Genomic DNA, 57,671 nt, shown 5'->3' on the forward strand with positions numbered 1-57,671 from the left:
ATTTACGCTGGCTGTTAAAAATAATGCCGCCAAAAAGCAAAACGATTGTACTTTGTTGATCATTTAATTTTGAATTATTTTGAAGTTAAAAATTCGATATGGTTCACAAATTTTATACCACAAATTTCAAAGGCAAATGAACTACTTTCTTGGTTTCGAAAAATTCATCTTCAAAAAAGTCTGCCAAGTTATACTCTGTAGCTTTCGGGAAATCCTTTAATTCTTCGGTTAAATCACCACCTTTTAGATAGAGAATTCCATTTCTGAGTTCGTGCTTGTTTTTCTTCTTGATTTTGTCTTTTATCCAAGACACAAAATCAGGCATATTGGTCACGGCACGACTAACGATAAAATCGAAATCGCCTTTCACCAATTCGGCTCTCATCTGTTCCGCTTTCACGTTTTTGAGTTCCAAAGCATCGGCGACAGCCTGAACCACTTTTATTTTTTTGGCAATGACATCAATCAAGTAAAAACGGGTTTCCGGGAAAAGAATCGCCAAGGGAATTCCGGGAAATCCTCCGCCAGTTCCAACGTCCAAAACATAAGTTCCAGGTTCGAATTTTATGACTTTGGCAATTCCCAAAGAATGCAAAATGTGTTTGGTGTATAATTCGTCAATATCTTTTCGGGAAATAACGTTGATTTTGGTATTCCAATCGTGGTATAAAAAATCCAGTTTTTTGAATTGTTCTTTCTGAATATCAGTTAAATAAGGAAAATACTTTTGAATCTCGTCCATTGTTATAAATTTTAACAAAAGTACAATTTTTAGTTTTGAATATTTAACTCAATTTAACAGATTGAAAATTTATAATAATTATATTTGCACAATATTCAAATTCAACAATGAACAACGTCGCCCCTACATTTGCGAAGCAAGACAATCTAAAGTTTTTTAGAACGCTTAACTCTCGGGTGAACAGCTACTTCAAAGAAAATAATATCCCAAAAACGGGTAACTGGAAGATTCATTTGAAGACTGTAATTCTTTTTACGGTTTTTTTGGTTCCCTATTTTTTGATACTTACTTTACCTATGCCTTTTTGGGTACATTTACTATTGACCATTGTCATGGGAATTGGAATGGCCGGAATTGGAATGAACGTGATGCACGACGCCAATCACGGCTCGTATTCGACTAAAAGTTGGGTGAATAAATTTATGGGTGGAACAATTTATGTTTTGGCTGGAAATGTCCATAACTGGCAAGTGCAACATAATGTTTTACATCATACGTACACGAACATCATCGGTCACGACGAAGATTTGGAAGCAGGAAGAATTATGCGTTTCTCCAAGGAAGCAGAATGGCACAAATTCCATAAATTCCAACAATATTATGCCGTGTTTTTATATGGTTTGTTGACTTTCAATTGGGCCATCACCACTGATTTCAAACAAATGAGCAGTTACATCAAAAGAAAACTCTCTTATGGCGAACCAAAAAGCCCAAAAATCCTTTGGACCACTTTAATCATCACAAAAGTAATTTATATAGCCATCTGGATTGTTTTGCCAATTGTTATTGGAATCACTTGGTGGAAGGTTTTGGTTGGATTTTTCATAATGCATTACACTGCCGGATTAATCTTGAGTATCGTGTTTCAATTGGCTCACGTAGTGGATGAAGCCTCTAATCCAGTTCCAAATCAAGAAGGAGAAATGGAAAATACTTGGGCAATTCACCAATTGTTTACCACCGTTAATTTTGCACCAAAAAACAAAATCGTGAACTGGTACACGGGAGGTTTAAATCACCAAATTGAGCATCATATTTTTCCACATATCAGTCATGTGCATTATGGAAAAATTGCAAAAATCGTAAAGGAAACAGCCAAAGAATGTCAGTTGCCTTATTACGAATACAAAACATTCACGGCTGCTGTTTTCGCCCATTTCAAACATTTAAAAGAACTGGGGATGAAACCCGCCTTACAATAAAACAAAACCATAATTAAAAACAGATTTATAAATCAAAATTTACATTTAATGAACAATTTGCTTTCAGACAGAATTAATAATTTAGCTACGTCACAAACATTGGCAATGGCTGCATTAGCCAGAGAATTAAAAGCTCAAGGAAAAGATATCATCAGTTTAAGTTTGGGTGAACCAGATTTTAACACACCAGATTTCATTAAAGAAGCTGCCAAAAAAGCCATTGATGAAAACTACAGTACTTATTCTCCAGTTGATGGTTACGGTGACTTGAAAGATGCTATTTGCAGAAAATTCAAAAGAGACAACGGATTGGATTATAAACCATCTCAAATCGTGGTTTCAACAGGAGCAAAACAATCTTTATACAACATTGCACAAGTAATGTTAAACGATGGTGACGAAGTTATTTTACCAGCACCTTACTGGGTTTCTTACTTCGAAATCGTAAAATTGTCAGGTGGAGTTCCTGTAGAAGTTCCAACTTCTGTAGATACTGATTTCAAAATCACACCAGCACAACTAGAAGCGGCTATCACACCAAAAACAAAAATGATGTGGTTCTCTTCTCCTTGCAATCCTTCAGGTTCTGTTTACAGCAGAGAAGAATTAACGGCCTTGGCTAAAGTATTGGAAAATCATCCAAACATTATTGTGGTTGCAGACGAAATCTACGAGCACATCAATTTCTCTGGAACTTTCTGTAGTATCGGATCTATTCCGGGAATGTTGGAAAAAACAGTTACCGTAAACGGAGTTGCCAAAGCTTTCGCTATGACAGGATACAGGATTGGTTACATCGGAGCACCGGAATTTATTGCAAAAGCGTGTACGAAAATTCAAGGACAAGTAACTTCAGGAGCAAATTCTGTGGCACAACGCGCTACAATTACTGCCGTAGATGCTGACCCAAGCGTATTGAACCATATGGTTCAAGCTTTCCACAGTCGTAGAGATTTAGTGGTTGGATTGTTGAAAGAAATTCCAGGAATCAAAATCAACGTTCCAGAAGGTGCTTTCTACGTTTTCCCAGACGTTTCTTCTTTCTTCGGAAAAACATTGAAAGGAACTGAAATTAAAGATGCAAACGATTTATCAATGTATCTTTTGGCTGAAGCAAACGTTGCTACTGTAACAGGTGACGCTTTCGGAAATCCAGATTGTATCCGTTTCTCTTACGCAACAAGCGATGATATTTTAAAAGAAGCATTAAAAAGAATCAAAGAAGCATTGGCACTATAAGCAGGACTTCTATTTTTAATATCAAGAGCCTCAAGATTTTTCTTGGGGCTCTTTTTTTGATTCCCTCAAAAAAAAGACTTCAAAAACAAACCGTTATTGTTCAGGATACAGAACAGTACAGTACAGGATGGTGTGGCTTGTTTTTATGCTTATTTTTAGCAAAAACTAACCAACCTTTTCTATTAACTATGAACCAAAAAACTACTATCATTTTTTTTAAAAAAACTGTCCTTTTACTTCTGTTTTTATTTGGAATAACCACTCAAATATTCGCTCAGCGAAGTGTTGAAAAGCTCAATCGGGGTTTGGTTGCCATGCGCTTAAACGCCAGTCAAGTCTATGTTGGCTGGAGAATGCTGGGAACCGATCCTACTGACACAAGTTATAATTTGTATTGTGACGGAGTAAAACTGGCTGGAAGCCCTTTTACGACAAGCACCAATTTTACCCACGATACCACTACAGACGGGAGCTATACCGTTCGCGCTATTATCAATGGAGTTGAAGAACCTGTTTCTGAAACAGCCACTGTATGGGCCAACCAGTATTTGGATATTGCAATGCAAATACCCCCTGGAGGAACCAACGTAAGCGGATCTTACACCTATAGCGTAAATGATTGCAGTGTGGGTGATGTAGATGGTGACGGACAATATGAAATTTTCGTGAAATGGGATCCCTCCAACTCAAAAGACAATTCTCAGCCTGGTTTTACGGGCAATGTTTATATTGATTGCTACCGGTTGGACGGAACACGTCTTTGGAGAATCGACTTGGGAAAAAACATCCGTGCCGGTGCCCATTATACCCAATTTATGGTGTATGACCTGGACTCGGATGGTAAAGCCGAAATGGCTTGTAGAACAGCCGACGGAACCGTAGACGGAATCGGGATAGTTATTGGTGATAAAGATGTAGATTACAGAAACGCTACCGGTAGTACAACTACATCTGGAAGCCCTTATGGTGCTGTCATATCTGGTCCTGAATTCTTGACGGTTTTTAATGGAGAAACAGGAAAAGCAATGGCTACCACTAATTATTTGCCTGCGCGTGGAATAGTAAACAATACCACTTGGGGTGATAGTTACGGAGGTCGTTCGGAACGTTTTATTGCCGCCATCGCTTATCTTGACGGTTCAAAACCTAGCCTAGTAATGGGGCGTGGCTATTACACCAGATTGATACGCGTGGCTTGGGACTGGCGAAACAATACTCTTTCGCAAAGATGGATTTTTGACAGCAATACTTCAGGAAATTCAGTTTATGCAGGTATGGGAAATCACCAGATGACTGTAGGTGATGTTGATGGCGATGGTAAAGACGAAATATTTAACGGTTCGAGCGGTATTAATGATGACGGAACACAATTATATGCTAACACTTTAGGTCATGGCGATGCTTTGCATATGAGTGATATGGATCCTGACCGCCCGGGACAAGAAATATGGCAATGTCTGGAAGAACCTGCTAAATACAAAACGAATGGTCTTGTTTTTTTGGATGCCAAAACAGGAGCAACTCTATGGGGCTTACCCGCAAATACAGATGTAGGCCGTTGCAATGCAGCAGATATTGATCCACGCTACAAAGGATATGAATGTTTTGGTAGTGCTGGCGTAAAAGACCCGGTATCAGGTGTTACCACTACTACAAACTATTTAATGGATTGCAAAGGAAACCTTATCAGCAATGCAAAACCATCTCAAAATTTCTCTATTTGGTGGGATGCCGATTTGAATCGTGAACTATTGGACGACAATCACATCGACAAATGGAATTATCTTGCAGGTAATAGCAGCAGATTACTTACTGCAACCGGATATTCTTCAAACAATACCACCAAAGCAACTCCTAGTTTGAGTGCCGACCTTTTTGGAGACTGGCGAGAAGAAGTAATTTTCCGTAAAACAGACAATACTGCCATCAGGATTTATACCACCAACATTCCTACGACCAATAAACTATACACTTTGATGCACGATACGCAATACAGAGTGGCAATTGCTTGGCAAAACTCGGCCTACAATCAGCCACCACATCCTAGTTACTATTTGGGAGTAGATATGGCTGCTCAAACACAACCAAATGTAATCGCAACAAGCTTATCAACCAATGAGTTTTCAAATAAGGAACCTTCGGCAAATGCCATTCTTTATCCAAATCCAACAAGTCAAACTTTCACGATTATGGCAGAAGGAAAATTCACTTATTCAATTCACAACATTCTAGGACAAGAGTTGGGGTCGGGGAAAGGTGAAAATCAATTAGAAGTAGGACAAATATCAGCTGCTTCAGGTGTTTTCATTATCACCGTGAAATCAGAAAAAGGAACATCATCCATCAAGCTGATTAAAGAATAAAGCAAATTTCAACATCAAGAGCCTCAAGATTTTTCTTGGGGCTTTTTTTTTGATTATCTCAAAAAAACAAATCTCAAAAACAAATCTCAAAAACAAATCTCAAAAGCAAAATATCATTGCAAAAAGTCACACCAACACAGTACAGGATAGTGCGCCTTGTTTTTATACTTATTTTTAGCAAATAATAACCAATCTTTTCTTTGACTATGGATCAAAAAACTTCTGCCATTTTTTTAAAAAAAACAGTCCTTTTGCTTCTGTTTTTATTTGGAATTGCTACTCAAACATACGCCCAACGTACAGTTGAAAAACTCAATCGTGGTTTGGTTGCCATGCGATTAAACACCAATCAAGTTTATATTGGCTGGAGAATGTTGGGAACCGAGCCCACTGATGTAAGTTATAATTTGTATTGCAACGGGAAAAAATTGGAAGGAAGTTCTTTTAAAACTTCCACCAACTACACGCATGAAATCACTGCCGACGGAACCTATTCTGTTCGTGCCATTATTAATGGTATAGAACAACCTTCTTCAGAAACTGCCACAGTATGGGCCAATCAATATTTAGATATTCCCATGCAAATTCCTGCAGGTGGAACCACTCCAGATGGGCGCAACTATACCTACAGCGTGGGCGATTCTAGTGTTGGCGATGTAGACGGTGATGGTCAATACGAAATAGTTGTAAAATGGGATCCATCCAATGCACACGACAACTCCCATACGGGTTATACCGGTAATGTAATTATTGATTGTTATCGTTTGGACGGAACCAAACTTTGGAGAATTGACTTAGGAAAAAACATCCGTGCCGGAGCCCATTACACCCAATTCATGGTGTATGATTTAGACTCCGATGGGAAAGCCGAAATTGCATGTAAAACAGCCGATGGGACCGTAGATGGAGCAGGAGTGGTTATTGGATCGGCTACTGCAGATTATAGAGAGACTGTTGGAAAAACTACCGGATATATTTTGTCTGGCCCTGAATTTTTAACCGTTTTTAATGGATTAACCGGTAAAGCAATGGCTTCTACAGATTATCTGCCGGCTCGTGGAGATGTAAAAGATTGGGGTGATAATTACGGCAACCGGGTGGATCGTTATATTGCAGCAGTCGCTTATCTTGATGGTTCAAAACCAAGTTTGGTAATGGGACGTGGTTATTATACAAGACTGGTACGCGTGGCTTGGGATTGGCGAAACAACACCCTTTCCAAACGATGGGTTTTTGACAGTAATGATTCTAAAAACAAGGATGCTTTCGGTCAAGGCAATCACCAAATGACCGTGGGTGATGTTGATGGTGACGGTAAAGACGAAGTATTTAACGGTACTAGCGCAATTGACGACAATGGAACAAAATTATACGCCAATGGTTTGGGTCACGGTGATTCTTTGCACATGTCCGATATGGATCCCGATCGTCCTGGGCAGGAAATATGGCAATGCCATGAAGTTCCATCAAGGTATGGAGCTTATGGTCTTGAATTTAGAGATGCAAAAACTGGAAAACCTTTATGGGGTGTTAGCGGAGAAGGCACAGACGTGGGTCGAGGTATTGCTGCCGATATTGACCCTCGTTATAAAGGCTATGAATGTTGGGGTGCCAAAGGAAATTTATACGATTGCAAAGGAAATGAAATTGGAACTTCAAAACCTTCCATGAATTTCGCCATTTGGTGGGATGGCGACTTGAACAGAGAACTATTAAATTCAAATAGAATCGACAAATGGGATTACACCAATGCAAAAACTGTCAATTTGCTCACCGCCACAGATTATAAGTCAAACAATGGAACTAAATCGACACCTTGTTTGAGTGCAGACCTTTTTGGAGACTGGCGTGAAGAAGTCATATTCCGCAAATCCGACAATACTTCCATTAGAATTTACACAACAAATATCCCGACGACCCATAAACTATATACTTTAATGCACGATACGCAGTATAGAGTTGCAATCGCTTGGCAAAATTCGGCTTACAATCAACCCCCACATCCAAGTTTTTATTTGGGAGCAGATATGGCACCACAAACAAAGCCAAATGTGGTAACCGTAAAATAATTTTAAATTTTACATGCCAAAAGCCTCAAGATTTTCTTGGGGCTTTTTTTGTTGGGTGTGTCCACGCTTCCACTATCGTTGCAGTGCGGTCGGGCTATCCGCTATATCTTTTGTTTCGCTAACGCTTCACAAAAGGATGTCGTTTCTATCCCTCACACAAAAACTACAACAAACAACAATTTTCCAAAAAATCCCTTTCCTAATTAGAAATCTTGAATAATTTATAAGACCTTTGCAAACTTTAAGACAAAAAGCTAAAACCTTAATAGTCTAGCAATTATAAAATTATCATCCCATAGATGAAAAAGAAAATAGAAATACTCGCTCCTGCTAAAGATTTGATTCACGGAATGGCCGCCATCAACAGTGGCGCCGATGCCGTTTATATCGGAGCTCCTTTATACGGCGCGCGTTCCAATGCCACAAACTCTATTGAAGATGTGGCGAAACTGGTGGAATATGCCCATTTATTCAACGCTCAGGTTTTTGTGGTTATCAACACCATTTTATACGACAACGAACTGGAAACCTGTCGTCAGATGATTTATCAATTGTACGACATCGGTGTCGATGCGCTGATTGTTCAGGATATGGCGATTATGGAAATGGAGTTGCCGCCTATCGTTTTGCACGCAAGCACGCAGGCCAACAACCGTGATGCCGACAAAATCAAATTCCTGAAAGATGCCGGAATGAAACGTGTGGTTTTGGCTCGTGAATTGAACCTACACCAAATCAAAGAAATCAGCGAAGCTTCGGATGTGGAACTGGAATTTTTCGTGACGGGAGCGCTCTGCGTTTCTTTCAGCGGGAATTGCTATATGAGTGTTGCCAATGGCGAACGCTCTGCCAACCGCGGTTCTTGTGCACAAAACTGTCGTTTGCCGTACAACCTCATAGACGGTAACGGCGATACTTTAATCAAAAACAGCCACTTGCTTTCCATCAAGGATTTTGATGTATCGGATCAAATTCCAAATCTGATTGAAGCGGGTGTAATTTCCTTTAAAATCGAAGGACGTCTGAAAGATATTGTCTATGTAAAAAACAACGTTTCTTACTTACGTCAAAAACTGGATGCTTTCCTCGAAAACGACAAAAGCGGTAAATACGAAAAAGCTTCTTCCGGAAAATGCACTTATACGTTCGAATCGGCTTTGAATAAAAGTTTCAACCGTGGTTATACCGATTATTTTGTCAACGAAAGACACCAAGCCATTGGTTCCTGGGAAAGTCCAAAATCCAAAGGACAATACATTGGCAAACTGATCAAAACCACCGGAAACGCTTACGAAATCGAAAACGGCGAACTCCTAAACAATGGCGATGGACTTTGTTTCATCAACGAAAACAACGAAGCCGACGGAATTTATGTCAACAAAGTCGAAAATGGTCTGGCATATCCAAATGTGCTGAAAGAAATCAAACCCGGAACATTCATTTACCGCAACAACGACGCTGCTTTCATCAAAATTGTGGAACGCGAAGACAGTGCTGTTCGAAAAATCAGCACGACTTTATTGTTGACCGAAACCGAAACCGGTTTTGAACTCATCGCCACCGACGAAGACGGAAACGTGAGCACCGTAAGTTTGGTTCATCCAAAAGAAAGAACCAAAAACAACGAATCTATCGAAGAGAATTTCAAAATCAATTTGGCAAAAACAGGTTTCACGCCTTACACTGCCGATGAAATTACGATTATGTTCTCCGAAAACTGGTTCCTTCCTATTTCCAAAATCAACGAAATGCGAAGAACGGTTTTCGAACAATTATCAGCGATTCGTTTGGCTAATTACAAGCGTCACGAACACAAATTGGTCAAAACATCACATCCTTATCCAGAAACCAAACTGGATTTCATGTACAATGTTTCCAATAAACTGGCTCGTAAATTCTACGAACGTCACGGCGTAACCGAAATTGAAAAAGCATTCGAATTGCAATGGGATCCCGGAAAATCACGTGTGATGACCACCAAATACTGCATCAAATACGAACTGGAAAAATGTCCAAAGTATCACAAAGACACAATGGAAACCAAACTCAAAGAACCTTTGGTACTGAAACAGGGCGAATTGGAATACAAACTCAAATTCAATTGCAAACCCTGCGAAATGGAAATTTGGGAGAAAGATGCCGAATTTGAAATCGAGGAAGACCACTTTCATTAGTAGCGTTTATTTTGAAACAGATACTTTAATAGAAACCGATGCTTTACTTCAAAAAGGCATCGGTTTTTTTATTAAATTTGCTTCGCCTGTTCGCCTTTGCAGGCTCGGGTGGGCTTGATAGTAATTTCATAATCGTTATAAAGCGGTTTAGATAACTGCCAAACTTTTGCTTCACTTCTCAAAATTTACTTTTACTCCTCATACAAAAAATGTGGCAAATCGAAAAAACAGCTATCTTAGTAAAAATTAAACCTTAAAAGATGAAAAAAATAGCTTCACTACTATTTCTGTTTTCTGTAGCATTAGTCAATGCTCAAGACAAAAAAGAGCAACCCAAATCTCAAATTGTGGAAGCGTCTTGTGGCCAGTGTCAATTTAAGATGAAAGGAAACGGCTGCGATTTAGCCGTTCGTATCGAAGGCAAGTCCTATTTTGTAGACGGTGCTTCAATCGATTCTTTCGGAGATGCACATGCCAATGATGGTTTTTGTGCATCGGTTAGAAAAGCCGAAGTTGTAGGCAAAATTATAGACAATCGTTTCAAAGCCACTTCATTTAAATTGTTGCCTGAAAAAAAATAAAGTTCTATGCTAATACTGGACAATCTCTCCAAACACATCACGCTGACTCCGCAAGAGCAGGAACTCTTTTTGTCTAAAACCGAAATTCGTCAATACAAAGCCAAAACCATTTTGCTCAATGCCGGCGAAATTTGTACACATTCTTATTTTGTGAACTCGGGGGTGTTGCGAAGTTTCAATATTAATGACAATATAGTGGAACACGTTTTGAGTTTTGCTTGCAGCGGCTGGTGGATTAGCGATATGTATAGTCTGCTTTCACAAAAACCAGGAAACCTTTTCATTCAGGTGCTGGAAGATGCCGAGATTGTTTTATTATCCAAAAAAAATCAGGAAGTACTGTTTCAGGAAATCCCCAAACTAGAGCGCTTCTTCAGAATTCTAACCGAGAATTCATTGGTGGCGCATCAGGAAAGGTTGATGGATAATTTGAGTTTAACCGCCGAAGAACGTTTCGAAAAGTTTTGCAACAAATATCAGGACTTAATTCAAAAAGTTCCCCAAAAACAAATTGCCTCCTATCTGGGCGTGACTCCGGAGTTTTTCAGCAAAATGAAAAGCAAAATGTTGCGGAAATAATTTCTTAATCTAGGTTAAGTGTCTTTTGCTTCCTTCGGACGTAAATTTGTATAACAATAATCACAAAAAAAATATATTATGGCAACTACAGTTTTACACAAAGCAGATACAAGAGGACACGCAGATCACGGATGGCTAAATGCTTATCACAGTTTTAGTTTTGCAAGTTGGTACAACCCGGATAGAATTCAATTCGGAACATTGCGCGTTTTAAACGACGATACAGTCGCTGCCGGAATGGGTTTTGGCACACACCCACACGACAATATGGAAATTATTACCATTCCGTTGGAAGGAGATTTGGCCCACAAAGACAATATGGGCAATCACGCAACCATCAAAACCGGCGACGTACAGGTGATGAGTGCCGGAACCGGAATTCAACACAGTGAATTCAATCCAAATGCGGATCAACGCACCAAACTTTTCCAGATTTGGGTATTCCCAAAAGTGAGAAACGTGGAACCTCGTTACCAACAAATCACGTTGGACACTACGGAACAGAAAAATAATTTTGCCCAAATATTGTCTCCAAATCCTGATGATGCCGGAGTTTGGATCCATCAAGATGCCTGGTTTCATTTAGCCGATTTTAGCGCCGGATTTGCTAAAACATACGAATTGAAAAAAGAAGGTAACGGCCTTTATGTTTTTGTAATTTCAGGAACAATGACAGTTGACGGTCAAGAATTGGAAACTCGTGATGGGTTGGGTTTAACTGATTTTAAAACATTGGATTTCAAAGCAACAACTGATGCAAAATTTCTATTAATGGAAATTCCAATGAAACAATAATTTTTTTCGCCACGAATTCACGAATGGTTCTCTAATATTATTACACTAATATTGATAAAGTCAATTGAAATTAGTGAAATTTCAGAACTATAAAATTCAAATAATTAGTGAATTCGTGGCTAAACAGCAAATTCCATACTTAATAATAAAATTATGAACGAAGAAGTACAATTAGAAGCAAACGACAAAAACGGTTTTTTTTACATAGAAGTGAATGGTAAAACAGAAGCCAAAATGACTTTTGTGTTTGCGGGTCCAAATAAAATTATCATCGACCATACCGAAGTCAACCCAGGCAATAACGGCAAAGGTTATGGCAAAAAAATGGTGACTAAAGCCGTGGAATTTGCCAGAGAAAAGAATATTAAAATCATTCTGCTTTGTCCTTTTGCCAAAAAAGTGTTCGACAAAACTCCGGAATTCAGGGACGTTCTGTAATTATTAGTTTTAAAATTGAAGTATGGAAAATCTTTTGGAAAATGATATTACAGGAACAATTGGAACGCAAAAATATTTATGCACCATTTCTTGGCGTAACGGCAAATTACTGATGGATGAACCCGAAAGTGTTGGCGGAAACGATTTGGGACCTGATCCTTTTTCTACGCTTTTGGCTTCTTTGGCAGGTTGTACTTTATCTACTTTGCGAATGTATATCGACAGGAAAGGCTGGGATATTCCAGAAATAAATATTTCCTTAAATTTGACCCAGGAAAACGATTCGGAATTGACAACCACTATTAGTCGAACGATCAGTTTTGCTGGGACTATTGAAGAAGACATCAAAAACAGGCTATTAATCATTGCTGATAAATGTCCGATTTCTAAAGTATTAAAGAACAAAGTAGTAATCAATACCACTATTTAATTATGGATCCAAAAGATATTAAAAAAGAATATACCAACGGCGAAGTAACCGTGGTATGGCAATCCGGGAAATGCATTCATTCCGAAAATTGCGTTAGAAACAATCCCGACGTTTTTCATCCAAAGGAACAACCTTGGATAAAAATCGATGCTTCTTCCACAGACAAGATCATCGAAACCGTGCAAAAATGTCCTTCGGGAGCTTTGACGTTCTACAAAAACGAGTAAAACATAAAATTCATTCATTTAGAAAAACCGGAGAACTAATTTAGTTTTCCGGTTTTTTTCGTTCTTAATCTAGGTTAAGTGTTCCATCGGTAGTGTCGCCGTAAATTTGCCTTATCAAAATGATATAACAATTTAAAAATAAAATTATGGCAACTACAAAATGGGCAATTGACCCGACACACTCAGAAATTGGTTTTAAAGTAAAACACATGATGTTTACCAACGTTTCAGGAAAATTTGGAGCTTACGATGCAACAATCGCAACTGAAGACGACAACTTCGAAAATGCAAGTTTCGAATTCTCGGCAAACATCGATTCCATCAACACCAACAATACCGACAGAGACAACCACTTGAAAAGCGGCGACTTTTTTGACGCAGAAAACCACCCAAAACTAACTTTCAAAGCATCCTCTTTTAACAAAGATGGAGATGATTACGAATTGACCGGAGATTTGAGTATTAAAGACGTAACCAAATCAGTAAAATTCCCTGCTGAATTCAGCGGGTTGATGAAAGATCCTTGGGGAAATACCAAAGCAGGATTGAATATTTCCGGCAAGATAAACCGTAAAGACTGGGGATTAAACTGGAATTCGGCTTTGGAAACAGGTGGCGTTTTAGTGGGTGAAGAAGTTAAATTGAACATCGAATTGCAATTGATAAAACTATAATTACACTTTTTATTCAATTTTTATACAAACCCTTGCTTTAAAAGCAAGGGTTTCTTTTTTTGTTCTTGATAGTTTTTTTATTTACTATCCATTAAAGCTTCCAGTAATTCTGTCAAATCCACCACGGCATAAGTAGAGGAATAATCGGAAACCGCATAAGGCAATATAAGACTGTTATTGTGGATTATCGAACCGCAGGAATACACCACGTTCGGCACATAACCTTCACGCTCTTCCTCTAATGGAGTAAGCAGAGGTTCAGGAAGTCTTCCGATTTCCTTGGATGGATCCTCTAAATCAAACAATGAAGCGCCTATGCAATAACGTCGCATCGCTCCAACACCGTGTGTGATTACTAACCATCCTTGTTCTGTCCATAAGGGAGAACCGCAATTTCCAACTTGGGTAAATTCCCAAGGATATTCGGGCTTCTGGATAAGTTGTGGATTTTTCCATTCGTTTGATTTTAGGGAATACATCAAATAATTATTGACCCCATCCATTCTACCGAGCATGGCGTATTTGCCATTGATTTTCTTGGGAAACAAAGCCATTCCTTTACCCAATGATCCTTCACCGTATAAAGGCATCACCCGAAACGTGTAAAAATCTTCGGTGGTAATTAATTTTGGAAGAATGGCATGTCCGTTATAGGCGGTATAAGTTCCCATTATGCTTTCAGAGCCATCGTCATCGACAAAACGAACAAAACGTGCATCTTCAATTCCTCGGCTCTCCGCATCGGATATTGGAAATATAACACGCTCGGAAATATCCGAATCGTGCTTGAATTGTATGTCATAAAAGGAATTCATCAGCCAAAGGACTTCATCGTAAGCTTCTTTTTTTTCTTTACTAATATTTGGATTGGCCAATTCTTTCTTCAGCAAATCTTTAAACACTGAATACTCAAATAAATCCGGTAAATCAAGCATTATGGAAGAATAAATATCGAGTGTGTGCATTTCTGTCAATTTGGACAGAATTCGCTTTTTGTTATACATCATTTTATGTAAAACCTCCGCTTTTTCAATACTGTCGCCAATTCGCATCATCCTCAGATTATTGTCTTTGTCAATAATTCCTCTTCTGAACACAATGGACGAAACGTGTCCTTCTCCTGTGGCACGGAAGGAAATAACCACCCGTTTTTCTCCTTTTCCCAAACCCGACTGGTCAAAATCTTCCACCATCGATGGGTTGAAAAAAGCAGACGATTCAATGGAATATTCCATTGTGAGATAGGAGCCAATAAGCATTTTTCTTTCCTCCGACAAATCGGCTTCATTGATTTGCATGTGTTTGATTATATGCTTGGCTTTGTCGAAATGCTTACAAAATAAAGCCGAAATATTACGGTGACGCCTGGCAAACTCCCTGTTTATTTGTTCTAAAGTATTATGGACCTCGAGATTGCTCATCATCAATATGCGTCCAATCAATTCTTTAGTTCGTTCTTCTCCATTCATAAAATACCTGGCAACCACCCTGCTGGAATCAGGTAAAAATTTTACATTTTTTCGAATAACAGAAACCTTCATAAATTTATTTTTTAAATTACAGAATAAGTAAATGTTTTTTGGGTGTGGGAAACGCTCCTTTTTACATAAGAAGCACTCTCAAATATACAAAATAAACCGCTTATAAATTGATTTAAAATAAGTTACAACTCGTTTTTATGATTTAATATTTTATGAAAACAAAAATATTTTCTTTAGCCCTGATGGAAGGGAAAATCTCCCGATTTAGAAAAGCCGAATAGGTTTGATGTAATTCGTGATCCGAGAGTTAGCATTGACTTTTTTGTTAAAAACATTATATGAACCACCCCGTCCTTCGGACACCCCTCCAAAGGATGGGAAGTGTAGTCGTTGAAATTGTTATTTTTTGACCAAATCTATTGATTTTCAGAAGTTAATGATTTGTTTTTTTTAAACAAAACTGCTGTTTTATTTTTTTATGATGTGAAAAAATGTAATTTTATACTTATTAATATAAACCAAAACAATTTTATGAGTACACAAAACCAATTGAGTATCAGTATTCCCGATGAAACTATCGCCGCTGTGCTAACGAATTTGCAGGAATGCAAAAATTTGCTTGAGCCTTACTTACGGGCCTTAACTCCTGATGAACGTCATTCAATCCTTAAAATGGGTGACAAAAGCGTGGCTACGGTGATAAAAACCAGAGAGTATGTGGTGACTAATCCGCAATTTGTTCCGAGCTATATGAATGCTGTGGAATTTGTCGCCGATGCTACCGTGGTGAGCCAGCTTACGCCAATTACCAATCTTGCCACACAATTGTCCCGCAATGTCGAGGATACCATGATGTTGGCAGGAGGTGAGGCTTTTCAGGAAGCATTACTGTATTACGGACAGATAAAAGAAGCCGCTTCTAAAGGGGTTCCTTCGGCAGGCCCTATTTATGACGACTTGAAACAGCGATTCGCCAAAAAACCAAGACAAGAACCGACAACTTAGTTAGTTATTTTTTTTTGAATTCAAGCCTCCCTAGGGAGGCTTTTATTATGGAGCTAATCTGTTTGAGTTTACACAAAATAAAGCTAAATCTCTCGATATACTCTCGGAGAGTTTCCATATACACTCCAAACATCTCGAGATGCTTTCAGAGGGTTTCCATATACACTCTGAGTATCTACATAAACACTCTGAGCATCTCGATATACTTTCAGAGAGTCTCGATATACACTTTGAGTATCTCGATATACTCTCGGAGAGTCTCCATATACACTCCAAACTCCTTCATTTGATTTCTGAATCCGAGCGAATAAACCACCGAAATATACACGCGCTTAAGTACTAAAAGTTTGCAACAACTTAAAAGTTATTTTTATGATTTGTAAGAAAAAATCAATATATTTGAAATTAAATATTGTGTGACGTTTGTCACACATATCTACCCGAAATTGGGTGGCTTTGTGTGATTTTGTCACACATATAAACGAGTTACAGGAAAGTTTAAAACGAAAGCATAACAAAAAACATCTTCATTTAAAATGCCTGAATATTATCCGAAAATATCTGAAAGACGAACTGACGAATTAATTGAAATTGCAAACTCGTCAACTAGAGTTTGGCAACTAGACGCAATTAATCAAGCCAAATCTGAATTAAAAAAGAGGAATATTTCAGAAAAACAACAAGATGATTATTTTGAAAAAATATTCGAAGAAATTGATATTGAGAATGAAAATATAGAACGCAAAAGAAAGTCAAACGAACTTGAAAAGTATAATGTTTTTGAAATGATTTTTATTGTTGCTGTTTCTCCTTTTATACTCATGCGACAATGGAGAGTTCTTTACGAATTAAAACTAGAAAATTATACTTTGAAATTTAAACAAAGAATAGTCTTGTTGATAATAGGAATGATTATTTGGTTTGGATATTTTTATTATGAATTTGACAAATGGCAAAAGGCTGAATTTAATAAAGAATCAAGGTATTAATTAATCAAATCTGACAAGAAAACCTTCCTGTAACAGCTACTACAACGGATTTGGGCAATTGGCTTAATGGAAAAATGGTTTTGTATTTGGGATGATTTGGCAAATCCGAAGAATGGGCTTAATTTAGTCCCAAACCCGCTGTAATACCAGAACGTTAGCAACAATATATGACAAACGAAGAAAAAACAACTGATAGATATAAATTAAGTCAGTTTTACAAAGGCAAAGATTTTGAAACTAACTATGTCAAACTTCAACAATTTGATAATGCAAAAATAAATAGTGAAAATATTCATATTCAAAGTTTATCATTTTTATATAACACATTAAAATCAAAAGATAAAGTCGAAATTAATTCGAAATGGACAAATCTTTTTCCGAAACTTGACAAAGTTAAAAGATTAAAAATTACGTTTGGTATTAATCAAGATATGTTTAATATCATATGTGAAATACCAAATTTGGAAGAATTAATTATAGATACATCGAAAGTAATAGACCTAACCCAACTTGAAAATATAAAGAACTTAAATAGATTAGAAATCGATAGTTTCACTAAACTAACCAATATATCTATACTTGAAAAAATCAAATTAAAACAACTTAGAATTGAGAATTGTTTTAAAATTGAAAATTATGAAATAGTTGAAAAAATAGAAAGTTTAATCGGCCTTTCTTTGAATGGTTACTGTTGGGGGCCAAAAAATCTAAAAATAAAGACAATCGAACAATTTGTTAAACTCAAAAACCTAAAGCATTTAGATTTAAGTACAACATCATTAGAAGATAAAAACTCAATATTTAAAATTCTTGAAATTGAGAGTTTGGAAAGGTTTGATATTACAGGAAGTTTTAAACCTGAAATTGTAGAAGAAATAAAACGAAAACATTCAAATTTAGTAGCTGGATTTTTCACAGACTGGGATTTTAAAAATAAAAAAATGTTTGACGGAAAATCTTGGTAAATATATATATACTGTTGCTAACAGCCACTACAACGGATTTGGGCATTTGGCTTAATGAAAAAATGGTTTTGTATTTGGAATGATTTGGCAAATCCGAAAATAGGGCTTAATTTAGTCCCAAACCCGCTGTAGTGCCAGAACGTTGGCGGCTATTGGACAACCAAACGAAAATAATTAAATGAAGAGATTAGTTATTACTATGTCAATTTTTATCTTTTTTTCCTGCAATAAAGAAACTAAAGATTTAACACCAAACTTCAAAGACTTTATTTATGTAAACTTGAATTTAAAAGAAACTAATTCTTTAAAATTTAGCGGAAATGATACTTTGTATTTACAAAAAAGATTTTCCAAAAAACCTGATGAATATTATATTGCAATTCTAAATAAACAAGTTAAAGATTCTCTAATAAAAAGAATTAATAAACTAAATTTTGAAAAATACAAACCTAATTACATAGCACAAAATATTGATGATGAAAATTCACAAGTTTTGATAATATGCAGAAATAAAAAACCTGAATTCATTTCTATTAACGAAAAAATTGGACCTTCAGAAATTAGATCATTTCGTAATTGGTTTGAAAAATTTGAAAACGAATTAAAATTTATCAAAACAAAAGAATATATACACTTTTGGAATAACAAAAATATTGTTCCAGCACCACCACCGCCAAATCCAACACCAATATTAAAGAATATTATATATAATAAGAACAGCCACTAACAGCCACTACTACGGATTTGGGCATTTGGCTTAATGGAAAAATAGTTTTGTATTTGGAATGATTTGGCAAATCCGAAAATAGGGCTTAATTTAGTTCCAAACCCGCTGTAGTGCCAAGACGTTATGGGCAAGCTTAGCGACACATCTATGTTTTAAAATCGACAATATTCTAATTTATCATAACTGAATGCAGACATTTAAAACCCCTCTCTTAATACCGTTGATTGTCAGTGGGACGTTTCTTATCTCTTGTTTCGTTCCAGTACTGCAAATAATAATATTGACTTTTGACGGAGGACTTTTATCCTATTTTAACAAAATCATCTTTAATGACAATTATTCAAAATTTGGCACAACAAACTGGATTGTCAATTTTAGCCTCTCTATTTTATTGTTAGTTTTTTTATTAAGGGCAAAGACCAGATTGACACAAATATTATTTTCAATACTATCAATTATCTTTCTATTTAGTCTCATAGCTTTTATTTTTATGGCCGACGACAAAACCGCTGACCCAGTTGACCCAGAACCATACTTTTTATATTTCGTCATCGAATCATTAATAAGCGGAATTATACTTTGTGCAATTGTGAAAATTAAAAATAAGCTACAGCGAGTGATATAATAAGCCTGCCCATAACAGCCACTACAACGGATTTGGGCAATTGGCTTAATGGAAAGTTGGTTTTGTATTTTATGGAAACCAAAATATTTTCTTTAGCCCTGATGGAAGGGAAAATCTCCCGATTCGTAAAAACAAGGCTTTTTGCCGTAGTTTTTCTGAATCGGGAATTGGAATGACAGCAGGACGACTGTTCTTGATAGCAAAAAATTGCTGCTCCTAAAAAAAATAGTATTTTTGCATCCCGATTTAATCTTTAAATCATTCAATCTTTAAATTAAAAAATATGAAGGCATACGTATTTCCAGGTCAGGGCGCACAATTCACGGGAATGGGCAAAGACTTATATGAGAATTCAGAATTGGCAAAATCACTTTTCGAAAAAGCGAATGAAATATTGGGTTTCCGCATCACGGATATCATGTTTGAAGGCACGGCCGAAGAATTGAAAGAAACCAAAGTTACGCAACCAGCTGTTTTCTTGCACTCGGTTATTTTGGCTAAAACCTTGGAAGATTTCAAACCGGAAATGGTGGCAGGACACTCTTTGGGTGAATTCTCCGCATTGGTTGCCAATGGTGCTTTGTCATTTGAAGACGGATTGAAATTGGTTTCGCAACGGGCGCTGGCAATGCAAAAAGCCTGTGAAATTAAACCTTCCACAATGGCGGCAGTTTTGGGATTAGCCGACAATATCGTTGAAGAAGTTTGTGCTTCGATTGACGGAATCGTGGTTGCAGCTAATTATAACTGTCCTGGTCAATTGGTGATTTCAGGCGAAACTACAGCTGTGGAAAAAGCCTGCGAAGCGATGAAAGCAGCGGGAGCAAAACGTGCTTTATTGTTGCCTGTTGGAGGAGCATTTCATTCGCCAATGATGGAGCCGGCAAGAGAGGAATTGGCCGCAGCTATTGAAGCGACTACATTTTCGACGCCTATTTGTCCAGTGTATCAAAACGTGACGGCATCTGCCGTTTCTGATGCTGACGAAATCAAGAAAAACTTGATTATACAATTGACAGCTCCTGTAAAATGGACGCAATCGGTACAACAAATGATTGCTGATGGAGCCACTTTGTTCACTGAAGTAGGTCCTGGAAAAGTATTGGCAGGATTGATTGGAAAAATTGACAAAGAAGCTGCGACGGCGAATGCTTAAAATTCAGATTGCAGAATTAAGAATTTAGATTGCAGTTATTGTAATAACAGAATCCTCATAAACTTTATGTTTGTGGGGATTTTTATTTTAAATAACTCAAGTCTGTTCCGCTTTCAATTTCCACAGGAGTTTGATTTGGCATAAAAAGGCGAGCCTGCAGTGTGCCTTTCAAAGTTGTTTGGTCTCCTTTTACCTCCAGCCAACTACCTTCTCTTAATCCTAAAACGGGAACATTGTTGAAAGCGTGAAACTCGGTTATTCTGGCTTCACGGGTTTCTCCCATATGTGTTGATGTCGTGTCGGGATCAAGATAATGTGGATTCAAATTGAAGGGAACCAATCCCAAGGTAATAAAACTGGGTGGATAAATGATGGGCATGTCATTCGTGGTTTGCATCGTCAGTCCACAAATGTTGCTGCCGGCACTTGTTCCCAAATAAGGAGTTCCTCTTTTGACCGTTTCGGCAAGGATGGTCATAATCTTGTTTTTGTACAATTGGGATACCAATAAAAAGGTGTTGCCGCCACCGGTAAAAATTCCTTCCGCATTGGAAACGGCTGTCGAGAAATCTTCGAATTCGTGAATTCCTTTTACTTTTATATTTATTTTGGCGAAAGCCGTTGCGACTTTTGCCGTGTATTCTTCGTGTGAAATTCCGCCAGGTCTGGCAAAGGGTATAAATAATATCTTTTTGCAATGCTTGAAATGAAGGCGCAATTCGGGCAATAAATATTCTAGATAATCACCTCCGTGAAGCGTGGAAGTGCTGGCAATAATTATATTTTTATTCATGGTTTTGCAGAATGATTTTGGGGTTAAAGATATGAAATCGAGCTTTTTATTAGGGCTTTTATGGTTTTTTAATTAACAAATATTTATCAAGTTCTTAATACTTAATTTGGAAGCACTTGCGATACATTTACACAATAGGAATATTTGCACAGTCTGTTAATGAGAATAAAACTAAGCCTCTTCTTTATTTTGGTTGCTGCCCAAGCGATTTTGGCCCAAGAAACAGGCAGGAATGTTTTGAAAGGTAAAATTAATGCCAATACGGCTGATCTTGAAGGAGTTTATGTCATCAACTTGAAAACTGAAAAATCTACCATAACCGAAAAAGACGGTCAATTTTTGATAGCTGCTATTCCTGGAGACACCCTTTTGTTTTCGGCAATCCAATTCAAAGAAATTCGTGTTGTTGTAAACGAAAAAGATTTTCAGGAAGAATTATTTCTCGTGAAAATGGAGTCGATGATTACCCAGTTAAGAGAAGTTGTCGTTAAAAGATATGATAATATTAATGCCGTTTCATTAGGAATTTCTCCAAGTGGAATGATACATCGAACTCAGGCCGAAAGAAAATTATACACCGCTAAATCGACATCTGGTGATGCTCTTTTGAATTTAATGTCCGGCAGAACCGCAATGCTCAAAAAGGAAATGGTAGTAGAAGGGAAATTGTCTTTCATAAATCAAATTGAAAATATGTTTGATGAAGATTATTTTGGAAAAGCATTAAAAATCCCGGCAGAATACATCAAAGGTTTCAAATACTACATCGTCGATAACGAAAGATTTACGACTATTTTAAAATCCAAAAACAAAACCCAAATAGAATTTATGTTGGTTCCTTTGGCGGAAAAATACAATGAAATTATCTCGAATGAAAAGTAAAATCATGCTGTTTGTTTTGGGTTTATTTGGTCAAATCACTTTTGGTCAAACAGCTGGCGAGAAATTAATTCACGGAAAAATAATAGTCGAATCCGGTAATGTAGCTGGGGTTAGCATTGTCAATTTAGTAAACGAAAAGAGTGCTACAAGCGATGGTAATGGTGATTTTTATATTTTGGTGAAAGCCGATGATTTATTGGTCTTTTCTTCGGTAAATTTAGAATATTACCGCAGGTCAATCGAGGAAAAAGATTTGAAATCAGAGGTTTTAACTATTAAGCTAACGGCAAAAACCACTGAATTGGATGAGGTTATTGTTAATAAACATCCAGAAATTAATGCGGTTGACTTGGGGATTTCTCCTAAAGGCATAAAACATCGAACCCAAATGGAAAGAAGGTTGTATACAGCAGGTGATTTTAAACCAATACATTTGATTGGTCTTTTGGGTGGCTCTTTGAATGTTGATGCGTTGCTAAATAAGATTAATGGTCGAACAGCAATGATGAAAAAAATGATTGAACTTGAAAAGAAAGTAAATCTGTTGGAAAAAACAGAACTTCTTTTTGAAGATGATTATTATATAAACACCCTGAAAATTCAAGCAGAATACATCAAAGGTTTTAAATATTACGTCGTCGAAAACGAAAAATTCACCACTGTTTTAAAATCCAAAAACAAAACTCAAATAGAATTGGTGATGGTTGAATTGGCTGTAAAATACAATACAATTATCTCGGATGAAAAGTAAAATTATACTGTTTGTTTTAGGTTTGTTTAGTCAAATCAGTTTTGGTCAAACAGCTGGCGAGAAATTAATTCACGGGAAAATAATAGTCGAATCCGGTAATGCAGCTGGGGTTAGCATTGTCAATTTAGTAAACGAAAAGAGTGCTACAAGCGATGGTAATGGTGATTTTTATATTTTGGCGAAAGCCGATGATTTATTGGTCTTCTCTTCGGTAAATTTAGAATATTATCGGAGGTTAATCGAGAAAGAAGATTTGAAACCAGACGTTTTAATCATTAAAATGATTGCCAAAACAACCGAACTGGACGAGGTTATTGTTAATAAACGTTCTAAAATCAATGCGGTTGCGTTAGGGATTTCTCCCAAAGGGATTGTGCAAAGGACACGAGCGGAAAAAAGATTGTATGCGGCAAACTCAATGCCGGTGGCAGCGCTGATTAATTTAATGTCAGGAAGAACGGAAATGCTTAAAAAAGAAATAGAAGTGGAGAAAAAAGAGCTTTTGTTGGCTAAAATAGGCAATCTTTATAGTGATGAATATTTTGTAAATACCCTCAAAGTTCCATCAGAATATATTAAAGGATTTCAATATTACATCGTCGAAAGCGAAAGATTCACAACTATTTTTAAGTCGAAGAATAAAATCAATATAGAATTGGTGATGGTTGAATTGGCGGTAGAATACAATGCAATTATCGCTGCCGGGAACAAATAAAACCCAAATATTTTTTGACGAAAGATGTCTTGTAAAATTCATTGATTACCAGTTGATTGGCTCGAGTAATTTTCGTACTTTCGTATAGGTAAATACTATTTTATGTTTTTCTTTACGTTCTCAAAAAAACAAAAAGGCAATCCATATGGATGTTATGTTGACTGACTAATTTAAACAAAACCTTTCAAGATGAAAACTAAAAACATAATTCTTGCTTTGTGTATGTTTTGTCAATTTTGTTTTGGGCAAACATTGACCAGGAAATCATTGCACGGCATGGTCGTGAATGATTCGGTCAATATACAAAGTGGTTATGTTCTTAACGTGAATTCAAATACAAGAGCATTTGTCAAGTCTCAAGGGTATTTCGACATACTTGCAAAAACAAACGACACCTTGCTTTTTTCGAGCACTGGATTAAAGCCAAAAAAAATTGTGCTGACTGAAAAGGATTTTGCAGTTTCTGTATTGATAATAAAAATGAATGCACTCATAAATCCATTGAAAGAAGTTGTCATCATGAAAACGGATTTGAAACTTAATCTAGGCAGTATTCAAGACATTATAGACAAGGAATATTTTGACGACAAGCAGTCTTCGCCAGACAATCCATTGATGCCGACAGACATAAAATACGGAATGGATATTGATCGAGTAGGTAAAATAATTTGGAAATCGCTCTTCAAAGAAAACTATCAAAAAGAAAAAGATGCCGACTATGGCGATTTTACCGAAGTTGTGCCAAAACGAATTAAACAATTTTTCTTCACCAACACATTAAAGTTGAAAGAGGATGAAATTGGACTTTTCCTTATTTTTTGCGAGAACGATTCCAGATCCAAAGCACTCCTAAAACCCGAAGCCGAATTTGAATTGATTGAATTTTTAATTAACAAAAACGAGGAATTCAAAAGATTTACTACATTTGAAAAATGAAAATCAAGAATCGATTTTTCGTTAATTAATTATTAATTAAAAGGTTTTGTAACTGTACATCTTCGTAACTTTGCGACTTAAAGAATAGATTATGTTTGGAATAGGAGGAGGCGAATTAATTTTCATTTTGTTTGTTATTTTGATGCTTTTTGGCTCGGACAAAGTGCCGGAAATTGCCCGTACTATGGGAAAAGCGATGGCGCAATTGAAGAATGCCACAAACGACATTAAAAACGAAATTCAAAAAGGAGCTGAAGACAACGGTTTAGACCAAAAAACATTGAATAATTTTACGGGTAATATTACTTCAGAAATCAATAGTGCCAAAGCCAATTTGCTTGGAGACACAAATCCATTGAGTGGAATTTCGGATGCCGTTTCAAATGAAATTGACAAAACTAAAAGCAGTATATTAGACAACACAATTCCTCAAGTGGATAAAGTTGCAGGAGAAATAGAAGGCATTGTTGAAGGCCCAATAAAACGTAAAATGTAATGTTGGATAAAATAGTGTCACTTGACCAAAAATTATTTGTTTACTTAAATAGTCTAGGTTCCGAAACTTATGATGGACTTTGGTTGATGATTACTAAACAATACAATTGGATTCCGCTTTTTTTGTTCTTGTTGTATATTATTTACAAAAAAGTAGGAGGCAAACAAACTTTGTATTTGATTTTATTCGTGGCTATTTTGCTCGTTCTAACGGATCAAACAGCTAATTTATTCAAAAATGGATTTCAAAGGTTGCGACCTTGCAACAATCCAGAAATAAATTCATTTATAAGAATAGTACAATCCAGATCGTCATTTGGGTTTTTCTCGGGTCACGCCTCAAGTTCAATGGGAGTTGCCACATTTTTATACCTTGTTTTCAAAAGAGATTTCAAATACTTTTGGCTACTGTTTTTATGGCCATTAATCTTTGCATATAGCCGTATTTATTTGGGCTTGCATTATCCATTGGATATTATTTGTGGGTATTTGTGTGGAGGAATATTGGGCTTTTTGATGTTCAAATTCTATCAAATGGCCAAAAAGAGAAACTTCCCTATTTAAAACATTGAAAGGAACGGAGCATCTCAAGTAATTTACAAAACCCTGCTTACCGTCAATCCATCACGGATAGGCAACAAAACGGTTTCCACTCTCGGATCATTTTTCAATAAAAGATTGTATTCCAATAATATTTTGGTACTGATGTCTTTTGGATGCAAAGGTTCCAGAACTTTTCCGCTCCACAACACGTTATCCGAAAGAATAATGCCGCCTTTGTTCATTTTTGGAACAATCAATTCAAAATAATTGATGTAATTTTCCTTGTCGGCATCGATAAAAACCAAATCAAATTTTAAATCCAATGTTGGAATAATGTCAATGGCTTCGCCGAGATGTTGTACAATTTGGTTTCCCCAAGGCGATTTGTCAAAATGTTTTCGCTGAAAATCCACCAATTCTTCTTTGATGTCAATGGTGTGAAGTGTTCCGTTTTCTTGCATTCCTTCACATAAACACAAAGCCGAATAGCCAGTATAGGTGCCAATTTCAAGAATATTCACGGGACGAATCAGTTTGGACAACATACTCAAAACGCGTCCTTGAAAATGTCCGCTTAACATTCGCGGCAACAAAACTTTCTGATAGGTTTCTTTGTTTAAAGCAGCCAACAATTCCGGCTCTTTTTCAGAATGTTGCTCGATATAATTTTCTAAATCTTGGGAAATAAAGTGCATTTTATTAATTTTTGTCAAAGTTATCAAATTATCAAATGTACATACGAGCATTTATGCAAATTGATGAAATAAATCAACAAATAGTCATTAAATTTGCACCATGCAAATCGAGAAAAAAGACATACGAGCCTTATCAAAAGAACAATTACGGGATTTTTTTGTTGCCAATGGCGATAAATCCTTTCGTGGAAACCAAGTTTATGAATGGTTGTGGAGCAAAGGCGCCCACAGTTTTGATGATATGACCAATGTGGCGAAAGCTACTCGTACTATGCTCGAAAACAATTTTGTCATCAATCACATCAAAGTCGACACGATGCAGCGCAGTGAAGACGGAACGGTAAAAAATGCGGTTCGTTTGCACGATGGTTTGGTGGTGGAGAGTGTTTTGATTCCAACAAACACTAGAACAACAGCTTGTGTTTCAAGTCAAGTGGGTTGCAGCTTGGATTGTAATTTTTGTGCCACGGCACGATTGAAAAGGATGCGAAATCTGGAACCTGCCGAAATTTACGATCAGGTGATTGCCATCGATAAAGAGAGTCGTTTGTATTACAATCATCCTTTGTCGAATATTGTTTTTATGGGAATGGGTGAGCCATTGATGAATTACAATAATGTGATGAAAGCCATCGAAATGATAACTTCAAACGAAGGTTTGGGAATGTCTCCAAAACGTATTACGGTTTCAACCTCTGGCGTTCCTAAAATGATTAAAAAATTGGCAGACGATGAGGTGAAATTTAAATTGGCTGTTTCGCTACATTCAGCAATAGATGAAATTCGATCCAAGATTATGCCTTTTAGTGAAAATTTTCCTTTGGCTGATTTAAGAGAATCATTGGAGTATTGGTACAGAAAAACAAAAAGCAAAGTTTCTTATGAATATGTGGTATGGAAAGGAATCAACGACAATAAAGCTTCTGTTGATGCTTTGGTTAAATTCTGCAAATATGTTCCTTGCAAAGTCAATTTAATTGAATACAATCCAATTGATGACGGCGAGTTTCAACAAGCTTCGGAAGAATCCATCAATGCCTACATAAAAGCACTGGAAGCTACAGGAATTGTGGTAAAAGTGAGAAGAAGTCGCGGAAAAGATATTGATGCGGCTTGTGGTCAATTGGCTAATAAAGAAGCATAAAAAAAGAGTTCAATTTGAACTCTTTTTTTATGCAATAAATAATATAAATTAATCTTTCAAGATAATTTGAAAGGCAATTCCACCGTCTACGGCTAACATTGCCAAGTTGTCGCAGTCGCCGGTTCCGTAATCAATGGTGACATAATGCGAATTTTTCGAAAGTTTTAGCACTCCTGAAACAGGGAAAGGTCTAGGATTTGCTTGTAAGCCACAGGCTGTTTTATTTATTAATGGTGTGCTTTCAGCAATTGATGAAGAATAAACATTGCCGATTGAGCTTGTTGTGGTAAAAGTTCCCCAAGTAGAAAACACATCGTCAGTTGGGCTTGTTCGGGTCGAAAATCCAGCGGTCATTTCTCTAAAACGCTCTCCGTTACGGGTATAAACACCGTCTTTTGTGGTTAGTTTCATGTTGGCCATGGTAAATGTGGTTTTTGGATGCAGGGTAGTTGAAGCTCCAAGCATTTCTCTTTTCCAAGTAGATGTCCCTTCAAGTTTGTTGTCATTAATATAGAAATTATTGTAGGTTACGGTCATGGTTTTAGGGAATGTTGTGCTGATTGTTCGAGTTAGAATAATTTGTCCTCTCAAATTATGTCCTCTAAATAAACATGAAGTAGTAGCCGTTCCAAAAGTAATAGTGATAACTCTTACGGTTGGAGTAGAACCCAGATCACTAATGGTAGCGCAGTCAGGGGTTAGTCGATAATAGGTTCCAGATACCCTGCCATTGGTAGAACCTTCAGTCAATTCATATTGGTCATCGGCAATTACCGATACGTCATCAATGGCATTGTCCATTGTTTGTGTTGCGGTAACTTCATTTAGAGTAAGGGTATTGTCTGTTGAGGCAGGAGCAGGAGTTGAATCTGAATTACAACTTGTAAAAACAAGAATGCTCAAAAAAAACATGCCAATTAGTAAAAATTTAGTTTTCATAATAATTGTTTTTTTAGGTTTAATTGTTTGGTATGTAGGTTAATAATAGATTAAAGTGGATGATAAAGTTATTTTAAAAAAATGAGATAAAGAGAATGCTTTGTTTAAAATCGATGAACGACACTTTTGGGATTCACATAATTTGCATATATGATTTAACCTTTAAATGTTGTTTTTAGTATAATAATGCCATAATTTTTTTGGAATGTTGTTTAATGGATGATGAATCAGAATAGAAATTTAGGGTAATTTAAAGTTAAATAATGGTAAAAAACACTTCCACTTCGCAAAATAGTTGCCGTTTTTTTATTCGAAAATAGTATATTTGGACTCTAATGAATATTACTTCTCAAATAAAGCAGCCTATTTTTAACGAGATGGAACTTTTCGAAAAAAAGTTCTATGAATCGATGACTTCAAAAGTGGCTTTGCTGAATAGAATCACTTATTATATAGTCAATCGGAAAGGAAAACAAATGCGTCCCATGTTTGTTTTTTTGACTGCCAAAATGGTTTCTGCGGGAATTGTAAACGAAAGAACCTATCGTGGTGCTTGTGTCATAGAACTGATTCATACCGCCACTTTGGTACATGACGACGTGGTCGATGACAGTAATCGACGAAGAGGTTTTTTCTCCATCAATGCACTTTGGAAAAACAAAATCGCTGTGCTAGTTGGTGATTATTTGCTGTCCAAAGGATTGTTGCTTTCTATCGACAACGGTGATTTTGATTTGCTGAGAATTATTTCGGTAGCCGTTCGCGAAATGAGTGAAGGCGAGTTATTGCAAATCGAAAAAGCCAGAAGGCTCGATATTACCGAAGAAGTTTATTATGAAATTATCCGAAAAAAAACCGCCACTTTAATTGCCGCTTGTTGCGCTTTGGGTGCAAAATCGGTTCTTGAAGATGAAGTCCAGGTGGAGAATATGCGAAAATTTGGCGAACTCATAGGGATGGCTTTTCAAATCAAGGACGATTTATTTGATTATACAGAGGATGCCATTGGTAAGCCCACAGGAATCGACATCAAGGAACAAAAAATGACTTTGCCGCTTATCCACGTTTTGAATAATTGTACTTTCAAAGAAAAATCTTGGCTCATCAATTCCATCAAGAACCATAATAAAGACAAGAAACGAGTAAAAGAAGTGATCAACTTCGTGAAAGATCATAACGGCTTGCTGTATGCCGAACAGAAAATGGCAGAATTCCAGCAAGAAGCACTCCTTCTTTTAGATAATTATCCCCAATCAGAGTTTAAAGATGCCTTGATTTTGATGGTAAATTATGTCATTGAAAGAAAAAAATAATTTTTTTAAATAAAAAACATCTCCTAAAGCCTTAATTTTATTAAGGTTTTTATTTTTTAGTTTAAAAATGTAATTACCAATGCAACCTTTTTGCAACTGGATTCGTCTTACTTATAGAAACACTTTATAAAAAGAATTTGAAAGTACTTTACTTAAATCAAGAAGAAAATGAAATCATCCGTTTGGCTATCGAGAGCAATCGATCGGCCCAACAAGAGATTTACGTCAAATTTTCTTCGAAAATGTTAAGTGTTTGCAGACAATACATAAAGGACATTCATCAAGCTGAAGACATCATGATAACGGCTTTTATGAAAGTGTTCACCAATTTGAAAAATTTCGAAAAAAAGGGAAGTTTTGAAGGTTGGATTAGACGAATAATGATCAATGAATGCATTTCGCATATCAGGGTTCAAAAGAAAGTGAGTTTTATTGAGGACGAAAATTATTCCGAGGATAGTTTCAACAATATTGAAAGTCAAATTTCGATAGAAGATATTCAGTCTTTGATTGACGGTTTACCCGATGGATATAAAATTATTTTCAATTTGTATGCGATAGAAGGATATAAGCACCAAGAAATTGCGAGTATGTTGGGAATTAACGAAGGAACGTCAAAATCGCAATTGTCTCACGCCAGGAAAACATTGAAAGAGCAAATAATAAAGCTAAAAAATTACAGTAATGGAACAGCATAAAATAGAAAAACAATTCAGGGAACAATTGAATTCTCGCGAAATCAAGCCTTCAGAAATGGCTTGGGCGAAGCTGGATGGCATGCTTTCAGAAGCGGAAAAACCAAAAGTTAAATTCCCTTGGTTATACATTGCGGCAAGTTTTGTTGGGTTTGTATTGATTGCGACGTTTTATTTCGCCCAAAAAGAAGATAGAATCGACAACCAGAAAAATGGAGTGGTAATCCAGAATCCAGTTGCTCCTAAAACGGATGCAATACCTTTGGAGAAGGTCGATTTTAAAATAGAGGAAAAGGGTTCAGTAGTTGATGTTTCCCAACAATCGGCTGCAAAAAAGGATAAATCTTCCCTGCCAGAAAAACATTCATTAAGCGGTAAAAACAATTTAAATCAAAGTCAAGTAGCAGAGCTTACAATCTCCGGTCAAAAAAATGACCCGTTTGCTTCTTCGGACATAAATGACAAGTCGATTGATGAAATACTTGCCGCAGTCAAGACAACATCAAAACCCACAAGTTCAAAAACGACAGTAAAAGTAAATTCCAATGCATTGCTTTCGCAAGTGGATGGAGAATTGGAACTTTCATTTCGAGAAAAAGTAATTGATAAAGTAAACGAGAATTACCAAGTAGTCAAGGAGGCTTTGGCTAGCCGCAATCAAGAATAAATCATTAATCACCATTTAAATAATCTATCATGAGAAATTTTACAATTTACTTAGTGCTATTGCTATGTCTTTTTGCAAGCAAAATGTTGGCGCAAGGCCCGAGCCAAAAAGGCGAACAGACAGAGCAAAGCTTTGAAAAACAGGCAAAAAACATTGCTTCAAATATTGAAAACATAACAAAAGAAGAGAAGTCAGAATTAAAAAAAGAAGTGGATGCCGTAAATGATCAATTGGCAAACGGTACAATAACCAAAGAAGAAGCAGAAAGTAAAAAAAACACTTTGGCACAAGCCAGAGCCATCAATATTGAGGCAAGAGTTGCCAAAGAGCAAGAAAAACTTGAAGCTTTGGTTCAGAAAAAAGTTGACGGACAAATCACGGTAGTGGATTCAACAGGAAGAAAGACATTCGTTATACCGGCAATGAAAGTAATAAATAGCAAAAACAAAAAAGAAAAAAGAACTACTTCGCAATTTGTTCTCGCTTTCGGAGCCAATAATTTGGTAACAGATGGAGCAGTCGCCAATTCCGATTTCTATTATTGGCAATCTCATTTCTTCGAATGGGGATTTACATACAACACGAGAATATTCAAAAATGATAATTTATTGCATTTGAAGTATGGATTTTCAGTAATGTACAACAACATTTGTCCAACGGATAACCGATACTTTGTACCTGATGGTAACAACCAAACAAATCTTGAGGTCTTCCCTTATGAATTAGACGATTCTAGGTTTAAAAATGTTTATTTGGTTGCTCCTGTACATTTAGAGTTTGATTTCTCGGGGAATAAGTCAAAAAATGGTAAACCCGGTTTTTCAACACACAAAGGAGTTCGTTTCGGAATAGGCGGGTATAGCGGGTTTAGAATAAAATCAAAGCAAAAACTGTATTACAATATTGGCGATGATAAAATAAGGATAAAAACTAAAGGGGATTTTAATGCCAATGATTTTATTTATGGCGTGAGTACTTACCTTGGTTATAGAGAAACCAGTTTGTATTTGAAATACGATTTAAATCCATTATTTGAGAATAATACTGTAGATCAAAACAACATTTCACTTGGAGTACGCTTCGATTTTAATTAAATATTTTGAGTTAGTTTTATACGGCAAGAAGTGTTTCAGCAATGAAGCACTTTTTCATTTTAATAATCCAAAATTAACTTTGTATCTTTGAACTTTTCCAACTTCAACCAAGAACAAATTGATTTCACAAACTACTATTGATACCGTTTTCGAAACTGCTCGTGTAGAGGAGGTTATTGGTGATTTTGTGCAATTAAAGAGGGCTGGAAGCAACTTCAAGGGATTGAGCCCGTTCTCGGATGAGCGTTCACCATCGTTCATGGTTTCGCCTGCCAAAGGTATTTGGAAAGATTTCAGTTCTGGAAAAGGTGGAAATGCCGTGGCTTTCTTGATGGAACATTCTCATTTTACCTATCCGGAAGCCATTCGATTTTTGGCCAAGAAATACAATATCGAAATCGAGGAAACCGAGCAAACCGATGAAGAAAAAGCCAATACCGATGTTCGGGAAAGTATGTATTTGGTTTCGGAATTTGCCAAAGATTATTTCCACAACACGTTGCTGCATTCTGAAGAAGGCAAAGCCATAGGTCTTTCTTATTTCAAGGAAAGAGGTTTTACTAGCGAAACCATAAAGAAATTTGCTCTAGGATATTCGCCCGAAGCTTGGGATGCTTTTACCAAGGAAGCTTTGGGGAAAGGGTATAAACTAGAATTTCTGGAAAGTACGGGTTTGACCATTCCAAAAGACGACAGGCCGTTTGACCGGTTCAAAAGTCGAGTGATGTTTCCCATACAAAGTATGTCGGGAAGGGTTTTGGGTTTTGGCGGAAGAATTTTGACCAACGACAAAAAAGCGGCAAAATACCTCAATTCACCTGAAAGTGACATTTACCACAAAAGTAAAGTCTTGTACGGAATTTTTCAGGCCAAGCAAGCCATTGCCAAACAAAATAATTGTTTTTTAGTAGAAGGGTATACCGATGTCATCCAGTTCAATCAAGCTGGAATAGAAAACGTGGTGGCTTCTTCAGGAACGGCTTTGACACCGGACCAAATTCGGTTAATCAATAGATTGACAAAAAACATAACCGTTCTTTTTGATGGTGATGCTGCAGGATTGCGTGCTTCCATTCGAGGAATCGACTTGATTCTGGAAGAAGGAATGAACGTGAAAGTTTGTGCTTTTCCCGACGGAGAAGACCCTGATAGTTTTGCCAAGAAAACGCCTTATGAAGAATTGGTTAAATATTTAGACGAAAATGCCAAAGATTTTATCCAGTTCAAGGCTTCTATGTTGATGAATGACGCCAAGAATGATCCCATCAAAAAAGCCGATTTGATTCGGGATATGGTGGTGAGTATTTCCAAAATTCCGGATAGAATCCAAAGGGAAGTTTATATTCAGGAATGTTCCCGAATTATGGATATTTCTGAGCAAGTTTTGGTCAGCACTTTGGCGCAATTGGTTCAAAAGGATGTTGCCGAGGTAGGAAAAAAATTAAAACAAGAACAAAAAGATAAAGCTTTTGAGGTCGTAAAAAACGACACGCCTGCCCAAGTTCAAAAAATTGATATTCTCTATGGTTTGGAACGAAAAATCATAGAAATTCTTTTGTTGTACGGCAATAAAACTGAGGAGTTTGAGGATGTGCTTTTAAAAGCAAATGAAGAAGGCGAAATCGAGAATGTCATCGAAAAGAAGCAATACAAAGTGTTTCAGCGCATCTACCTGAGTTTACAGGAAGACGAAGTCGAGTTGGCAAATCCTTTGTTTCGAGATATATTCAAAAGTTTGACAAGTTATTATCTTCAAAACGAGAATTTTAATATTGAGCAATATTTAATGCATTTGCAACCAGAGTTCGCTCAAGAAGTAACCGATATTTTGATGGAAGACGAGAGGGTGGTCTTGCACAATTGGGAAGGACAGAATATTTTTCCAAAGTCGAAAAATGACACCATCAGCCAATATGTGTCTGAAACGATCTTGACGATGCGTTGGTATTTGGTTGATAGAATTATCGAAGAAATAAAAAGCTCTATATCTTCTGAGCCTGGGTCAGATAATATAGAGCCTTTGTCTATGGCAATGGATTATTCTAAGCTAATCAACTCTTTTTCCAAAAAACTCGGCAGAGTGATGTCGCGTTATAGTAATTAAACTATTTCCAATGTTTTTGCCTTGTTTACCAAATCTACTAGATTGGTAACATTCAATTTTTGCAACAGCCTTAATTTGTAAGTACTGATTGTTTTTTCGTTGAGTCCCAAAATTTTGGAAATCTCGTTGTTTTTCTTGCCGTCACTCAAATAGCGTAAAACTTCCACTTCACGATTGGATAGTTTTCTGTACAAACGCTCGCTTTTGTTTTGTTTTGCAATTAAAGCAAGGTTTTTCTTGACAGTTTCATTTATGATTATCTTTCCTTGATGTACTTTGATAATGGATTGGCCTAGGGTTTCCAGTTTTTCTTTTTTGGAAATAAAACCAGCAACACCTGCTTTGATGGCATTAGGCGCATAAATCTGCTCAGAAAGGTCGCTAAAGATGATGATTTTAGTTTTTGGGAAATTCTTCAGAATATTTTTAACTTCAAAAATACTGGAAAGCCCCTCTAATTCTAAGTCCAAGACTAAGACATCAATCTCCTTGGTAAGCAGGATATCTCTTACCATCATAAAATTCCCCACATTGGCAACAATTGAAATGTCGTCATGATCTTTGAAGTAAGATTTTACACCAAAATGTACAACTGGGTGATTGTCGGCTAAACAAACTTTTATCATAATTTTAAATTTAGAATTGTTTATCTCTTTCGAGAAGCAAAGTTAGTAAATAATATCTGTAAAATACAGAAAATCAATAGAAAAATACTACTTAAATTCTTTGGGGATTGTGCAAACGGGGATTTCATTCATTTTATGTTGATTGACAGTGTTTAATTTTTTGTATATCTTGAACACGGTACTTTCTCTTTCCGTGAAATCTTCTGCTTTTTTTTCTTTTTCATCCTCCAGCATTGCCCATTCCAACTCGTCATAACTGGCGCCAAGTTGATCTTCGTCGGTCCTGTCGTCGCCAAACAAACCATCGGTTGGAGAAGCTTTTAGAATAGAAGTTGGAATTTTTAAAAACTCGCCCAAAGCATACACATCCGACTTCATTAAATCGGCTATTGGACTCATGTCTACGCCGCCATCACCATATTTTGTGTAAAAACCCACTCCGAAATCTTCTACTTTATTTCCTGTTCCCGCCACCAATAAACCATGGATTCCAGCAAAATAATACAATGTGGTCATTCGCAAACGGGCACGAGTATTAGCCAAAGATAGGTTTACTTTAGCGACATCAGCGGTACTTGGAACATTTTTTTTGAAATCTTCGAATACTGAGGTCAAATCAGCTTCAATATTTTTTACGTTTGGGAATCTTTTTTTCAATTGCTCGATGTGTTCTTGTCCACGATTCACTTGACTTGGAGCTTGATGTATGGGCATTTCAACGCATAAAGTGGTCAAGCCGGTTTGTGCACAAAGTGTTGAGGTAACTGCCGAATCGACTCCGCCAGAAATCCCAACAACAAAACCACTTACTTTTGCGTTTTCTGCGTAGGTTTTTAGCCAATTTACAATATGGGTGTTCACTTTTTCAACTTGTAGCGTGCTTTTTTTAGTCATAATACTTTGAGTTTTTAAAAAGGAGGAATTGTATATTTGCAAAAATAATAATTTTATAGACAGTATCTCTTCATTTCAAAGTTAGTTCGCTTAACCTTATAAAGAATTGCGAGAACTGAAGAAATCAGGCCTCAAAAAAGTATAAATGAGAAAAATAATTTTTATAATCACGTTAATGACCGTTTTTGTCTCCTGTGACAAAAAATCAAAAGTTGAAAAAGAGATTGAGGAAATTCCAGTGACAATTAAGGTCGAACGGTTTGATAAACTTTTTTTCGAGGCGAAACCAGAGGATTTGGGTAAATTAAAAAAAGAATTTCCTTTCTTTTTTCCACCGGGAAATGACGATAATGTTTGGCTTGAAAAAATGCAAAATCCGCTTTGGAGAGAATTATATACCGAAGTCCAGAAAAAATACTCCAATTTCGAACTTATTCAAAATGAATTGGAAACCCTTTTCAAACATATAAAATATAATTTTCCTAAAACTAAAACGCCAAAAGTGATTACCGTAATCTCTGAAATGGATTATAACAACAAGGTAATTTATGCGGATAGTTTACTGATTATTTCGCTGGAATTGTATTTAGGAAAAGAGCATAAATTTTACCAATTTCCGAACTATTTGAAACAGAATTTCGAAGAAAAACAGATGATGCCGGACGTGGTTTCAAGTTTCGCCCTCAATAAAATTTCGCCTGTAACAGATAAAACTTTGCTGAGCCAAATGATTTATTTTGGAAAGGAATTGTATTTGAAAGATTTGCTATTGCCGGACTACAGCGATGCCGACAAAATGGGATATACTTCAGAACAAATCAAATGGTGTGAGGAAAATGAAAGTTATATGTGGCGCTATTTCTTGGAAAAAGAAATGTTGTACAGCTATGATTCAAAATTGGGCAACCGATTTGTAAATCCAGCCCCATTTTCCAAGTTTTATCTTGAAATCGACAATGAATCACCGGGAAGAGTAGGCGCTTGGATAGGTTGGCAAATGGTTCGTTCCTATATGAAAAACAATGACGTTCCAATTGAGGAACTGCTAAAAATGAATGCTAAAGAAATATTCGAAAAATCTAAATATAAACCCAAGAAATAATGGCAATTACAAATAAATCAGAAATTAAGTTAAGCATCGAATTAGACGAAAACCGTGTTCCCGAAAAATTAATGTGGACGGCAATAGAAGGAGGAATTCAAGAGGAGGAATGCAAAGCGTTCATGCTTTCGGTTTGGGACGGTAACGAAAAATCAACAAAATGTATCGAATTGTGGACTAAAGAAATGCCGGTTGACGAAATGAAAGTTTTCTTTCATCAAACATTGACTTCCATGACAGAAACTTTTCAACGTGCCACGGGCGACGAAAAAATGTCGGCAACAATGAAAGATTTTTGTGATTACTTTGCCGAAAAATTGCAGCTGAAATTGTAATTATCAAGATGGATTGTAATAAAAAATCCCAAAACTAAAATGGTTAGTTTTGGGATTTTTTTTGTTTTGAATGACGATTTAAAACCCGCTGTTGTTTTTGAAAACTTCCTGGTTTACTTCGTCAATGTAATCTAAAACAATATCTTTTCCTGTAGATTCCGTTGCCGATGTCACAAAATATTGCGGCATTTCGGCCCAATTGTTGGCAAACATTTGCTTTTTGTAGGCTGCAATATGTGAATCTATTTTGGTTTTGCTGATCTTGTCGGCTTTGGTAAAAATGATGCAGAAAGGAATTTCGCTTTCGCCCATATACGACATAAATTCAATGTCGATTGATTGTGCTTCGTGACGAATGTCAATCAATACAAAGGCGCAAACCAGTTGTTCCCTTGTTTCAAAATAATCCGTGATAAATTGCTGAAAAACGGATTTGGTTTTCTTGGAAACTTTGGCATAACCATAACCCGGCAAATCGACAAGAAACCAATTGTTGTTAATCAAAAAGTGATTGATCAACTGTGTTTTTCCTGGTCTTCCCGAGGTTTTTGCCAAATTTTTATGGTTGGTCAACATATTAATCAACGATGACTTCCCAACATTGGAGCGACCTATAAAAGCATACTCCGGCAAAAAGTCTTTCGGACATTTTTCTACTTCGGAGTTGCTGACAATAAATTCGGCAGTATTAATTTTCATAATGATTGTTGTAAATTCTTTGCAAAAAAAATCTAATGCGCCTTCAAATGGGTATGTGTCAACCAATCTTCCAGCAAACGATTGAACTCTTCAGGATGTTCCATCATGGCGGCGTGACCGCATTTGTCAATCCAGTATAAAGTGGCATTTGGCAATAATTCATTGAACTCTTCGGCTACATTTGGAGGAGTTACACCATCATTTTTTCCCCAAATCAAACAAGTTTGAACGTGCATTTTTGGTAAATCTTTTGCCATGTTGTGTCGAATGGCACTTTTGGCAATTGTCAGCGTTTTGATTAGTTTAATTCGGTCGTTTACAGTGGCATAAACTTCGTCTACCAATTCTGGAGTTGCCATTGCGGGATCATAAAATACGGCTTCCGCTTTTTTTCTGATGTATTCATAGTCGCCTCTTTTGGGATAACTGTCGCCCATGGCGCTTTCGTAAAGTCCTGAACTTCCAGTCAAAACGAGTCCTGCCACTTTTTCTGGATACATCTTGGTGTGGTACAAAGCGATGTGGCCTCCCAATGAGTTTCCCAACAAAATGACTCTGTCAAAACCTTTGAAAGTGATAAAATCCTTCACATATTTTGCAAAAGCTTTTACGTTGGTTTTCAAAATGTTTTGGGTGTATATCGGTAAATCTGGTATTACTATTTTGTATCCTTTTTCAGAAAAATAACTGGCCACGGCATCAAAGTTGCTTAATCCTCCCATTAAACCGTGCAAAACAACAATTGGAGTTCCTTCTCCGGATTCATAATAGCTGTATCTACCTTCTTTTTTAAAGTATTTTTCCATACGTTTTATCGCAAATTTTCATTCGCCACAAAGATAGGTTTTAATAAATCAAAAAAAATTCCTGCAATCAAATTTTATCAAGATTCTTCTTTTTGTTAAAAATAGCAATGTAGCGGTATCGATTTCGCTTCAAATATTTTGGTTTAATTTCTTTCAAAAGAAGGTTTATTAACGACAAATTTCTCTTTTTGTCAGAGAATCTTTTCGACAATTGAATAGTTCTCAACAATGGGCTCAAAAAACGGCTAACGTTCTGATTGTCTAAAAACTAGGCTTTCTGCTTTGAAAGTGGTAAAACTTATTAACAAAGTGGTAAGTTGTGGTAAATTGTGGTAGAAATTTTTATATTTTTGCTCATCACATTTTAATATTATTTCAATTGAATACAATTGTCGGAACATATGAATGTAAAGTCGATGCCAAAGGAAGGGTTTTGTTGCCTTCACCTTTGAAAAAGCAATTGGCTGCTTCACTTCAAAACGGGTTTGTTTTGAAGCGTTCTGTTTTTCAGCCTTGTCTGGAATTGTATCCAATGGAAGAATGGGATTTGATGATGCAAAAAATCAACAAACTCAATCGATTCGTAAAGAAAAACAATGACTTTATCCGTCGATTCACGGCAGGAGTAAAGGTGGTTGAAATCGATGCGTTGGGGCGATTATTGGTTCCGAAGGATTTAGTGGTTTTTGCAGGTATTGCCAAAGACGTCGTGTTTTCATCGGCTGTCAATATTGTGGAGATTTGGGACAAGGATTTATATGAAAAATCAATAGACGGTCAGGACATTGATTTTGCAGATTTAGCCGAAGATGTAATGGGGAACTTAAATGACGACGACAATGGAATATCATAATCCGGTTTTGCTTCATCCTACGGTAGATGGTTTGAATATCAAGCCTGATGGTGTTTATGTTGACGTGACCTTTGGTGGTGGCGGACATTCAAAAGAGATTTTGCGCCGATTGGGTCCAAATGGAAAATTGTTTGCTTTTGACCAGGACGAAGATGCATTGGCAAATGCTTTGCCGGACGAAAGATTCACGCTTATCAACGAGAATTTCAGGTTTATAAAAAGGTTTTTGCGTTTTTATGGCGTGAAAAGCGTGGATGGGATTTTGGCTGATTTAGGAGTTTCGTCTCATCAGTTTGATGTTGCAGAAAGAGGTTTTTCTACTCGTTTTGATGCCGAATTGGATATGCGAATGAGTCAAAAAAATGATTTAAATGCCTACAGAGTAGTCAATGAATATGATGATGCGAATTTGAGAAGAGTCTTCTTGGATTATGGAGAATTGAAAAATGCACCCGCTTTGTCAAGAACAATTATAGAGGCCAGAGAGCATCAACCAATCAAAACTACAGATGAGTTGAAAGATATTTTGGCGAAATATTTACCTGAAAGAATTCGAAATAAAATATTGGCCCAGATTTATCAAGCCATTCGAATAGAAGTCAACCAAGAAATGGATGTTTTGAAAGAATTTCTGGAGCAATCATTGGAGATTTTGAACCCAGGGGGAAGATTAAGCGTGATTTCCTATCATTCATTGGAAGACCGATTGGTAAAAAGATTTGTCAAAAACGGAATGTTCGAAGGAGAACCAGAACGTGACTTTTTTGGCAACTTTTCAGTTCCATTCAAAACCGTCGGAAAACTAATTGTTCCAGATAACGACGAAATCAAAATCAACAATAGAGCAAGAAGTGCCAAATTAAGAATTGCCGAAAAAATATAATTTGTTTAAAAAACATTTGACTCTTTTGCGTCTTTGTGGCTAATAAAAAAATAATGAAAAACGGAGTTTACGGCATATTGAAAGCGCGGTTTCTAATTGAAGATGATTCAATGAAGAATTGGCGTTTTATCGTTTTTCTAATCATTTTAGCCATTATAATGATTGCCAATACCCAAAATTTTGAGCAAAAAGTATTCAAGATAAGTGAATTGACCAATGATGTAAAAGAACTCCGTTCGGAATTTGTGGACAGACGTTCAGAGTTAATGAAGTTAAAAATGGAATCGACTGTGTCCGAGAAAATGGTGGAAAAACAAATTTTCCCATCGACAGTTCCACCAATAAAAATAAAAGTCAAAAAACCGGTTGAAAAAAGCTTTTTCCAAAAAATATGGCAGTAGAAGATAAAAATATATCCTACAGAATTTATCTGGTCGCTTTCGCCATCTTCTTGATGGCCATCGCGATTGCCGTAAAATTGACCAATATTCAATGGATAGAAGGAGATTATTATCGAAAATTGGCCAAAGAAAGAACCGTTAAAAATTTCGTTATTCCTGCCAATAAAGGAAATATCTATTCTGCCGACGGAAGTTTGTTGGCGACATCAATTCCCAATTATGAAATTCGTTTCGATGCCGTTGCTCCAAAAGCGGAAGCATTCGAAAAAAACGTGAAATCATTATCGGATTCCTTGTCCGTTCTTTTAGGAAAGCCGAGTGGTGTTTTTCTGAACGAATTTAGAAAAGCCAGAGCGAATAAAAACCGTTATTTCTTGGTGGCTCGCAATTTGAGTTATACGGAATACATGAAAATTAAAGGCTTCCCGATGTTTAATCTTGGTGCTTACAAAGGCGGAATTATTGTAGAACAGGAAACGGTAAGAGAACACCCAATTGGACAAATTGCCAAAAGAACCATTGGTTACGAAAGAAGAAATCCAGATGGAAGCCGTGACGGAAAAGGAATCGAATGGGCTTTTAGTAAATATCTTAATGGAAAAGACGGCAAGATTTTAAAGCAAAAAATTGCCAAAGGACAGTGGAAACCCATTCGTGACGTGAATGAAGTTGACCCACAAGATGGTTACGACGTGATTTCGACAATAGATGTATTTATCCAGGATATTGCACATCACGCTTTGTTGAAGCAATTGACGGATTACGAAGCCGATCACGGTTGCGTGGTGGTTATGGAAACCAAAACAGGTAAAATAAAAGCCATTTCAAATTTGGGAAGAGACGGCGATGGCTCTTATTCTGAAACTACCAATTATGCAGTTGCCGAATCGCATGAACCGGGTTCAACCTATAAATTGGTCGATTTGATGGTGTTGCTGGATGATAAAAAAATAGATACCAGTGCTGTTTTTGACAGTTACGGAGGCGTAATTAAATACTCTGGAAAATCAGTTAGGGATTCCCATGAAGGGGGTTACGGGAAAATTTCCTTGGCACGTGGATTTGAGGTGTCTTCCAACACGGTTATGGTTCAGGCTGTTTATAATAACTATAAAAAAAATCCAGAAGAGTTTGTTAATCATATCAATCGTTATGGTTTGAATAAATGTTTGGGACTTCCAATAAAAGGAGAAGGAAAACCATTTGTTCCGCAACCAAGTGATAAAAGCTGGTCCAACATTTCACTTCCTTGGATGGCTTTTGGTTACGGAGTTTCGATTACGCCATTGCAAACCTTGACTTTTTATAACTCTGTTGCCAATAACGGTGTGATGGTAAAACCACAATTTGTTTCCGAAATCAAGGAGTGGAATCGAACCATCAAAAAATACGAAACCGAAGTGATCAATAAAAAAGTATGTTCGCAAGAAACCCTTTTGAAATTGCATGCCGTTCTCGAAAATGTGGTTAAAAAAGGGACAGCAGCGAAACTTTATTCCAAAGATTTTTCAATGGCGGGAAAAACAGGGACAGCAGCAGTAAATTATTCCAAAAATGGCGGTTCAGAGAAATATTATGCTTCTTCATTCGTGGGGTATTTTCCAGCCGACAAGCCTAAATATTCTTGCATAGTAGTGGTGCATAAACCTAATACGGCAAACAACAATTATTATGGAGCCGATGTGGCTGGACCTGTTTTCAAGAGAATTGCCCAAAAGATTTTTACTGATGCCCCTTCTACCAATGAGATAAAAAACATTAATCGAATTGTGCAAAAACAAGAAAAAAGTTATGAGACTTATACTGAAAAGATACAAAAGCAACAACGTTCAATTCCAAATCTAAAGGGAATGTCAGGAATGGATGCCGTTGCACTATTGGGGAATCTTGGGGTAAAAGTGAAAGTAATAGGTGCTGGAAAGGTAAAAAAACAATCCATTCAGCCGGGAGAAAATTTAGCTAAAAACACAACCATAACATTAGAATTATCGTGATTGTTCTAAAAGAAATAATATACAAAGTCGCTATCGAAGCCGTAAAAGGTTCGACGGACATTGTCATCAATAAAATGGATTTCGATTCCAGAAATATTGAGGCAAATGATGTTTTTGTGGCCATTCGCGGCACAATTTCAAACGGGCACGATTTTATTGAAAAGGCCATTGGTTTAGGTGCTGTTGCCATTGTTTGTGATACTTTTCCAGAAGTTTTGATAAACGGAATCACCTATATTCAAGTAAAAGACACCAATAAAGCCTTGGCTTTTATGGCTGCCAATTATTTTGGAAATCCTTCCAGTAAATTAAAGTTGGTGGGTATTACAGGAACTAACGGTAAAACTACAATCGCTTCTTTATTGTATCAATTGTACAAGAAAGCAGGTTTTAAAGTGGGATTGTTGTCCACGGTAAAAATCTTGGTTGACGATATCGAATACAAAGCGACACATACTACGCCGGATTCAATTACCATCAATCATTATTTGAATGAAATGGTAGATGCTGGAGTGGAATATTGTTTTATGGAAGTGAGTTCCCACGGAATTCATCAAAAACGCACGGAAGCGTTGCATTTTGTGGGAGGTGTTTTTACCAATTTATCACACGATCATTTGGATTATCACCCAACTTTTGCAGAATACCGTGACGTGAAAAAATCGTTTTTCGACAATTTGCCAAAAACAGCTTTTGCTTTATCCAATATTGATGATAAAAATGGCCCAGTCATGTTGCAAAACACCACAGCCAAAAAATTGACTTATGCTTTAAAATCCTATTCTGATTACAAAGCTCAAATCCTGGAAAATCAATTGTCAGGTTTGTTGTTGAAAATTAACGGAAATGAAGTTTGGGTAAAACTTATCGGGACATTCAATGCCTATAATTTATTGGCGATTTACGGAACAGCCATTGAATTAGGAATGGAAAGTCTGGAAGTGTTACGATTATTGTCAGATTTGGAAAGTGTTTCAGGACGCTTTCAATTTATAGTTTCTAGTTCGAATATTACGGCGATTGTAGATTACGCACACACGCCGGATGCATTGGAAAACGTGCTAAAAACGATTAATGATATCCGCACCAAAAACGAACAATTGATTACGGTTGTGGGTTGTGGTGGAAATAGGGACAAAGCCAAACGTCCTATTATGGCAGGAATTGCTTCGGAATTGAGCGACAAAGTTATCCTGACTTCCGATAATCCAAGAAATGAAGATCCAGAAGTTATCATTAACGAAATGGAACAGGGAATTGCGCCCCAAAATTATAAAAAATCACTTTCCATTACGGATAGAAAACAAGCGATAAAGACAGCTTGTCAATTGGCCCAGCCGAATGATATTATCCTGATTGCTGGAAAAGGACACGAAACGTATCAGGAAGTAAATGGTGTGCGTCATCATTTTGACGATATGGAAACAATAACAGAATTACTGAACCAACTCAATAAATAGAAAATATGCTATACTACTTATTTGAATATTTAGACAAAACATTGAATGTTTCTGGAGCAGGAGTGTTTCAATACATTACATTCAGATCGGCATTGGCATTTATGCTTTCCTTGCTGTTGTCCACTATTTATGGAAAAAGAATTGTCACTTTTTTGCGCAAGCAACAAATAGGGGAAACCGTTCGTGAACTTGGATTGGCAGGTCAAAACGAAAAAGCGGGAACGCCTACTATGGGAGGGTTGATCATCATATTTGCGACCTTGATTCCAGTTCTTTTGTTTGCCAAATTGCATAATGTTTACATTGTTTTGTTGATTGTGACGACTTTGTGGATGGGAACTATTGGTTTCATTGACGATTACATCAAAATTTTCAAGAAAGACAAGGAGGGGTTGAAAGGAATTTTCAAAGTTTTTGGACAAGTGGGTTTGGGTCTAATTGTGGGAACGGTTTTGTATTTTAGTCCAAGTGTCACGGTTAGGACTGATACCGGTAAAACGGATATTTTTAGAACAACTACCGAGGATGTGATTACTCCAGCTCCGGTTTACGAAAAATCTACTGCAACCACAATTCCTTTTTTCAAAAATAACGAATTCGATTATGCCGAATTATTGGCTTGGACAGGCGAAGGATATGAAAAATGGGCTTGGTTGATTTTTATTCCAATGGTTATTTTTATCATTACGGCGGTTTCAAACGGAGCCAACCTGACCGATGGAATCGATGGATTGGCGGCAGGAACTTCGGCGGTCTCCGTCTTGGCATTGGGGATTTTTACGTTCGTTTCGGGAAACATCATTTTTTCCAATTATTTGAACATTATGTATATCCCATATTCGGGAGAAATGACTGTTTTTATATCTGCATTTGTTGGGGCATTAATCGGATTTCTTTGGTATAATTCGTATCCGGCATCTGTTTTTATGGGTGATACGGGAAGTTTAACCATTGGAGGTGTTATTGCCGTTCTAGCCATCGCCGTTCGAAAAGAGTTGTTGATTCCTTTATTGTGCGGGATATTCTTGGCCGAAAATTTCTCGGTGGTTTTGCAAGTGTTTTATTTTAAATACACCAAAAAACGTTTTGGAGAAGGAAAAAGAATATTTCTAATGGCGCCATTGCATCATCATTATCAGAAGAAAGGCTATCATGAAAGTAAAATTGTAACCCGATTTTGGATTGTTGCCATAATGCTGGCCATTTTGTCAATCGTAACTCTAAAATTAAGATAATGCGGTTGGTGGTTTTAGGAGGAGGAGAAAGTGGTGTAGGCACTGCTATTCTTGGCAAGAAAAAAGGATATGATGTTTTTGTGTCCGATTTTGGAAAAATAAAAGCAAATTATAAAGAAGTTCTTATAATCAATGGTATTGCTTGGGAAGAAGGAACTCATACCGAAGACCTGATTTTGAATGCGGACGTGGTGATGAAAAGCCCTGGAATTCCCGAAAAAAAATCACCAATTGTAAAAAAATTGTTAAAAAAAGGAATCCCGGTAATTTCGGAAATTGAGTTTGCAATTCCATTTACAAAAGCAATCACGATTGCAATCACGGGAAGCAATGGGAAAACTACAACAACAATGTTGACCTATCATTTGCTGAAATCGGCGGGATTGAATGTCGGTTTGGGAGGCAACATCGGAAAGAGTTTTGCCTGGCAAGTTGCCGATGACAAGTTTGATAGTTATGTGTTGGAGTTGAGCAGTTTTCAACTGGACGGGATCAAGCATTACAAACCGCATATTGCCATAATTACGAATATAAGTCCCGATCATTTGGATAGATACGATTACAAATACGAGAAGTACATCGATTCTAAATTTAGAATCACAATGAATCAAACCGAGGAAGATTTCCTCATCTACGATGCCGATGACGAAGCAATCGCAGAATGGTTAAAAAACAATAAAACAAAAGCCCAATTAATTCCTTTTTCGCTAACAAAAACATTCGAAATGGGAGCATTTATAAAAAACAAATCTATGGAAGTTAACATCATCAACGAGGAAGAATTCACAATGGAGACCGAAACTATGGCTCTTGAAGGCAAGCACAACATGAAAAATGCGATGGCGGCAACCTCTGTGGCAAAATTGATGAAAATTCGAAACACGACCATTAGAGAAAGTTTGTCCAATTTTCAAGGAGTGGAACACCGTTTGGAAAAAGTCTTGAAAATTCAAAATGTTCAATACATCAATGATTCAAAAGCGACTAATGTGAATGCCACATTCTTTGCCTTGGACAGCATGAATACACCAACAGTTTGGATTGTGGGTGGTGTTGATAAAGGAAATGATTACAATGAATTGATGTCTTTGGTTCGTGAAAAAGTAAAAGCCATCATTTGTCTGGGTGTTGACAACAGAAAAATTATTGATGTTTTTGGAAATGTTGTCGATATGATGGTCGAAGTGAATTCTATGGAAGACGCCGTGAAAATGGCACAAAGATTAGCAGAAAAAGGAGATACAGTGTTGTTGTCACCAGCTTGCGCGAGTTTCGATTTATTCGAAAACTACGAAGACAGGGGGAACCAGTTTAAAAAAGCGGTGAAGCATCTATAAAATATACAATATCAGATATACGATTTTCGATTTGTGTTGGAGAAGTAAATCTTAAATCAGTGTCAAATACCGTATTTCAAATATCGTAAATCGTACATTAAAATGAAAGAACTAGTAAACAATCTAAAAGGGGACAGGGTAATATGGTCATTCGTGGCTTTATTAGCCTTGTTTTCGTTTATGCCTGTTTTTAGTGCGAGTAGTAATTTAGCTTATTTAGGACACGGAACAGGAAATACGATTAGCTATTTGTTGAAACATTTGGCTCATATTATTATCGGTTTCTTTATTATTTATGGTGTTCATAAAGTACCCTATCATTATTATAGAGGGATTTCCAAAATTGCATTGCCAATAGTATGGTTATTGTTGCTTTATACTTTAGTAAAAGGAACAGTTATCGCTGGAGCCAATGCCAGTCGTTGGATTCAAGTGCCGTTTATTGGAATAACATTTCAAACATCCACATTGGCATTTATCGTTTTGATGATGTATGTGGCCAGATATTTATCCAAGAAAAGGGAAGAGGAAGATACTTTTAAAGCCTCTTTGATTGAACTTTGGATACCTGTTTTTATAACATTGGGAATGATTTTGCCAGCCAATTTTTCCACTGCGGCATTGATGTTTTCGATGGTTTTAATGTTGACTTTCGTGGGTAAATATTCCTTAAAATATATAGGGTTTATTCTTGGGGCCGGAATTGCGGCTTTGGCTTTATTTGTTTTGTTGTCGAAGGCATTTCCAGATTCTCGTTTTTTTAGCAGGGTTGATACTTGGTCCAGCCGATTGGAAAATTTTACGACAAACAAACCTGGTGAAGATGATTATCAAATCGAAAAAGCAAAAATTGCCATTGCTTCTGGAGGAATTTATGGACTTGGTCCAGGGAAAAGTGTGCAAAAACATTTCTTGCCACAATCGTCTTCCGATTTTATTTACGCCATTATTGTCGAGGAATGGGGATTGATAGGAGGTTTGGGTGTTTTGACCATGTATTTGTTATTGTTTTTTAGATTTATTGTAGCAGCCCATAAAACCAATTCCTTGTTCGGAAAATTATTGGTAGTTGGATTGGGTTTTCCCATCATTTTTCAGGCGATGATCAATATGGCCGTTGCGGTCGAATTATTGCCGGTAACAGGTCAAACATTGCCACTTATCAGTAGTGGAGGAAGTTCTATATGGATGGTATGCATCGCTTTGGGAATCATCATTAACGTGACCAAAAAAGAAGAAGAAATAGCACAAGAACTGTCGGATAAAGCAAGAAGGGAAGCGGCCTTGCAAAAACTAATTGACAAAGAGTTGGAAGAGGAAGATGAGGATTTTTTAGAAGGGAACTATTCTATCGAAGACAATACTACTAATCCAATGAATGCAGTTTTGAATAAATAAGTCATAGGAAAATGAAAAAATTAAAATTCATATTAAGTGGAGGCGGAACTGGAGGACATATTTATCCTGCGGTTGCAATTGCAAACGAATTAAAATCTCGTTTTCCTGAAGCTGAATTTCTATTTGTAGGTGCTGAAGATAAAATGGAAATGCAAAAAGTGCCCCAAGCAGGTTACAAAATAGAAGGACTTTGGATTGCCGGGTTACAACGAAAATTGACTTTGCAAAATGCCATGTTCCCATTTAAATTGGTTAGTAGTTTATTGAAATCAAGAAGTATAATTAAGGAATTCAAACCAGATGTGGTTATTGGAACAGGAGGTTTTGCATCGGGACCGTTGTTGCAAATGGCAAATATGTTGAATATTCCAACGGTGATTCAGGAACAAAATTCTTACCCTGGAATTACCAATAAATTATTAAGCAAAAAGGCCAATAAAATTTGTGTGGCGTATGAAAACCTGGATCGCTTCTTTCCAAAAGATAAAATGATTTTGACTGGAAATCCAGTGCGTCAAGATTTGATTGACATTGAAAGCAAAAGAGAAGAAGCAAAACAATATTTCAAGTTGGATTCCAACAAAAAAACATTGTTGGTTCTTGGTGGAAGTCTTGGAGCCAGAAGAGTGAATCAATTAATTGAAAAAGAGTTAGATAAATTTAAATCCGAAGACGTACAAGTAATTTGGCAATGCGGAAAATTATATTTCGAAGATTACAAGAAATACAATTCGAATACGGTTCAGGTTTTGGCATTTATTGACAGAATGGATTTGGTTTATGCCGCTGCAGATATCGTGATTTCAAGAGCTGGCGCTTCATCTGTTTCAGAATTGTGCATTGTGGGGAAACCCGTGATTTTTATTCCTTCGCCAAACGTGGCAGAAGATCATCAAACCAAAAATGCGCAAGCCATTGTAGATAAAATTGGTGCTATAATGCTTAAAGAATCTGAATTGGATTCGCAATTTAGTCTTGTTTTTGAAGCCTTGTTGAGAGATCAAGGAAAACAAGCTTACTTGAGTGAAAATATAAAAGCTTTGGCTTTGCCTAACGCAACAAAACAGATTGTTGACGAAATAGTTAAGTTGATAAAATAACAATGTCAATCGCAATGACAATGTGAGCAATTAAAAAATAATTAATCCAATAGTAATGTCAATTTTTGAATATTGAAATTGTTATTGAAATTGAAGTTAAAAGATGAATCTAAATCAAATACACAACGTTTATTTTATAGGAATCGGGGGAATTGGAATGAGTTCTTTGGCTCGCTATTTCAAGTCTATAGGCAAGAATGTGTCTGGTTATGATAAAACGGAAACCGAACTTACAAAAGAGTTGGTGGAGCTTGGAATCGACATTCATTTCGAAGATGACATTGATTTAATTCCAGTTGAATATTATGTAGAAAATACTTTGGTCATTATAACTCCGGCAGTTCCAAAACACCATTCCCAATGGAATTATTTCCTGGAACGCGATTATGAAGTAAAGAAAAGAGCTGAAGTTCTGGGAATTATCACCAAAGATACTTTTTGTTTCGCGGTAGCCGGAACACACGGAAAGACTACGACTTCGAGTATTTTAGGTCATATTTTATTCGAAAGCGGTGTCGATGTAACCGCTTTTGTGGGCGGAATTGTAGAAAATTATAATTCGAACTTAATTGGTAGCGGAAAAACGGTTACTGTTGTCGAAGCCGATGAATTTGACCGTTCGTTCCTGCATTTGCATCCAAATATTGCTTGCGTGACCTCGATGGATGCCGATCATTTGGATATTTATGGAGACAGCGCCTCAATCGAAGCTTCGTTTGTTGAATTTGCAGATAAAGTGGAAGATAAAAGCAAATTGTTTATAACGAAAGAGTTGCCGATTCCTGGAGTTACTTGTGCGGTAAATGAAGAGGCTGATTTCTCGGCTTTCAATGTCAGGATAGTCAACAGTCAATATGTTTTTGACGTGAAAACACCGTCGGAAACTATCGAAAACATACAATTCGGTTTACCAGGAAAACACAATTTAATGAATGCACTCATGGCATTGGCGATGGCAAAAACTTTCGGCCTCCCAAACGAAGACATTGCTAATGCCTTGCTTTCATTTAAAGGAATAAGAAGACGGTTTTCATACCAAATCAAAACGGATAATTTGGTTTATATCGATGATTATGCACATCATCCAACCGAAATAAATGCCGTGCATCAGGCGGTTCGAGAATTATATCCAGATCAAAAAGTGTTGGCGATTTTTCAACCACATTTGTTTAGCAGAACCAAAGATTTTGCCGATGATTTTGCGAAAAGTCTTTCCGCTTTTGACGAAGTGGTTTTGTTGGATATCTATCCAGCTCGCGAATTGCCAATAGAAGGAATTACCTCACAATGGCTGATGGATAAAATGGATAATTCAAATAAAAAATTAGTTCAAAAACAGGAATTAATTCCCACAATTTTAAAAAGTGACGCAACCGTTATCGTGACAATCGGTGCTGGGGATATTGGAGAAATGGTTCAATCCATAAAAAAAGCGATAAATGAAACTATTTAAATGGACAAATGTTCGATTAATACTAATGTTTTCATTGGTAATTTTCTTGTTTTCGTTTACGTCAAAACGAAATAACGACAGGAAACTTACGAAATCGATCGTTGTTTTTGTAGGAGATAACGCTCCATTTGTCACTCAAGAAACGGTTAATAAATTGTTAATAGAAAATAAAAAAGACGCGCAAAGTATCGGTAAAGATAAATTAGATTTGAATAAATTAGAAAAAGCTTTGAACGCTCATAAAATGATTGAGAAGTCGGACGTGTTCGTGAGCATTGATGGGGTATTAAAAGCAGTGGTGAAACAAAAAACTCCCATAGCTAGGGTTTTTGACGGAGATGATTCTTTCTATATTGATTACAAAGGAGATAGGATGCCGTTGTCAACTAATTTTACAGCTAGAGTTCCGCTTGTTTCAGGGGAAATAAATAAAAAAAATAGCGAAGATTTAGCCGAATTATTTCGGATAATTTATGACGATGCGTTTTTGAAAAAAAACATCATTGGTGTGCAAATTATGCCGAACGGGAGCTTAAAAATGCTCAACAGGAACTTTAGTTACCAAATAGATTTTGGTGGAACCAAGAGAATGGAAGCCAAATTCAACAATTACAAGGCTTTTTTTCAGAAGGCGGTTTTAGATAGTTCGCTATATAAATACAAAACAATTGATCTTCGGTTTGCTCAGCAAGTAGTGTGTACTAAATAATAGATAATGGAAAAAGAGAATATTGCAGTAGGTCTAGATATTGGGACAACCAAAATTGTTGCCATGATAGGCAAGAAAAATGAATATGGAAAACTAGAAATTTTGGGTGTTGGAAAATCCAAAAGTCTGGGTGTGGCAAGAGGAGTGGTGAACAACATCACCCAAACCATACAATCCATTCAACAAGCCGTCTTGGAAGCCGAAAACAAATCGGGTTACAAAATTAAAGATGTCGTGGTGGGGATTGCCGGACAGCACATTCGAAGTATTCAACACAGCGATTATATTATCAGAAGCAGCGCAGAAGAAGTGATTGGTGGGAATGACATCCAGCTTTTGATTGATCAAGTAAATAAATTGGCAATGTTGCCTGGAGAAGAAATTATCCATGTTTTGCCGCAAGAATTCAAAATCGATGGACAATCCGAAATCAAGGAGCCTATCGGAATGTACGGAGGGAGATTGGAATCTAGTTTTCATGTCGTGGTTGGGCAAGCTTCATCCATTCGAAATGTAGGCAGATGTATTCAAAGTTCAGGAATTGAATTGTCGGGATTGACATTGGAACCATTGGCTTCAGCTGATGCGGTTTTAAGCCAGGATGAAAAAGATGCAGGAGTTGCTTTGATAGACATTGGTGGAGGAACAACAGATTTGGCTATTTTCAAGGATGGAATTATTCGTCACACCGCCGTTATTCCTTTTGGAGGAAACGTGATTACCGAAGATATCAAAGAAGGCTGTTCCATTATCGAGAAACAAGCCGAATTGTTGAAAGTAAAATTCGGATCGGCTTGGCCAGGAGAAAATAAAGACAACGAAATCGTTTCGATACCGGGTCTTAGAGGAAGGGAACCAAAAGAAATTTCATTAAAGAATTTGTCAAAAGTAATTCACGCTCGAGTGGTTGAAATTATCGAGCAGGTTTTTACTGAAATTAAAGATTACGGTCACGAAGATCCACGTAAAAAATTAATAGCAGGAATTGTTCTTACTGGAGGTGGCGCACAATTGAAGCACATCAAACAATTAGTGGAATACATTACCGGGATGGACACCAGGATAGGTTATCCAAACGAGCATTTGGCTGGAAATTCAGATGAAGAAATATCAAGTCCCTTGTATGCCACAGCTGTTGGGTTGGTGATGAACAGCATCGAAAACAACACGCAAAGTGCCGTAAGAATGGATGTTGTAGAGGCGCCAAGGCAAGCGCCAAGACCGCCAGTTTTTCAAGCTCCAGAAATTGAGGAAGAGGTCGAAACTGAAGTCGTGGTCAACAGGAAGAAAGTAGTTTCCACGGGAGAAAAAATATCAAGATCTTTCTTTGACAGATATGTGGACAAGATTAAAGATTTCTTGGACAACGCGGAATAGGAAGTATAAAAAATAGAGAATTAAAAAGTAATAATATTAAAACCCAATAAGATGATGAGCAACTCAGAATTTGGAAGCATTTCATTTGATTTACCGAAAAACCAATCAAATGTAATTAAAGTTATTGGAGTAGGTGGAGGCGGAAGTAACGCCATCAACCACATGTTTAAACAAGGTATCAAAGGCGTTGATTTCATCGTTTGTAATACCGATTCTCAAGCCTTGGACAACAGTTCAGTACCCAACAAAATTCAGTTAGGAGTGAACTTGACCGAAGGACTAGGAGCAGGAGCAAATCCAGATGTGGGTCAGCAATCTGCCATCGAAAGTATTGCCGATATCGAAAAAATGCTCGACAGCAATACCAAAATGGTTTTCATCACAGCCGGTATGGGTGGTGGAACTGGGACTGGTGCCGCACCTGTAATTGCACAATTGGCCAAAGAAAGAGATATTCTGACTGTGGGTATCGTGACTTTGCCTTTTACGTTTGAAGGGAAAGTGCGTCAAGAACAAGCGCAGATAGGTATCAATAAATTGCGTAAACAAGTTGATTCATTAATTGTAATCAACAACAATAAATTAAGAGAAGTATATGGTAATTTGGGTTTCAAAGCCGGGTTTTCAAAAGCGGACGAAGTTTTGGCCACAGCCTCAAGAGGTATTGCCGAAGTAATCACGCACCACTATACTCAAAATATCGATTTGAAAGATGCCAAAACTGTTTTGGCCAATAGTGGAACGGCTATCATGGGATCGGCTGTTGCATCTGGCGAAAACAGGGCCAAAGAAGGTATTATGTCCGCATTGGACTCTCCATTATTAAATGACAATAAAATCACTGGTGCCAAAAACGTATTGTTGCTCATCGTTTCTGGCTCTGAAGAAATCACGATTGATGAAATTGGTGAAATCAACGATTTTATTCAAATGGAAGCCGGGCATAATGCCAATATTATTATGGGGGTTGGTGAAGACGAATCTCTTGGAGGCTCTATTTCTGTTACTATAATTGCAACAGGATTTGATATCGAACAACAACACGAAATCGTAAATACGGAGCCAAAAAAGATCATCCACGCTTTGGAAGACGAACAAAAAATTGTTCACGATTTGACTCAAAAAACGATTCCAGCATTCAATTATAACAGCGAAACTCCAGTGGCTAAAACAGAAGACAGGGTTGTTTTTGAATTAGTGGAAGAAGAAGTTGTAGAACCAGTTGCAGTTGCACCAGAAGTTGTTTCCATAAACAAGGAAGAACTTGTGGTAATGACTGAATTTATTAAAAATTTAGACGTTACTTTCGAAATTGTTTCTCCAATAAGCAATATGGATTTTATGGTTTCTGAACCGAAAGTTGCGGATGTTAAAGACATATTTGTGGTTGAACCGAAAGTTGTAGAAAGAAGCGAACAAGCGACTTTTTCTTTTGATTTGCCGCTTTTTAATACACCGACTACTCCAGCAGAGCCGGAACCAGTTCCAGTTGCCAAAGTGGAGGAAAAAGTTTTGTTTGAATTGACGGATGAAACTCGCGATATCAAGGTAAATGAGCCAGTTCAATTTGTTCCCGTGACTGAATTGACGGACAGAGGAGTCATCAGGTATTCTCTTGAGGAATATATGGAAGTAGAAAATGCTTTATTGGATTCAAAACCAGCAGCAGCTCCTGTTGCAGAAGTGATTCCAGAAGAATTGAATATCACGATGAAGCAAGTTAATCCTGTTTCCAATACTACTTCTGCCTTCGAAAATATTTCTCCAATGGAAATGACGATTGAAGAAACTTTGAAATTGAGAGCAGACGAAAGAAGAAAAAAAATGAAGGAATTCAATTATAAGTTTCACAATAATGTTTCCAGAATTGATGAAATGGAAAAAGAACCTGCCTATAAAAGATTAGGAATTGATCTTAGCAGTTCTCAAAATAATCATGTCAATTCAAGAATTTCAGTAGGGACAGACAGTAATGACGACCTACAGTTACGTTCGAATAATTCGTTCTTGCACGATAATGTGGACTAACAAAATCGACTCAAATAAACTAACCCGAAAATTGAATTCAATTTTCGGGTTTTTTTGTCTTTGCAAGAAGTATGGGCAAAGTAATATATTGTAAATGCCATTAAAATTCTCTAAATTTGTCGAGCCTTAATCGAGCTGTACATTTCAAGTTCCACAAAAAAAGAAGTGGAATCTTTTTAATTCCATTCGGTCCTATAAAAAGTGTCCAGTTTGCAGATAAAGGCAAATCTAAAATCTAAAAATCATAAAATACGATATGAGTTTATCAACCCAAATCATGGAGGAAATCAAAACCGCCATGAGAGCCAAAGATACTGTAGCATTGGAAGCCTTAAGGGCTATTAAATCTGAACTTCTTTTAGCCCAAACAGCAACAGGATCAAAAGAAGAAATTTCGGAAGCAGACGAGATTAAATTACTTCAAAAATTGGTAAAAACCCGTAAGGACAGCGCCAAAATTTTCACGGAACAAAACAGGTTGGATTTGGCCGAACCAGAATTGGCACAAATAGCCGTAATCGAAAAATTCTTGCCAGCGCAACTAAGCGAAGCCGATGTGGAAGCGGTAATTGCAAAAATCATTGCAGAAACCGGAGCGACAGGTATAGCCGCTATGGGAAAAGTAATGGGATTGGCCGCAGCACAATTAGGTGGAACTGCCGAAGGAAAAACCATTTCTACTATTGTTAAAAAACTATTGACATAGAAATACACGATTAGGATATTGGTTTTACAATCGTAAATCTAAAATCTGTAATCGTATATCAAATTGGCTGAGTAGTTCAACTGGATAGAATATCAGATTTCGACTCTGAGGGTTGCAGGTTCGAACCCTGTCTCGGTCACAAATAAATACAATGCTTCAAAAAAAAGTCAAGTTTACTTGGGCATTTTTGAAGCATTTTATTTTAAAAACATTATTTTTAAACCAAAAACTCAATCTAATAGGTTTAAATATGGTGTTTCAATTCTTTGTTTTATTGCTTTTTGGAGCACTGTTGCTTATTGTCATTGTTTTTAGAATTATTGAACCAGCTTATATGATGGTTTTTAATAAACCACTCTATTTGTATTTTTATCTGTTTCCCAAAAAGTTGACCATTAATCAAAAGCAAATTTTGGTCAATGAGTTTCCATTTTATCAACGGTTGTCGGAACGAAAAAAAATCTATTTTGAACATCGGGTAAAAGAATTCATCAATCATTATCAATTTATAGGCAAGGAAGGATTGTTGGTAACAGACGAAATGAAAGTCATCATTGCTGGAACTTATACATTGCTTACGTTCGGTATGAGAGATTATCTCATAGACTTGTTTAAAACAATAATAATTTATCCGTCGGTGTATTTTTCTAATGCAAGCCAGCAATATCACAAAGGCGAATTTAATCCCATAATGAAAGTGGTCGCTTTTTCTTGGGAAGATTTTGTTCTGGGACATAAAATAACAAACGACAACCTGAACCTTGGCCTTCATGAATTTTCGCATGTATTGCATTTTCATTGTTTGAAAAGCAATAATCCAAGTGCCATTATTTTTTTCGATGAATTCAATAAAGTTGTCAAGTATTACAATGATGAAAATCTCAATAAAAAATTATCCGAAAACGGATACTTTAGAGAATATGCTTATGAAAACCAATTTGAATTTATATCGGTAGTTTTAGAACATTTTTTTGAAACGCCACAAGTTTTTAAGGAAAGATATCCTGAGTTGTATCAAAACGTGTGTTCGATGATAAATTTTAAAGAAGATTATTTTAAATAAGATAATGGGATTACAAAAGACCGTTAATTCAAATTAAGCCTTTGTGATATATTGAATTATAAATCTATTGGGTTTTGTAAAAACAACAAAAAATTACAAAATAAATCAATGATTATCAGGTTGTTAAATCTTTTTATTGAATAACTTTGTGTTCAAATAGAATCTAAAGTTATAAGTGATGAAGAATAATGTGCCAGTATCAACCATAATGAGCAAGAATGTAATAAAATTACATCTCTCGGACGACTTGACAAAGGCTGAAAAATTGTTCAAGCAGAACAAAATCAGGCATATTCCAGTAGTGCATGGGAATAAAATAATTGGGATGTTGAGTTACACGGATTTGTTGAGAATCTCTTTTGTTGACGCAGTCAATGAAGATGATGATATTGTGGACACCACCGTTTATAATTTGTTTACGGTAGAGCAGGTGATGGCCAAAAAATTGGTTACTATTTCTCCCGATACGACGATAAGAGAAACGGCTGAAATCTTGTCTAAAAAAGAATTCCATGCCCTGCCGGTTTGTTTGGGGGAATTGTTGGTCGGAATCGTGACAACGACTGATTTGATAAAGTATTTAATAGACCAGTATAAATAGAAAAAGCCCCAATTTGGGGCTTTTTGGTTCTATTTGGTAAGTTTATTTCTTAATCAAACGAAGTATTTTGGTATTCTTTCCTTGTGTTATAACAATGTTGTAAATTCCAGGTGGATAATTGCTTCCTGTTTTTTGATTAGTTATTTCCGCTGCTTCAAACTTGCGAACTTCTACAAGCTTTCCAGTCATATCGTATACTTTCATTTCAATTTTATCAGGGCTAGTTGTTGTGGAATTTAATTGGAATGTTGAATCAAAAGGATTTGGAAAAGCAATTACATTAAAAGCAACTTCTTCTGAAAAAGTGTTTGTTGACAAAGAAGGGTTGGTTTTTAGCGTAATTGTACCTGGTGAGCCAATTTCGACAGAACTGTTGGTGGCAAC

General features: G+C 36.6%; 58 protein-coding genes and 1 tRNA gene (2 of these 59 cut by a window edge). 48 read left to right on the forward strand and 11 right to left on the reverse strand.

All coding sequences use genetic code 11. The features are described from left to right. Together BUC16_RS05155 and rsmG are read right to left on the reverse strand one after the other, a co-directional pair. On the reverse strand, nt 1–63 hold the start of the coding sequence (locus BUC16_RS05155; RefSeq protein WP_084546095.1) for a DUF2490 domain-containing protein. 615 nt of this gene lie to the left of the window's left edge; only the first 63 of its 678 coding nucleotides appear in the window; it begins with the start codon at nt 61–63; its stop codon lies off the left edge, out of view. Nucleotides 64–112: 49 nt separating this feature from the next. Next, a complete protein-coding gene (gene rsmG / locus BUC16_RS05160; protein WP_073368429.1) occupies nt 113–742 on the reverse strand; it encodes a 16S rRNA (guanine(527)-N(7))-methyltransferase RsmG in 630 nt (209 codons plus the stop codon). 107 nt (nt 743–849) lie between these two features. On the opposite strand from rsmG, the gene BUC16_RS05165 reads away from it, so the two are divergent. The 12 genes from BUC16_RS05165 (at nt 850) to BUC16_RS05220 (ending at nt 13,513) form a co-directional block, all read left to right on the forward strand. Continuing rightward, complete coding sequence (locus BUC16_RS05165) at nt 850–1,944, forward strand: fatty acid desaturase family protein (protein ID WP_073368431.1); 1,095 nt, start codon at nt 850–852, stop codon at nt 1,942–1,944. A gap of 48 nt (nt 1,945–1,992) precedes the next feature. After that, complete coding sequence (locus BUC16_RS05170) at nt 1,993–3,183, forward strand: pyridoxal phosphate-dependent aminotransferase (protein ID WP_073368432.1); 1,191 nt, start codon at nt 1,993–1,995, stop codon at nt 3,181–3,183. 188 nt (nt 3,184–3,371) lie between these two features. Beyond that, entirely contained in the window at nt 3,372–5,546 is a 2,175-nt protein-coding gene (locus BUC16_RS05175; RefSeq protein WP_073368434.1) for a rhamnogalacturonan lyase family protein, read from the forward strand. A gap of 251 nt (nt 5,547–5,797) precedes the next feature. After that, nucleotides 5,798–7,615, forward strand: a complete 1,818-nt coding sequence (locus BUC16_RS05180) for a rhamnogalacturonan lyase (protein ID WP_317614986.1) — start codon at nt 5,798–5,800, stop codon at nt 7,613–7,615. A 299-nt stretch (nt 7,616–7,914) separates the two neighbouring features. Further along, nucleotides 7,915–9,789 carry a peptidase U32 family protein gene (locus tag BUC16_RS05185; protein WP_073368437.1) on the forward strand — a complete coding sequence of 625 codons (1,875 nt, stop codon included), beginning with the start codon at nt 7,915–7,917 and terminating at the stop codon, nt 9,787–9,789. A 260-nt stretch (nt 9,790–10,049) separates the two neighbouring features. Next, entirely contained in the window at nt 10,050–10,370 is a 321-nt protein-coding gene (locus BUC16_RS05190) for a DUF6370 family protein (protein ID WP_073368438.1), read from the forward strand. 6 nt (nt 10,371–10,376) lie between these two features. After that, the gene (locus BUC16_RS05195; RefSeq protein WP_073368440.1) at nt 10,377–10,949 is read left to right on the forward strand and encodes a Crp/Fnr family transcriptional regulator; all 573 of its coding nucleotides are present in this window, start codon (nt 10,377–10,379) and stop codon (nt 10,947–10,949) included. A gap of 78 nt (nt 10,950–11,027) precedes the next feature. After that, nucleotides 11,028–11,744: a pirin family protein gene (locus tag BUC16_RS05200; RefSeq protein WP_073368441.1), complete on the forward strand. Its 717-nt coding sequence runs from the start codon at nt 11,028–11,030 to the stop codon at nt 11,742–11,744. 153 nt (nt 11,745–11,897) lie between these two features. Beyond that, nucleotides 11,898–12,182, forward strand: coding sequence for a GNAT family N-acetyltransferase (locus BUC16_RS05205; RefSeq protein WP_073368443.1), 285 nt, complete (start codon nt 11,898–11,900; stop codon nt 12,180–12,182). A 22-nt stretch (nt 12,183–12,204) separates the two neighbouring features. Continuing rightward, nucleotides 12,205–12,612 (forward strand): OsmC family protein, encoded by a 408-nt coding sequence (locus BUC16_RS05210; RefSeq protein WP_073368444.1) that lies wholly within the window; start codon nt 12,205–12,207, stop codon nt 12,610–12,612. Between the two features lie 2 nt (nt 12,613–12,614). Continuing rightward, a complete protein-coding gene (locus BUC16_RS05215; protein WP_073368446.1) occupies nt 12,615–12,839 on the forward strand; it encodes a (4Fe-4S)-binding protein in 225 nt (74 codons plus the stop codon). A 146-nt stretch (nt 12,840–12,985) separates the two neighbouring features. Then, on the forward strand, nt 12,986–13,513 hold the full coding sequence (locus BUC16_RS05220) for a YceI family protein (protein ID WP_073368447.1): 528 nt from the start codon (nt 12,986–12,988) through the stop codon (nt 13,511–13,513). 77 nt (nt 13,514–13,590) lie between these two features. Here BUC16_RS05220 and BUC16_RS05225 read toward each other — a convergent pair whose 3' ends face one another. Next, nucleotides 13,591–15,054 carry a glycoside hydrolase family 130 protein gene (locus tag BUC16_RS05225; protein ID WP_073368449.1) on the reverse strand — a complete coding sequence of 488 codons (1,464 nt, stop codon included), beginning with the start codon at nt 15,052–15,054 and terminating at the stop codon, nt 13,591–13,593. Between the two features lie 471 nt (nt 15,055–15,525). On the opposite strand from BUC16_RS05225, the gene BUC16_RS05230 reads away from it, so the two are divergent. From BUC16_RS05230 to fabD, 5 genes are all read left to right on the forward strand, one after another. Next, nucleotides 15,526–15,999, forward strand: a complete 474-nt coding sequence (locus tag BUC16_RS05230; RefSeq protein ID WP_073368754.1) for a hypothetical protein — start codon at nt 15,526–15,528, stop codon at nt 15,997–15,999. A gap of 536 nt (nt 16,000–16,535) precedes the next feature. Next, the gene (locus BUC16_RS05235; protein ID WP_073368450.1) at nt 16,536–16,988 is read left to right on the forward strand and encodes a hypothetical protein; all 453 of its coding nucleotides are present in this window, start codon (nt 16,536–16,538) and stop codon (nt 16,986–16,988) included. 167 nt (nt 16,989–17,155) lie between these two features. Continuing rightward, nucleotides 17,156–17,953, forward strand: coding sequence for a hypothetical protein (locus BUC16_RS05240; RefSeq protein ID WP_073368452.1), 798 nt, complete (start codon nt 17,156–17,158; stop codon nt 17,951–17,953). 178 nt (nt 17,954–18,131) lie between these two features. Then, entirely contained in the window at nt 18,132–18,680 is a 549-nt protein-coding gene (locus BUC16_RS05245; protein WP_141226082.1) for a hypothetical protein, read from the forward strand. Nucleotides 18,681–19,588: 908 nt separating this feature from the next. Continuing rightward, nucleotides 19,589–20,461 (forward strand): ACP S-malonyltransferase, encoded by an 873-nt coding sequence (gene fabD, locus BUC16_RS05255; protein ID WP_073368458.1) that lies wholly within the window; start codon nt 19,589–19,591, stop codon nt 20,459–20,461. 82 nt (nt 20,462–20,543) lie between these two features. On the opposite strand, the gene pepE is transcribed toward fabD, so the two are convergent. Continuing rightward, on the reverse strand, nt 20,544–21,254 hold the full coding sequence (gene pepE / locus BUC16_RS05260) for a dipeptidase PepE (protein ID WP_073368459.1): 711 nt from the start codon (nt 21,252–21,254) through the stop codon (nt 20,544–20,546). Between the two features lie 159 nt (nt 21,255–21,413). On the opposite strand from pepE, the gene BUC16_RS05265 reads away from it, so the two are divergent. The 6 genes from BUC16_RS05265 to BUC16_RS05290 all read left to right on the forward strand — a co-directional run bounded on the left by BUC16_RS05265 (nt 21,414) and on the right by BUC16_RS05290 (nt 25,597). Continuing rightward, complete coding sequence (locus tag BUC16_RS05265) at nt 21,414–22,136, forward strand: carboxypeptidase-like regulatory domain-containing protein (protein ID WP_073368461.1); 723 nt, start codon at nt 21,414–21,416, stop codon at nt 22,134–22,136. Beyond that, on the forward strand, nt 22,126–22,887 hold the full coding sequence (locus BUC16_RS05270) for a peptidase associated/transthyretin-like domain-containing protein (protein WP_073368462.1): 762 nt from the start codon (nt 22,126–22,128) through the stop codon (nt 22,885–22,887). Before BUC16_RS05265 ends, BUC16_RS05270 begins: the two co-directional genes overlap by 11 nt. Beyond that, a complete protein-coding gene (locus BUC16_RS05275) occupies nt 22,877–23,602 on the forward strand; it encodes a hypothetical protein (protein ID WP_073368464.1) in 726 nt (241 codons plus the stop codon). Before BUC16_RS05270 ends, BUC16_RS05275 begins: the two co-directional genes overlap by 11 nt. Nucleotides 23,603–23,791: 189 nt before the next feature. Next, nucleotides 23,792–24,538 carry a BamP family beta-barrel-assembly machinery protein gene (gene bamP, locus BUC16_RS05280; protein WP_073368465.1) on the forward strand — a complete coding sequence of 249 codons (747 nt, stop codon included), beginning with the start codon at nt 23,792–23,794 and terminating at the stop codon, nt 24,536–24,538. Nucleotides 24,539–24,629: 91 nt separating this feature from the next. Next, nucleotides 24,630–25,034, forward strand: a complete 405-nt coding sequence (locus tag BUC16_RS05285) for a twin-arginine translocase TatA/TatE family subunit (RefSeq protein WP_073368467.1) — start codon at nt 24,630–24,632, stop codon at nt 25,032–25,034. Further along, the gene (locus BUC16_RS05290; RefSeq protein ID WP_073368469.1) at nt 25,034–25,597 is read left to right on the forward strand and encodes a phosphatase PAP2 family protein; all 564 of its coding nucleotides are present in this window, start codon (nt 25,034–25,036) and stop codon (nt 25,595–25,597) included. The genes BUC16_RS05285 and BUC16_RS05290 overlap by 1 nt, the downstream gene beginning before the upstream one ends. 32 nt (nt 25,598–25,629) lie before the next feature. Here the strand turns inward: BUC16_RS05290 and BUC16_RS05295 are convergent, their stop codons facing one another. Next, nucleotides 25,630–26,271 carry an O-methyltransferase gene (locus tag BUC16_RS05295; protein WP_073368756.1) on the reverse strand — a complete coding sequence of 214 codons (642 nt, stop codon included), beginning with the start codon at nt 26,269–26,271 and terminating at the stop codon, nt 25,630–25,632. A gap of 100 nt (nt 26,272–26,371) precedes the next feature. Between BUC16_RS05295 and rlmN the strand changes: the two genes are divergently transcribed. Next, nucleotides 26,372–27,415: a dual-specificity RNA methyltransferase RlmN gene (rlmN, locus tag BUC16_RS05300; protein WP_073368471.1), complete on the forward strand. Its 1,044-nt coding sequence runs from the start codon at nt 26,372–26,374 to the stop codon at nt 27,413–27,415. A gap of 48 nt (nt 27,416–27,463) precedes the next feature. Here rlmN and BUC16_RS05305 read toward each other — a convergent pair whose 3' ends face one another. Next, nucleotides 27,464–28,354 (reverse strand): hypothetical protein, encoded by an 891-nt coding sequence (locus BUC16_RS05305; protein WP_141226083.1) that lies wholly within the window; start codon nt 28,352–28,354, stop codon nt 27,464–27,466. Nucleotides 28,355–28,689: 335 nt separating this feature from the next. On the opposite strand from BUC16_RS05305, the gene BUC16_RS05310 reads away from it, so the two are divergent. From BUC16_RS05310 to dnaG, 5 genes are all read left to right on the forward strand, one after another. Then, nucleotides 28,690–29,667, forward strand: a complete 978-nt coding sequence (locus BUC16_RS05310) for a polyprenyl synthetase family protein (protein ID WP_073368474.1) — start codon at nt 28,690–28,692, stop codon at nt 29,665–29,667. A gap of 137 nt (nt 29,668–29,804) precedes the next feature. Beyond that, nucleotides 29,805–30,365: an RNA polymerase sigma factor gene (locus BUC16_RS05315; protein WP_073368475.1), complete on the forward strand. Its 561-nt coding sequence runs from the start codon at nt 29,805–29,807 to the stop codon at nt 30,363–30,365. Next, on the forward strand, nt 30,352–31,029 hold the full coding sequence (locus BUC16_RS05320; RefSeq protein ID WP_073368477.1) for a hypothetical protein: 678 nt from the start codon (nt 30,352–30,354) through the stop codon (nt 31,027–31,029). Before BUC16_RS05315 ends, BUC16_RS05320 begins: the two co-directional genes overlap by 14 nt. A 29-nt stretch (nt 31,030–31,058) precedes the next feature. Continuing rightward, entirely contained in the window at nt 31,059–32,123 is a 1,065-nt protein-coding gene (locus tag BUC16_RS05325) for a hypothetical protein (RefSeq protein ID WP_073368478.1), read from the forward strand. A 118-nt stretch (nt 32,124–32,241) separates the two neighbouring features. Beyond that, nucleotides 32,242–34,227, forward strand: coding sequence for a DNA primase (dnaG, locus tag BUC16_RS05330; RefSeq protein ID WP_073368480.1), 1,986 nt, complete (start codon nt 32,242–32,244; stop codon nt 34,225–34,227). Here dnaG and BUC16_RS05335 read toward each other — a convergent pair. Further along, nucleotides 34,224–34,853, reverse strand: coding sequence for a response regulator transcription factor (locus BUC16_RS05335; RefSeq protein WP_073368481.1), 630 nt, complete (start codon nt 34,851–34,853; stop codon nt 34,224–34,226). The two genes, dnaG and BUC16_RS05335, sit on opposite strands and share 4 nt — an antisense overlap. Nucleotides 34,854–34,940: 87 nt before the next feature. After that, nucleotides 34,941–35,747 carry an NAD(+) synthase gene (gene nadE, locus BUC16_RS05340; RefSeq protein ID WP_073368483.1) on the reverse strand — a complete coding sequence of 269 codons (807 nt, stop codon included), beginning with the start codon at nt 35,745–35,747 and terminating at the stop codon, nt 34,941–34,943. A 145-nt stretch (nt 35,748–35,892) separates the two neighbouring features. On the opposite strand from nadE, the gene gldB reads away from it, so the two are divergent. Together gldB and gldC are read left to right on the forward strand one after the other, a co-directional pair. Continuing rightward, entirely contained in the window at nt 35,893–36,849 is a 957-nt protein-coding gene (gene gldB / locus BUC16_RS05345) for a gliding motility lipoprotein GldB (RefSeq protein WP_073368485.1), read from the forward strand. Continuing rightward, a complete protein-coding gene (gene gldC / locus BUC16_RS05350; RefSeq protein WP_073368486.1) occupies nt 36,849–37,184 on the forward strand; it encodes a gliding motility protein GldC in 336 nt (111 codons plus the stop codon). Before gldB ends, gldC begins: the two co-directional genes overlap by 1 nt. Nucleotides 37,185–37,262: 78 nt before the next feature. On the opposite strand, the gene yihA is transcribed toward gldC, so the two are convergent. Both yihA and BUC16_RS05360 read right to left on the reverse strand, forming a co-directional pair. After that, a complete protein-coding gene (gene yihA, locus BUC16_RS05355; protein WP_073368488.1) occupies nt 37,263–37,883 on the reverse strand; it encodes a ribosome biogenesis GTP-binding protein YihA/YsxC in 621 nt (206 codons plus the stop codon). Nucleotides 37,884–37,915: 32 nt separating this feature from the next. Then, nucleotides 37,916–38,689, reverse strand: a complete 774-nt coding sequence (locus BUC16_RS05360) for an alpha/beta fold hydrolase (RefSeq protein WP_073368489.1) — start codon at nt 38,687–38,689, stop codon at nt 37,916–37,918. Between the two features lie 379 nt (nt 38,690–39,068). Here BUC16_RS05360 and BUC16_RS05365 point away from each other — a divergent pair, with 379 nt between their 5' ends. The 17 genes from BUC16_RS05365 to BUC16_RS05445 all read left to right on the forward strand — a co-directional run bounded on the left by BUC16_RS05365 (nt 39,069) and on the right by BUC16_RS05445 (nt 57,287). Beyond that, entirely contained in the window at nt 39,069–39,542 is a 474-nt protein-coding gene (locus BUC16_RS05365) for a division/cell wall cluster transcriptional repressor MraZ (protein ID WP_073368760.1), read from the forward strand. Continuing rightward, nucleotides 39,517–40,425 carry a 16S rRNA (cytosine(1402)-N(4))-methyltransferase RsmH gene (gene rsmH, locus BUC16_RS05370; protein WP_170860850.1) on the forward strand — a complete coding sequence of 303 codons (909 nt, stop codon included), beginning with the start codon at nt 39,517–39,519 and terminating at the stop codon, nt 40,423–40,425. Before BUC16_RS05365 ends, rsmH begins: the two co-directional genes overlap by 26 nt. A gap of 53 nt (nt 40,426–40,478) precedes the next feature. After that, on the forward strand, nt 40,479–40,826 hold the full coding sequence (locus BUC16_RS05375; protein ID WP_073368491.1) for an FtsL-like putative cell division protein: 348 nt from the start codon (nt 40,479–40,481) through the stop codon (nt 40,824–40,826). Beyond that, nucleotides 40,817–42,820: a PASTA domain-containing penicillin-binding protein gene (locus BUC16_RS05380; RefSeq protein WP_073368493.1), complete on the forward strand. Its 2,004-nt coding sequence runs from the start codon at nt 40,817–40,819 to the stop codon at nt 42,818–42,820. The genes BUC16_RS05375 and BUC16_RS05380 overlap by 10 nt, the downstream gene beginning before the upstream one ends. Next, nucleotides 42,817–44,280, forward strand: coding sequence for a UDP-N-acetylmuramoyl-L-alanyl-D-glutamate--2,6-diaminopimelate ligase (locus BUC16_RS05385; RefSeq protein ID WP_073368494.1), 1,464 nt, complete (start codon nt 42,817–42,819; stop codon nt 44,278–44,280). Before BUC16_RS05380 ends, BUC16_RS05385 begins: the two co-directional genes overlap by 4 nt. A gap of 5 nt (nt 44,281–44,285) precedes the next feature. Next, nucleotides 44,286–45,515 (forward strand): phospho-N-acetylmuramoyl-pentapeptide-transferase, encoded by a 1,230-nt coding sequence (gene mraY / locus BUC16_RS05390; RefSeq protein ID WP_073368496.1) that lies wholly within the window; start codon nt 44,286–44,288, stop codon nt 45,513–45,515. Beyond that, nucleotides 45,515–46,852 carry a UDP-N-acetylmuramoyl-L-alanine--D-glutamate ligase gene (gene murD / locus BUC16_RS05395; RefSeq protein WP_073368497.1) on the forward strand — a complete coding sequence of 446 codons (1,338 nt, stop codon included), beginning with the start codon at nt 45,515–45,517 and terminating at the stop codon, nt 46,850–46,852. The genes mraY and murD overlap by 1 nt, the downstream gene beginning before the upstream one ends. A 102-nt stretch (nt 46,853–46,954) precedes the next feature. After that, nucleotides 46,955–48,250 carry an FtsW/RodA/SpoVE family cell cycle protein gene (locus BUC16_RS05400; protein ID WP_073368499.1) on the forward strand — a complete coding sequence of 432 codons (1,296 nt, stop codon included), beginning with the start codon at nt 46,955–46,957 and terminating at the stop codon, nt 48,248–48,250. An 11-nt stretch (nt 48,251–48,261) separates the two neighbouring features. Further along, complete coding sequence (murG, locus tag BUC16_RS05405) at nt 48,262–49,350, forward strand: undecaprenyldiphospho-muramoylpentapeptide beta-N-acetylglucosaminyltransferase (protein WP_073368500.1); 1,089 nt, start codon at nt 48,262–48,264, stop codon at nt 49,348–49,350. Between the two features lie 103 nt (nt 49,351–49,453). Then, complete coding sequence (murC, locus tag BUC16_RS05410) at nt 49,454–50,803, forward strand: UDP-N-acetylmuramate--L-alanine ligase (RefSeq protein ID WP_073368502.1); 1,350 nt, start codon at nt 49,454–49,456, stop codon at nt 50,801–50,803. Then, on the forward strand, nt 50,790–51,512 hold the full coding sequence (locus BUC16_RS05415) for a cell division protein FtsQ/DivIB (RefSeq protein WP_073368503.1): 723 nt from the start codon (nt 50,790–50,792) through the stop codon (nt 51,510–51,512). The genes murC and BUC16_RS05415 overlap by 14 nt, the downstream gene beginning before the upstream one ends. 6 nt (nt 51,513–51,518) lie before the next feature. Further along, nucleotides 51,519–52,889: a cell division protein FtsA gene (ftsA, locus tag BUC16_RS05420; protein ID WP_073368505.1), complete on the forward strand. Its 1,371-nt coding sequence runs from the start codon at nt 51,519–51,521 to the stop codon at nt 52,887–52,889. Between the two features lie 51 nt (nt 52,890–52,940). Continuing rightward, nucleotides 52,941–54,917: a cell division protein FtsZ gene (gene ftsZ, locus BUC16_RS05425; protein ID WP_073368506.1), complete on the forward strand. Its 1,977-nt coding sequence runs from the start codon at nt 52,941–52,943 to the stop codon at nt 54,915–54,917. Between the two features lie 256 nt (nt 54,918–55,173). After that, entirely contained in the window at nt 55,174–55,623 is a 450-nt protein-coding gene (locus tag BUC16_RS05430; RefSeq protein WP_073368508.1) for a GatB/YqeY domain-containing protein, read from the forward strand. Between the two features lie 65 nt (nt 55,624–55,688). After that, a tRNA-Arg gene (locus BUC16_RS05435) sits at nt 55,689–55,762 on the forward strand. A gap of 111 nt (nt 55,763–55,873) precedes the next feature. Beyond that, nucleotides 55,874–56,686, forward strand: a complete 813-nt coding sequence (locus tag BUC16_RS05440; protein ID WP_073368763.1) for a zinc-dependent peptidase — start codon at nt 55,874–55,876, stop codon at nt 56,684–56,686. Between the two features lie 178 nt (nt 56,687–56,864). Continuing rightward, entirely contained in the window at nt 56,865–57,287 is a 423-nt protein-coding gene (locus BUC16_RS05445; protein WP_073368510.1) for a CBS domain-containing protein, read from the forward strand. 42 nt (nt 57,288–57,329) lie between these two features. On the opposite strand, the gene BUC16_RS05450 is transcribed toward BUC16_RS05445, so the two are convergent. Next, nucleotides 57,330–57,671: the 3' portion of an SdiA-regulated domain-containing protein gene (locus BUC16_RS05450; protein WP_073368511.1), read on the reverse strand. 3,528 nt of this gene lie beyond the right edge of the window; 342 of the gene's 3,870 nt are visible here — the last part of the coding sequence; the start codon falls outside the window, past its right edge; the stop codon is at nt 57,330–57,332.

The organism is Flavobacterium fluvii (genome assembly GCF_900129545.1).
Taxonomy (GTDB): Bacteria; Bacteroidota; Bacteroidia; order Flavobacteriales; family Flavobacteriaceae; genus Flavobacterium; species Flavobacterium fluvii.

Excerpts from the sequence above, each read along its gene's own strand:
- BUC16_RS05235 (WP_073368450.1), top strand. The coding sequence starts at position 16,536 with ATGCCTGAATATTATCCGAAAATATCTGAAAGACGAACTGACGAATTA.
- ftsA (WP_073368505.1), top strand. The coding sequence starts at position 51,519 with ATGGAAAAAGAGAATATTGCAGTAGGTCTAGATATTGGGACAACCAAA.
- bamP (WP_073368465.1), top strand. The coding sequence starts at position 23,792 with ATGAAAACTAAAAACATAATTCTTGCTTTGTGTATGTTTTGTCAATTT.
- rlmN (WP_073368471.1), top strand. The coding sequence starts at position 26,372 with ATGCAAATCGAGAAAAAAGACATACGAGCCTTATCAAAAGAACAATTA.
- BUC16_RS05270 (WP_073368462.1), top strand. The coding sequence starts at position 22,126 with ATGAAAAGTAAAATCATGCTGTTTGTTTTGGGTTTATTTGGTCAAATC.
- fabD (WP_073368458.1), top strand. The coding sequence starts at position 19,589 with ATGAAGGCATACGTATTTCCAGGTCAGGGCGCACAATTCACGGGAATG.
- BUC16_RS05285 (WP_073368467.1), top strand. The coding sequence starts at position 24,630 with ATGTTTGGAATAGGAGGAGGCGAATTAATTTTCATTTTGTTTGTTATT.
- murG (WP_073368500.1), top strand. The coding sequence starts at position 48,262 with ATGAAAAAATTAAAATTCATATTAAGTGGAGGCGGAACTGGAGGACAT.
- BUC16_RS05225 (WP_073368449.1), bottom strand. The coding sequence starts at position 15,054 with ATGAAGGTTTCTGTTATTCGAAAAAATGTAAAATTTTTACCTGATTCC.
- BUC16_RS05375 (WP_073368491.1), top strand. The coding sequence starts at position 40,479 with ATGAAAAACGGAGTTTACGGCATATTGAAAGCGCGGTTTCTAATTGAA.
- BUC16_RS05275 (WP_073368464.1), top strand. The coding sequence starts at position 22,877 with ATGAAAAGTAAAATTATACTGTTTGTTTTAGGTTTGTTTAGTCAAATC.
- BUC16_RS05335 (WP_073368481.1), bottom strand. The coding sequence starts at position 34,853 with ATGATAAAAGTTTGTTTAGCCGACAATCACCCAGTTGTACATTTTGGT.
- BUC16_RS05200 (WP_073368441.1), top strand. The coding sequence starts at position 11,028 with ATGGCAACTACAGTTTTACACAAAGCAGATACAAGAGGACACGCAGAT.
- BUC16_RS05305 (WP_141226083.1), bottom strand. The coding sequence starts at position 28,354 with ATGAAAACTAAATTTTTACTAATTGGCATGTTTTTTTTGAGCATTCTT.
- gldC (WP_073368486.1), top strand. The coding sequence starts at position 36,849 with ATGGCAATTACAAATAAATCAGAAATTAAGTTAAGCATCGAATTAGAC.
- gldB (WP_073368485.1), top strand. The coding sequence starts at position 35,893 with ATGAGAAAAATAATTTTTATAATCACGTTAATGACCGTTTTTGTCTCC.
- BUC16_RS05290 (WP_073368469.1), top strand. The coding sequence starts at position 25,034 with ATGTTGGATAAAATAGTGTCACTTGACCAAAAATTATTTGTTTACTTA.
- BUC16_RS05380 (WP_073368493.1), top strand. The coding sequence starts at position 40,817 with ATGGCAGTAGAAGATAAAAATATATCCTACAGAATTTATCTGGTCGCT.
- BUC16_RS05240 (WP_073368452.1), top strand. The coding sequence starts at position 17,156 with ATGACAAACGAAGAAAAAACAACTGATAGATATAAATTAAGTCAGTTT.
- BUC16_RS05190 (WP_073368438.1), top strand. The coding sequence starts at position 10,050 with ATGAAAAAAATAGCTTCACTACTATTTCTGTTTTCTGTAGCATTAGTC.
- BUC16_RS05220 (WP_073368447.1), top strand. The coding sequence starts at position 12,986 with ATGGCAACTACAAAATGGGCAATTGACCCGACACACTCAGAAATTGGT.
- BUC16_RS05165 (WP_073368431.1), top strand. The coding sequence starts at position 850 with ATGAACAACGTCGCCCCTACATTTGCGAAGCAAGACAATCTAAAGTTT.
- rsmH (WP_170860850.1), top strand. The coding sequence starts at position 39,517 with ATGACGACGACAATGGAATATCATAATCCGGTTTTGCTTCATCCTACG.
- BUC16_RS05215 (WP_073368446.1), top strand. The coding sequence starts at position 12,615 with ATGGATCCAAAAGATATTAAAAAAGAATATACCAACGGCGAAGTAACC.
- mraY (WP_073368496.1), top strand. The coding sequence starts at position 44,286 with ATGCTATACTACTTATTTGAATATTTAGACAAAACATTGAATGTTTCT.
- BUC16_RS05185 (WP_073368437.1), top strand. The coding sequence starts at position 7,915 with ATGAAAAAGAAAATAGAAATACTCGCTCCTGCTAAAGATTTGATTCAC.
- BUC16_RS05445 (WP_073368510.1), top strand. The coding sequence starts at position 56,865 with ATGAAGAATAATGTGCCAGTATCAACCATAATGAGCAAGAATGTAATA.
- murC (WP_073368502.1), top strand. The coding sequence starts at position 49,454 with ATGAATCTAAATCAAATACACAACGTTTATTTTATAGGAATCGGGGGA.
- BUC16_RS05265 (WP_073368461.1), top strand. The coding sequence starts at position 21,414 with ATGAGAATAAAACTAAGCCTCTTCTTTATTTTGGTTGCTGCCCAAGCG.
- yihA (WP_073368488.1), bottom strand. The coding sequence starts at position 37,883 with ATGAAAATTAATACTGCCGAATTTATTGTCAGCAACTCCGAAGTAGAA.
- BUC16_RS05175 (WP_073368434.1), top strand. The coding sequence starts at position 3,372 with ATGAACCAAAAAACTACTATCATTTTTTTTAAAAAAACTGTCCTTTTA.
- BUC16_RS05360 (WP_073368489.1), bottom strand. The coding sequence starts at position 38,689 with ATGGAAAAATACTTTAAAAAAGAAGGTAGATACAGCTATTATGAATCC.
- BUC16_RS05245 (WP_141226082.1), top strand. The coding sequence starts at position 18,132 with ATGAAGAGATTAGTTATTACTATGTCAATTTTTATCTTTTTTTCCTGC.
- nadE (WP_073368483.1), bottom strand. The coding sequence starts at position 35,747 with ATGACTAAAAAAAGCACGCTACAAGTTGAAAAAGTGAACACCCATATT.
- BUC16_RS05205 (WP_073368443.1), top strand. The coding sequence starts at position 11,898 with ATGAACGAAGAAGTACAATTAGAAGCAAACGACAAAAACGGTTTTTTT.
- BUC16_RS05325 (WP_073368478.1), top strand. The coding sequence starts at position 31,059 with ATGAGAAATTTTACAATTTACTTAGTGCTATTGCTATGTCTTTTTGCA.
- ftsZ (WP_073368506.1), top strand. The coding sequence starts at position 52,941 with ATGATGAGCAACTCAGAATTTGGAAGCATTTCATTTGATTTACCGAAA.
- pepE (WP_073368459.1), bottom strand. The coding sequence starts at position 21,254 with ATGAATAAAAATATAATTATTGCCAGCACTTCCACGCTTCACGGAGGT.
- BUC16_RS05400 (WP_073368499.1), top strand. The coding sequence starts at position 46,955 with ATGAAAGAACTAGTAAACAATCTAAAAGGGGACAGGGTAATATGGTCA.
- BUC16_RS05195 (WP_073368440.1), top strand. The coding sequence starts at position 10,377 with ATGCTAATACTGGACAATCTCTCCAAACACATCACGCTGACTCCGCAA.
- BUC16_RS05430 (WP_073368508.1), top strand. The coding sequence starts at position 55,174 with ATGAGTTTATCAACCCAAATCATGGAGGAAATCAAAACCGCCATGAGA.
- BUC16_RS05230 (WP_073368754.1), top strand. The coding sequence starts at position 15,526 with ATGAGTACACAAAACCAATTGAGTATCAGTATTCCCGATGAAACTATC.
- BUC16_RS05440 (WP_073368763.1), top strand. The coding sequence starts at position 55,874 with ATGGTGTTTCAATTCTTTGTTTTATTGCTTTTTGGAGCACTGTTGCTT.
- BUC16_RS05415 (WP_073368503.1), top strand. The coding sequence starts at position 50,790 with ATGAAACTATTTAAATGGACAAATGTTCGATTAATACTAATGTTTTCA.
- murD (WP_073368497.1), top strand. The coding sequence starts at position 45,515 with ATGCGGTTGGTGGTTTTAGGAGGAGGAGAAAGTGGTGTAGGCACTGCT.
- BUC16_RS05295 (WP_073368756.1), bottom strand. The coding sequence starts at position 26,271 with ATGCACTTTATTTCCCAAGATTTAGAAAATTATATCGAGCAACATTCT.
- rsmG (WP_073368429.1), bottom strand. The coding sequence starts at position 742 with ATGGACGAGATTCAAAAGTATTTTCCTTATTTAACTGATATTCAGAAA.
- BUC16_RS05310 (WP_073368474.1), top strand. The coding sequence starts at position 28,690 with ATGAATATTACTTCTCAAATAAAGCAGCCTATTTTTAACGAGATGGAA.
- BUC16_RS05170 (WP_073368432.1), top strand. The coding sequence starts at position 1,993 with ATGAACAATTTGCTTTCAGACAGAATTAATAATTTAGCTACGTCACAA.
- BUC16_RS05210 (WP_073368444.1), top strand. The coding sequence starts at position 12,205 with ATGGAAAATCTTTTGGAAAATGATATTACAGGAACAATTGGAACGCAA.
- BUC16_RS05320 (WP_073368477.1), top strand. The coding sequence starts at position 30,352 with ATGGAACAGCATAAAATAGAAAAACAATTCAGGGAACAATTGAATTCT.